Origin of the sequence: Prosthecobacter sp. (genome assembly GCF_044222565.1) — a bacterium.
Classification (GTDB): Bacteria; Verrucomicrobiota; Verrucomicrobiia; order Verrucomicrobiales; family Verrucomicrobiaceae; genus Prosthecobacter.
This window is the reverse complement of the sequence record NZ_JBGANA010000002.1, coordinates 400,889-458,559: the sequence shown is the minus strand read 5'-3', so window position 1 is coordinate 458,559 and position 57,671 is coordinate 400,889. Positions and strand designations below refer to the sequence as shown.

The 57,671-nt window shown below is 61.5% G+C and carries 44 protein-coding genes and 1 tRNA gene (2 of these 45 running past the window's edge); 18 read left to right on the top strand and 27 right to left on the bottom strand.

The window, feature by feature from the left end; translation table 11 throughout:
• The 3 genes in view from ACILSR_RS04045 to ACILSR_RS04035 are tightly spaced (at most 28 nt apart) and all read right to left on the bottom strand, a layout consistent with a single transcriptional unit that may run on beyond the window.
• Positions 1 to 583, bottom strand: partial view of a molybdopterin oxidoreductase family protein gene (locus ACILSR_RS04045; protein ID WP_395748441.1) — the start only. It extends 1,619 nt beyond the left edge of the window; 583 of the gene's 2,202 nt are visible here — the first part of the coding sequence; it begins with the start codon at positions 581 to 583; the stop codon falls past the left edge of the window.
• 7 nt (positions 584 to 590) lie between these two features.
• Positions 591 to 2,207, bottom strand: coding sequence for a DmsC/YnfH family molybdoenzyme membrane anchor subunit (locus ACILSR_RS04040; RefSeq protein ID WP_395748440.1), 1,617 nt, complete (start codon positions 2,205 to 2,207; stop codon positions 591 to 593).
• A gap of 28 nt (positions 2,208 to 2,235) precedes the next feature.
• Positions 2,236 to 4,005, bottom strand: a complete 1,770-nt coding sequence (locus ACILSR_RS04035; protein ID WP_395748439.1) for a NirA family protein — start codon at positions 4,003 to 4,005, stop codon at positions 2,236 to 2,238.
• 3 nt (positions 4,006 to 4,008) lie between these two features.
• On the opposite strand from ACILSR_RS04035, the gene ACILSR_RS04030 reads away from it, so the two are divergent.
• Both ACILSR_RS04030 and ACILSR_RS04025 read left to right on the top strand, forming a co-directional pair.
• Positions 4,009 to 4,254: a DUF433 domain-containing protein gene (locus tag ACILSR_RS04030; protein WP_395748438.1), complete on the top strand. Its 246-nt coding sequence runs from the start codon at positions 4,009 to 4,011 to the stop codon at positions 4,252 to 4,254.
• Positions 4,251 to 4,562, top strand: coding sequence for a DUF5615 family PIN-like protein (locus tag ACILSR_RS04025; RefSeq protein ID WP_395748437.1), 312 nt, complete (start codon positions 4,251 to 4,253; stop codon positions 4,560 to 4,562). The genes ACILSR_RS04030 and ACILSR_RS04025 overlap by 4 nt, the downstream gene beginning before the upstream one ends.
• A gap of 13 nt (positions 4,563 to 4,575) precedes the next feature.
• Here ACILSR_RS04025 and ACILSR_RS04020 read toward each other — a convergent pair whose 3' ends face one another.
• The 9 genes from ACILSR_RS04020 to ACILSR_RS03980 all read right to left on the bottom strand — a co-directional run bounded on the left by ACILSR_RS04020 (position 4,576) and on the right by ACILSR_RS03980 (position 15,790).
• Positions 4,576 to 6,204, bottom strand: a complete 1,629-nt coding sequence (locus tag ACILSR_RS04020) for a sulfite reductase flavoprotein subunit alpha (protein ID WP_395748436.1) — start codon at positions 6,202 to 6,204, stop codon at positions 4,576 to 4,578.
• Positions 6,205 to 6,234: 30 nt separating this feature from the next.
• Positions 6,235 to 7,872, bottom strand: coding sequence for a protein kinase domain-containing protein (locus ACILSR_RS04015; protein WP_395748435.1), 1,638 nt, complete (start codon positions 7,870 to 7,872; stop codon positions 6,235 to 6,237).
• Between the two features lie 23 nt (positions 7,873 to 7,895).
• Positions 7,896 to 9,101 (bottom strand): nitrate/nitrite transporter, encoded by a 1,206-nt coding sequence (locus ACILSR_RS04010; RefSeq protein WP_395748434.1) that lies wholly within the window; start codon positions 9,099 to 9,101, stop codon positions 7,896 to 7,898.
• 179 nt (positions 9,102 to 9,280) lie between these two features.
• Positions 9,281 to 10,690 (bottom strand): alginate export family protein, encoded by a 1,410-nt coding sequence (locus ACILSR_RS04005; protein WP_395748433.1) that lies wholly within the window; start codon positions 10,688 to 10,690, stop codon positions 9,281 to 9,283.
• 36 nt (positions 10,691 to 10,726) lie between these two features.
• Entirely contained in the window at positions 10,727 to 11,605 is an 879-nt protein-coding gene (locus ACILSR_RS04000; RefSeq protein WP_395748432.1) for an ABC transporter ATP-binding protein, read from the bottom strand.
• Positions 11,602 to 12,507 carry an ABC transporter ATP-binding protein gene (locus ACILSR_RS03995; protein ID WP_395748527.1) on the bottom strand — a complete coding sequence of 302 codons (906 nt, stop codon included), beginning with the start codon at positions 12,505 to 12,507 and terminating at the stop codon, positions 11,602 to 11,604. The genes ACILSR_RS04000 and ACILSR_RS03995 overlap by 4 nt, the downstream gene beginning before the upstream one ends.
• On the bottom strand, positions 12,461 to 13,372 hold the full coding sequence (ntrB, locus tag ACILSR_RS03990; RefSeq protein WP_395748431.1) for a nitrate ABC transporter permease: 912 nt from the start codon (positions 13,370 to 13,372) through the stop codon (positions 12,461 to 12,463). The genes ACILSR_RS03995 and ntrB overlap by 47 nt, the downstream gene beginning before the upstream one ends.
• 22 nt (positions 13,373 to 13,394) lie before the next feature.
• Entirely contained in the window at positions 13,395 to 14,684 is a 1,290-nt protein-coding gene (locus ACILSR_RS03985; protein ID WP_395748430.1) for a CmpA/NrtA family ABC transporter substrate-binding protein, read from the bottom strand.
• The gene (locus ACILSR_RS03980; RefSeq protein ID WP_395748429.1) at positions 14,681 to 15,790 is read right to left on the bottom strand and encodes a CmpA/NrtA family ABC transporter substrate-binding protein; all 1,110 of its coding nucleotides are present in this window, start codon (positions 15,788 to 15,790) and stop codon (positions 14,681 to 14,683) included. The genes ACILSR_RS03985 and ACILSR_RS03980 overlap by 4 nt, the downstream gene beginning before the upstream one ends.
• 94 nt (positions 15,791 to 15,884) lie before the next feature.
• Here ACILSR_RS03980 and ACILSR_RS03975 point away from each other — a divergent pair, with 94 nt between their 5' ends.
• Entirely contained in the window at positions 15,885 to 16,799 is a 915-nt protein-coding gene (locus ACILSR_RS03975) for a LysR family transcriptional regulator (RefSeq protein ID WP_395748428.1), read from the top strand.
• On the opposite strand, the gene ACILSR_RS03970 is transcribed toward ACILSR_RS03975, so the two are convergent.
• Together ACILSR_RS03970 and ACILSR_RS03965 are read right to left on the bottom strand one after the other, a co-directional pair.
• Positions 16,704 to 17,666 (bottom strand): hypothetical protein, encoded by a 963-nt coding sequence (locus tag ACILSR_RS03970; protein WP_395748427.1) that lies wholly within the window; start codon positions 17,664 to 17,666, stop codon positions 16,704 to 16,706. The genes ACILSR_RS03975 and ACILSR_RS03970 overlap by 96 nt on opposite strands.
• The gene (locus ACILSR_RS03965; RefSeq protein ID WP_395748426.1) at positions 17,663 to 18,865 is read right to left on the bottom strand and encodes a magnesium transporter; all 1,203 of its coding nucleotides are present in this window, start codon (positions 18,863 to 18,865) and stop codon (positions 17,663 to 17,665) included. Before ACILSR_RS03965 ends, ACILSR_RS03970 begins: the two co-directional genes overlap by 4 nt.
• A gap of 97 nt (positions 18,866 to 18,962) precedes the next feature.
• Between ACILSR_RS03965 and ACILSR_RS03960 the strand changes: the two genes are divergently transcribed.
• Both ACILSR_RS03960 and ACILSR_RS03955 read left to right on the top strand, forming a co-directional pair.
• Complete coding sequence (locus ACILSR_RS03960; protein WP_395748425.1) at positions 18,963 to 19,955, top strand: rhomboid family intramembrane serine protease; 993 nt, start codon at positions 18,963 to 18,965, stop codon at positions 19,953 to 19,955.
• A 288-nt stretch (positions 19,956 to 20,243) separates the two neighbouring features.
• Positions 20,244 to 20,798, top strand: coding sequence for a cob(I)yrinic acid a,c-diamide adenosyltransferase (locus tag ACILSR_RS03955; RefSeq protein ID WP_395748424.1), 555 nt, complete (start codon positions 20,244 to 20,246; stop codon positions 20,796 to 20,798).
• A gap of 630 nt (positions 20,799 to 21,428) precedes the next feature.
• Here the strand turns inward: ACILSR_RS03955 and ACILSR_RS03950 are convergent.
• The 4 genes from ACILSR_RS03950 to ACILSR_RS03935 are packed head-to-tail and all read right to left on the bottom strand — an operon-like array spanning position 21,429 to position 26,916.
• Positions 21,429 to 22,940 carry a DUF4340 domain-containing protein gene (locus tag ACILSR_RS03950; RefSeq protein ID WP_395748423.1) on the bottom strand — a complete coding sequence of 504 codons (1,512 nt, stop codon included), beginning with the start codon at positions 22,938 to 22,940 and terminating at the stop codon, positions 21,429 to 21,431.
• A gap of 49 nt (positions 22,941 to 22,989) precedes the next feature.
• The gene (locus tag ACILSR_RS03945) at positions 22,990 to 25,329 is read right to left on the bottom strand and encodes a Gldg family protein (protein ID WP_395748422.1); all 2,340 of its coding nucleotides are present in this window, start codon (positions 25,327 to 25,329) and stop codon (positions 22,990 to 22,992) included.
• A gap of 44 nt (positions 25,330 to 25,373) precedes the next feature.
• Positions 25,374 to 26,132, bottom strand: a complete 759-nt coding sequence (locus tag ACILSR_RS03940) for an ABC transporter permease (protein ID WP_395748421.1) — start codon at positions 26,130 to 26,132, stop codon at positions 25,374 to 25,376.
• Positions 26,133 to 26,175: 43 nt separating this feature from the next.
• Complete coding sequence (locus ACILSR_RS03935) at positions 26,176 to 26,916, bottom strand: ABC transporter ATP-binding protein (RefSeq protein ID WP_395748420.1); 741 nt, start codon at positions 26,914 to 26,916, stop codon at positions 26,176 to 26,178.
• A 264-nt stretch (positions 26,917 to 27,180) separates the two neighbouring features.
• Here ACILSR_RS03935 and ACILSR_RS03930 point away from each other — a divergent pair, with 264 nt between their 5' ends.
• Complete coding sequence (locus ACILSR_RS03930) at positions 27,181 to 29,025, top strand: hypothetical protein (protein WP_395748419.1); 1,845 nt, start codon at positions 27,181 to 27,183, stop codon at positions 29,023 to 29,025.
• 405 nt (positions 29,026 to 29,430) lie between these two features.
• On the opposite strand, the gene ACILSR_RS03925 is transcribed toward ACILSR_RS03930, so the two are convergent.
• The 3 genes from ACILSR_RS03925 to ACILSR_RS03915 all read right to left on the bottom strand — a co-directional run bounded on the left by ACILSR_RS03925 (position 29,431) and on the right by ACILSR_RS03915 (position 31,623).
• The gene (locus ACILSR_RS03925; protein WP_395748418.1) at positions 29,431 to 30,291 is read right to left on the bottom strand and encodes a hypothetical protein; all 861 of its coding nucleotides are present in this window, start codon (positions 30,289 to 30,291) and stop codon (positions 29,431 to 29,433) included.
• Between the two features lie 226 nt (positions 30,292 to 30,517).
• Positions 30,518 to 30,594 (bottom strand) — tRNA-Asp (locus ACILSR_RS03920).
• Positions 30,595 to 30,696: 102 nt separating this feature from the next.
• Positions 30,697 to 31,623, bottom strand: a complete 927-nt coding sequence (locus ACILSR_RS03915; RefSeq protein ID WP_395748417.1) for a hypothetical protein — start codon at positions 31,621 to 31,623, stop codon at positions 30,697 to 30,699.
• 164 nt (positions 31,624 to 31,787) lie between these two features.
• Between ACILSR_RS03915 and ACILSR_RS03910 the strand changes: the two genes are divergently transcribed.
• From ACILSR_RS03910 to rpmF, 5 genes are all read left to right on the top strand, one after another.
• Positions 31,788 to 32,543, top strand: coding sequence for a pyridoxine 5'-phosphate synthase (locus tag ACILSR_RS03910; protein ID WP_395748416.1), 756 nt, complete (start codon positions 31,788 to 31,790; stop codon positions 32,541 to 32,543).
• 6 nt (positions 32,544 to 32,549) lie between these two features.
• Entirely contained in the window at positions 32,550 to 32,924 is a 375-nt protein-coding gene (gene acpS / locus ACILSR_RS03905) for a holo-ACP synthase (protein ID WP_395748415.1), read from the top strand.
• A 51-nt stretch (positions 32,925 to 32,975) separates the two neighbouring features.
• Positions 32,976 to 33,458 (top strand): pantetheine-phosphate adenylyltransferase, encoded by a 483-nt coding sequence (gene coaD, locus ACILSR_RS03900; RefSeq protein WP_395748414.1) that lies wholly within the window; start codon positions 32,976 to 32,978, stop codon positions 33,456 to 33,458.
• 83 nt (positions 33,459 to 33,541) lie between these two features.
• Complete coding sequence (locus ACILSR_RS03895) at positions 33,542 to 34,021, top strand: YceD family protein (protein ID WP_395748413.1); 480 nt, start codon at positions 33,542 to 33,544, stop codon at positions 34,019 to 34,021.
• Between the two features lie 24 nt (positions 34,022 to 34,045).
• Positions 34,046 to 34,234, top strand: a complete 189-nt coding sequence (gene rpmF, locus ACILSR_RS03890; RefSeq protein WP_300203639.1) for a 50S ribosomal protein L32 — start codon at positions 34,046 to 34,048, stop codon at positions 34,232 to 34,234.
• Positions 34,235 to 34,617: 383 nt separating this feature from the next.
• Here the strand turns inward: rpmF and ACILSR_RS03885 are convergent, their stop codons facing one another.
• Entirely contained in the window at positions 34,618 to 35,841 is a 1,224-nt protein-coding gene (locus ACILSR_RS03885; protein WP_395748412.1) for a transposase, read from the bottom strand.
• A gap of 819 nt (positions 35,842 to 36,660) precedes the next feature.
• On the opposite strand from ACILSR_RS03885, the gene ACILSR_RS03880 reads away from it, so the two are divergent.
• From ACILSR_RS03880 to ACILSR_RS03865, 4 genes are all read left to right on the top strand, one after another.
• Positions 36,661 to 37,347: a CerR family C-terminal domain-containing protein gene (locus ACILSR_RS03880; RefSeq protein ID WP_395748411.1), complete on the top strand. Its 687-nt coding sequence runs from the start codon at positions 36,661 to 36,663 to the stop codon at positions 37,345 to 37,347.
• On the top strand, positions 37,344 to 38,444 hold the full coding sequence (locus tag ACILSR_RS03875; RefSeq protein ID WP_395748410.1) for an efflux RND transporter periplasmic adaptor subunit: 1,101 nt from the start codon (positions 37,344 to 37,346) through the stop codon (positions 38,442 to 38,444). Before ACILSR_RS03880 ends, ACILSR_RS03875 begins: the two co-directional genes overlap by 4 nt.
• 639 nt (positions 38,445 to 39,083) lie before the next feature.
• Positions 39,084 to 42,233 (top strand): efflux RND transporter permease subunit, encoded by a 3,150-nt coding sequence (locus tag ACILSR_RS03870; protein ID WP_395748409.1) that lies wholly within the window; start codon positions 39,084 to 39,086, stop codon positions 42,231 to 42,233.
• A gap of 579 nt (positions 42,234 to 42,812) precedes the next feature.
• Complete coding sequence (locus tag ACILSR_RS03865) at positions 42,813 to 44,216, top strand: efflux transporter outer membrane subunit (RefSeq protein WP_395748408.1); 1,404 nt, start codon at positions 42,813 to 42,815, stop codon at positions 44,214 to 44,216.
• Positions 44,217 to 45,291: 1,075 nt separating this feature from the next.
• Here ACILSR_RS03865 and ACILSR_RS03860 read toward each other — a convergent pair.
• Positions 45,292 to 45,795 carry a hypothetical protein gene (locus ACILSR_RS03860; RefSeq protein WP_395748407.1) on the bottom strand — a complete coding sequence of 168 codons (504 nt, stop codon included), beginning with the start codon at positions 45,793 to 45,795 and terminating at the stop codon, positions 45,292 to 45,294.
• A 447-nt stretch (positions 45,796 to 46,242) separates the two neighbouring features.
• On the opposite strand from ACILSR_RS03860, the gene ACILSR_RS03855 reads away from it, so the two are divergent.
• Positions 46,243 to 46,719 (top strand): Imm26 family immunity protein, encoded by a 477-nt coding sequence (locus ACILSR_RS03855; RefSeq protein ID WP_395748406.1) that lies wholly within the window; start codon positions 46,243 to 46,245, stop codon positions 46,717 to 46,719.
• Between the two features lie 615 nt (positions 46,720 to 47,334).
• On the opposite strand, the gene ACILSR_RS03850 is transcribed toward ACILSR_RS03855, so the two are convergent.
• From ACILSR_RS03850 to mnmE, 4 genes are all read right to left on the bottom strand, one after another.
• Positions 47,335 to 47,754 (bottom strand): hypothetical protein, encoded by a 420-nt coding sequence (locus tag ACILSR_RS03850; RefSeq protein WP_395748405.1) that lies wholly within the window; start codon positions 47,752 to 47,754, stop codon positions 47,335 to 47,337.
• Positions 47,755 to 48,454: 700 nt separating this feature from the next.
• The gene (locus ACILSR_RS03845; protein WP_395748404.1) at positions 48,455 to 49,324 is read right to left on the bottom strand and encodes a hypothetical protein; all 870 of its coding nucleotides are present in this window, start codon (positions 49,322 to 49,324) and stop codon (positions 48,455 to 48,457) included.
• 305 nt (positions 49,325 to 49,629) lie between these two features.
• Positions 49,630 to 50,526, bottom strand: a complete 897-nt coding sequence (locus ACILSR_RS03840; protein WP_395748403.1) for a TIM barrel protein — start codon at positions 50,524 to 50,526, stop codon at positions 49,630 to 49,632.
• Between the two features lie 1,490 nt (positions 50,527 to 52,016).
• Complete coding sequence (gene mnmE, locus ACILSR_RS03835; RefSeq protein ID WP_395748402.1) at positions 52,017 to 53,579, bottom strand: tRNA uridine-5-carboxymethylaminomethyl(34) synthesis GTPase MnmE; 1,563 nt, start codon at positions 53,577 to 53,579, stop codon at positions 52,017 to 52,019.
• Positions 53,580 to 53,728: 149 nt separating this feature from the next.
• On the opposite strand from mnmE, the gene ACILSR_RS03830 reads away from it, so the two are divergent.
• Positions 53,729 to 55,204 (top strand): MraY family glycosyltransferase, encoded by a 1,476-nt coding sequence (locus ACILSR_RS03830; RefSeq protein ID WP_395748401.1) that lies wholly within the window; start codon positions 53,729 to 53,731, stop codon positions 55,202 to 55,204.
• Positions 55,201 to 57,671, top strand: partial view of an O-antigen ligase family protein gene (locus tag ACILSR_RS03825; RefSeq protein WP_395748400.1) — the 5' portion only. Its footprint extends 118 nt past the window's final position; the window shows 2,471 of its 2,589 coding nt (coding positions 1-2,471); it begins with the start codon at positions 55,201 to 55,203; its stop codon lies off the right edge, out of view. The genes ACILSR_RS03830 and ACILSR_RS03825 overlap by 4 nt, the downstream gene beginning before the upstream one ends.

Sequence of the window (57,671 nt, the reverse complement as noted above, 5' to 3'; positions counted from 1 at the left end):
CATAGGTGAAGGGCGGCGCATCAAATCCGAAGCTCTCCTTGTAGGCGGCGACGGCGGTGGCCATGCATTGGCGGGTGTTGCCATCGCCATGGATCATACCCATGCCAAATTTGGCGAGAGCGCCGAGGAAGGCCATCTCCTCAAACATGATCTGCCCGGTGCTCAAATACGCCGCAGCCTCGGGGCCATGCTTGGCCTGCACGGCGCGCATTTGATCGCAAAAATACTGCAGCGCGGTGTCCCAATCGACCTCCTTGCCATGCAGCAGCGGCATGCGTGCGCGGTCCGGGGCATCCAGCACGCTGAGCGCCTCCCAGCCTTTGGGGCAGGCGGTGCCGAGATTGACGGGGTAGTCGGGATCTGGCGTGAGATTAACTGCCGCACCGTCCTTGAGATGAATTTTCAAACCGCAGCCGGTGGAGCAAAAGCCACAGATGGCCTTCGTGGCGGCATCCGGCGCCAGATGCGCAGGCACCTGCCCGAGTCCAAACTTCGCAGGCTCGCGCACGAGATCAGCCGTCAAAGGACCATCCCACTCGCGCAGAGTCAGGGCGGGAAGTTTGATGGCAGGTATCTTCATCATGATCAGATCAGTTGCCCGGCATTTTTGAGCCTGCGGAGGCGATGAAAAAATGCAGCCGCTCCAGCAGCTGGCTGCCAAACGTGAGCAGCAGAGAGAGGCTGAGCATCCACGGCACCGAGGCGCCGGAGGAGATCAACACCGGAATAAGCAGCCCCGTGGCGACGAGGAGAAACGCGCGCACTTCCATCTGCGCTGAGAGATGTTTCTGCATGATGCGCGCCGATTTGTGCCAGGGGCAGTCCTCATCCTGCAGGGCGCTACGATAGGCTGAAATTTCACGCGCCGACACAGCCCATCGGCATGCCAGCGCAACAGCCATGGCCCATGGGAAGACGACCACACCTGCCCAGCTCCACACCGTGGCGCACAAGCCCGCGCCCAGCAGCAGCATGGTGCCAAGGAATTTGGCGGCCACATTCTTCAGCGACCAGAAGGGCCGGCGTGTGTCCACATAGACCATGACCGAGCACCAGACCGCTGCCACGGCCGCGAGCGCCGTGCCGGTGACCGCAAGTTTCATCCATTCCAAATCTCCCAGCCACCATGCGGCAAAGATGGCAGCTCCTCCCGCAGGCAGCGCGCCGAAGGCCATGATCTCGCGTGACAGCCATGATTTGCGCCAGCCGAGAAAGGCGCGCCAGGCTTTCAAAGGCTGCCCGAGATGCAGTGTGCTCAAACCCACGCCAATCATTCCCACAGCTAGCGCCGCCGCGCTGGTGATCGCGGCCTGAGTCAGCGTGAGGCAGTGCATCCACAGCGCGATGGCGCAGCCGATGAATCCGCCCGCGCTCATTTGTGTGAGCACCAGCATCCATGCGAGCGGATCGTGATGCCCGGGATCAAGATCCAGCCGTCCGGCATCCGCGGCTCTGGCGGCAGCAGGCACCGGCTGAGAAGAGACATAGCGTGTGGTGGGCCGCGTGTAGCTGGAGTCAAACGCCCCGGCAATGATGCTGCCACGGTCTGCCACGGCATCGAGCTTCACGACCTTGATCTTGATGGCCTCATTGGGGCAGGACTGCACGCAGGCAGGTGCTTCACCTTCCGCCAGGCGGCCCTGACACATGTCGCACTTCCTCACAATGCCGCGCTTGAAATTGAACTTCGGCACGTCATACGGGCACTTCAAAATGCAGTAGCTGCAGCCGATGCACTGGTCATCCAAATGACGCACGATGCCCGTGACCTCATCTTTGTCATAGGCCAGCACCGGGCAGCCTTCCGCACAGGCAGGTTCTGCACAGTGGTGGCAGGCCGTGGTGACTGTTTGCAGATAGGGCTGCTTCCGTGTGCCCACCAGCAGGCCCATGTCCCGCCAGCTCTCCCCTTCATCCAGCCCATTCAGCGAATGACACGCCGCCACGCAGGCCTTGCACCCAGTGCAGGCATCAAGATTGACCTCAAACGCATACTGCTCGCCCGTATTCGGTTTGCTGAGCGGTATGAGATGTGTGAAGCGCTCCCGCACTGAGCGAGAATCAAACTCTTCAGAAAACAATGCCACCGGCGTGCGGAGCGTCTGCTGCTCGCGGAGCGCTTCATTTATGATTTTTGATTTATGATTTATGATTTCAGGGACAGCACCCGCGCTGCCTGAGATCATGTCTTCCAAATCATAAATCATAAATCGTAAATCATAAATGGCCACGACCTCATGCTGCCGGATCGAATGCGATCTGCAGCTCCCCCACCGTGTGCCGGTTGCAGAAGCTGTGGAAACTCTCGCCCTCCGTGCGTTTGCTTTGATATCCCTTCAGCATGCCTTCGAGGGTGCTGCCGAGAGATTCAAAGGCCACACCGCTGAAGATCTGACGGCCGATTTTGCGGTTCTCGCCAAAGCCGCCACCGACGGTGATGTGGTAGCCCTCTCCGCTTTCCGATTTCACCTTCGTGCCGAGGAGACCGATGTCTCCCATGAAGTGCTGGGCGCAGGAGTGAGCGCAGCCGGTGAAGTGAATGTTCACGGGCTTGTCCAGTTTCACGCGCTTGTCGAGATACTCCATCATGGCGATGGCGTGCCCTTTTGTGTCACTGGCGGCAAACTTGCAGTACTTGTTTCCCGTGCAGGCAACGAAGCCGCTTTTGAGATTCGACTGCTCGCTGGGAAAGCCGAGTTTCTTCAAGGACTTCGCCACCGTCGCGGCGTAGGCGCTCTTGATGTTTGGAATGATAAAGTTCTGCCACACGGTGAGGCGGATCTCTCCCGAGCCGTAGCTGTCTGCGAGATCAGCGATGCGGTCGAGCTGCTTCGCAGTGAGCTGGCCGACGGGAACACTCGCGCCGATGTAAACGAGTCCTTCCTGCTTCTGCGGAAAGGTGCCCACATGGGAGTGGCCCTGCTGGGAAAATTCGCGCTTCGCCTGGCAGGGAGCATCGGGTTCGAGGCGGGTGAGCTTGAACTTGAGGAATTGCTCGGTCTCTGCCAGCACACCGTCCAGGCCCTTGTCTTCGACGACGTATTTGAAGCGGGCCTTTTTGCGATTGATGCGGTCGCCAAATTTGATGAACACGCGCAGCAGCGCGACCATGACGTCATTGAGCTGCTCGGGCTTCACGATGACGCCCCAGTCGCTGGCGAAGGTCTGATGTCCGGTGACGCCGCCGAGCGCGATGCGGAAGTACACGCCGGGTTCGATGCCCTCGCTGTTCTCGCCGATTTTCACCGCGCTGGCACCGATGTCATTGGTGTCCTCCACAGCGGAGATGAGGCCGCCGCCGTCGTAGGCGATGTTGAACTTGCGCGGCAGATCGTAGAACTCCTTGGAGGCAATGATGAGCGTGGCGAGCTCATTCACCAGCGGACGCACATCGATGAGTTCATACGGGTCATAGCCGGCGCATGGGTTCATGGTGATGTTGCGGATGTTGTCCGCGCCAGCACCTTTGGAGTGAAGGCCGCAGCCCTGAATGCGGCGCAGCACCTCGGGGCAGTTTTTCGGCTCGATGAGACGAATCTGGAAGTTGTTGCGCGTGGTGATCTGGATGTAACCCGTGGTCAGCTCACGTGCGATGGCGGCCAACTCGCGTAGCTGGTAGCTTTTCACAATGCCACCGGGAATGCGCAGGCGGCACATGTAGCCGTCCTTCACCGGATTGAGCCAGAAGAGGCCGTTCCATTTGTAGCGGAAGACGGATTCAGGTTCCGGCTTCGCATTCCAGCGTGCGTCCATGACGAGCTGCTCGATGGCATCAAACGGATGCAGTTCGCGTTTGATGCGCTCTTCCTTGGTGAGGTCATCCAGCGCGGGGCCCGCAGGAGCAGCGGCAGCAGGCGCAGGTGCCAGATCACCAAACGAGACTCCACCAGCGGCGATGCCGGCAAAGAAGCCTTCGAGGTAGCGTTTCTGCTCTCCGGAAAAATCCACGTCGGGGGAAGGCACTATCCCGAGGCTTGATTTAGGAAGTGGTGTGGCGATACTCATGGCATGAAGGAATTTGACTGGTCTGAATGTCCGTCGGTTTGGATCGACGCTGAGCGCCTCAGCGGCGCGCCAGCATTTCGCGGCACGCGCGTTCCAATTTCCGCGCTGTTCAACAACCTCGGCAGCGGAGCGAGCATCGCTGATTTTCTGGAGTGGTTTCCTGGAGTGACGCACCAGCAGGTCAAAGAGGTGCTCTCCTTTGCGGCAGGGCGTTCGACTGTCAGCTCCACGCTTAGCCTGGCAGCATGAAGATTCTTCTGGATGCCTGTGTTCCCATGCCTTTGCGCAGGCATCTGGGCGATCATTCCGTGGAGCATGCCAGCAGGCGTGGATGGCAGGAGGTCAAAAATGGCGAGCTGCTGAAACTGGCCGAGGCGGAGTTCGACCTGTTCATCACCTCCGACAAGAATCTGGGCTACCAGCAGAACATCGCGGTTCGGAAGATCGCGATCCTTGTGCTTTGGACCAATGACTGGCCGTCCCTGATGACTAGAGCCAAAGAGATCGAGGATGCCGTAAACAGCATGAGTCCGGCGGAGTTTCGTGAACTCGCGTGAAGATGTTCGAAGGCTAGTAAACATCGCGGGCATAACGTTTCTCCTTTTTCATCTGGTTGACGTAGGCGGCGGCGTCCTCGGGGGACTTGCCACCAGCGGTTTGGATGATGCTGTGCAGGGCATCATCGACATCCTTGGCCATGCGCTTGGCATCGCCGCAGACGTAGAAGTGCGCGCCTTCTTCAAGCCACTGCCAGAGCTCGCTGGCGGCCTGCAGCATGCGGGTTTGCACGTAGATCTTTTCTTCCTGATCGCGGCTGAAGGCGGTGTCCAGGCGTGTGAGATGGCCCTTCTGCACCCACTCAATGATTTGATCGTGATAGAGGAAATCGCTGGCGCGTTTTTGATCACCGAAGAACAGCCAGTTTTTGCCGGGGGCCTTGGTCGCTTCACGTTCTTCCAAGAAGGCGCGGAAAGGTGCGATACCCGTGCCAGGACCGACCATGATCACGGGCTTGGTGAGATCCGTGGGAAGGCGGAAATGATTCGCCGCATGGAAGTAGATGCCCGTCGTTTCCTCAAGCGGCAGACGATCCGCGAGGAAGGTGGAGGCCACGCCTTTGTGCACGACACCATCGGAGCTGTAGCGCACGGCGGCGATGCAGAGGTGCACCTCGTCCGCATGCGCTTTGATGCTGGAGGCGATGGAGTAGAGTCGGGGCTGGAGCTTGCGCAGATTTTCGATGAAACTGGTGAGCGTGATGCCCGTCTCGGCTGCCTTGCCGAAGAAGCCGCGGACTTCGTAGTGCTTGATCAAAGCCTCGCGCAAAGGTGCTGTGCCGCCGTCTGGCAGAGGCACGAGGGCCTGGGAATCGAAGGCATGGGCGGCGATGACGGCATCCACCACTTCAGGACAGTTTTGCACGTGCACCCCGAGGGCGTCTCCCACTTCGTAGGTGAGGCCGCTGCCAGCCAGAGAGAAACCGATGTGGCGCGTGTCTTTGCTGCTGCCGCGTGAGTTGAGGGGGAGGTTGCAGATCAGCTTCGCAGGAAAGGGATTCTTTTTGGTGTAGCCGGTTTCGACTTCCTCCTCTTCTGCTGCCGCTGCGGAGGGAGCGGCAACCGCACCAGTCAGAGCGGTGAAGGCTGTGGCGCTCCATTTTTTGGCGAGAGCGTCAAACTCCACATCGCAATCGACGCGATCAGCGATGCGCTTGGCGCCGAGTTCTTCGAGACGGGTGTCGAGTTTTTTGCCGGCCAGGCAGAAGGTGTCGCCGTAGTTTTTGTCGCCGAGGGCGAGGACGCTGAACTGCACGCCATCGAGCTTCGGGCTGCTGCCGTTTTGATTGATGCTGTCCCAGAAGGAGACGGCATTGTCAGGCATGTCCCCTTCCCCCCAGGTGCTGGTGATGAGGAGGACGTTTTTGTCCTTGATGAGGTCCGCCGGTTGCAGCGAGTCGAGGCCCGCAGCGCGCGCTGCGAAGCCCCGACCCGATGCTTCCCTGGCCAGCCGCTTGGCCAAACTTTCCGCGTTGCCGCTCTGACTGCCGAACGCAATGAGCAAAGGCTGCTTTGATTCCGTGGGTGCGGCTCCAGCTGGAGCGGCACCACGATTGAGGACTCCGGCGAGGAATCCATTCAGCCAGGCGCGTTGCTCGGCTGAGAAGGGTGCGTTTTCAGGAATGAGGGGGACTGATTTCATTGCGGCGGCGGTGGGGGAAATGGGGGCTCATCACTTCTGAGCCAGCAGCTTGAAGAGCAGCCAGGCGGTGGTGAGCAGCAGGACGAAGAATCCGGTCTTGTAGAAGGCGAGCGGATTGCGCTCCAGCAGCGGCGTGTCCTCTTCATAAAAGGGCTGCACGCGCTCAGGATGATTGATGTCGTGGACCAGCTCCGAGTAGTGCTGGTAGCGGCGCTGGGGCTTGATGGCGATGGCGCGGTGAATGACGGCCTCCAGCCACGAAGGGATGTTGGGATTGATTTTGGAAAGACGTTTTGCCGGATGGAAGACGGGCGTCTGGAAACGCTCGATCTCGCCATAGGGGAGCCTGCCGGTGAGCGCCTGATACAGCGTGACGCCCATGGCAAAAATCTCCGTGCGTTCGCTGATGGGCGCGCTGTGAAAACGCTCAGGTGCGAGATAGCTGGCAGTGCCTGCACGGGAGGAGACGGAGAAGATAGAGGCGGCGCTGCCGAGATCGACCAGCTTGAAAGTGAGGCGTGTGTAGTCGCCGATGCAGAGGATGTTCTCCGGCTTGATGTCGCCATGCGCGAGATCGAGGCGCAGCAACACCTGCGCGGCATCCGCGAGGAATTTTCCCAGTGCGATGGCGGAGTCCACGGAGAGCTTGCGCTCGCGCAGCACAGCGGAGAGGCCGGGAGCATCGACAAACTCCATGAGGTAGTAGCGCATGGTCTGCCCGGGCGGCTCATACGAGCGCACGAAGTGGATGGAATGGGCGCGGGTGGCGTTCCAGATTTCGTGCGTGAAGGCTTCGAGATGCTGCGGACTGTCGATGGCCTCGACGGGGGCAAATTTCATCACCACGCGATGGCCGTCTTTCTCGGCCAGCCACACGCGGCTGGTGCCGTGGAAGGAGCGCACGAGTTCGTAACCATCGATCACTTCCCCTTTGTTCAATACCGCAGGGATGGTGAGGGCGCGTGCATTCATGGCGTGAAGTCTGCCGGTCTGATGAACATCGAGCACGAGGGCGCTCATGTCATCGAGGGTCTCGTCTTTTGCCTGCTGCCTTGCGGTGAGCACGATGCTGCGCGCGGAACTGTGGCGCGAGAGGGCGGTGGCTAGCTCCGGCTGCGAGACGTGATTGGACACTCCGTCTGAGCAAAGCAGGGCGACATCGCCATCCTGCAGCGTGAGGGAGAAGCAGGCAGGCTCGATCTCAGCGTTCATGCCGAGTGCGCGGGTGAGGATGTGAGTGCGTCCCTGCTCCTGCTCCACATGCGCGGTGGAGAGCGTGTGCAGATCTCCATTGCGCCAGAGGCAGACGGAGGAGTCGCCGAGATTGATGCCATGCAGCGTGTCGCCTTCGATCACCACGGCGGCGAGCGTGGCCACCATCTCGGTGCGTTCATAGCGCACCTGCGATTCCTGATAAAGCGAGCGGTTGAGAATGCGGGCAAAAGTGTTGAGAGCCTGCTGCGGCGACCACGAGCGCGGGCGCGCGCTGTAGTGCTCGATGAGCGAGCTCACCGCGCGCTTTGCGGCCTCGCGCGCGGGTTCGCCGCTGCCCGCGCCGTCGCTGAGCACGGCAATGACGGTCTGGTCCCACGCACGCACGTCGAATGCATCGGAAGAAGGAGTGCCTTCTTCGCGGGCCATGCCGTGACTGGTGGTGAGGATTTTCATTCGCTGCAGATCAGGAGGTGAAATCAGATGCGTGCGTCAGCGATGGCACCCCACGTGGTGCGCCAGCGCAGCTTGACGAAATTCAGACCGATGAGGGCAAGAATGCAGAGCGTGGAAAAAGCGAGCAGGCCTGCGAGGTAGCTGCCGGTGAGTCCTTTGGAATAACCCAGCGAACTGGCCAGCATGAAGCCGCCGAGTCCGCCACCACATCCTACCAGACCGGTCATCACACCGATGTCCTTGGCAAAGCGCTGCGGCAGGAGCTGAAACACCGAGCCATTGGCCATGCCGAAGGCGCAGGAGGCGAGGAAGAAACCGAAGGCGCAGAGGTAGATCGATCCTGCGCAGGCCGCGAGCACCAGGGCCACCGCGGCGCTGAGGAAGAAGACGTGCAGGGCGCGGATGCCGCCGAGGCGGTCTGCTAGAGCACCGCCGACCGGCCGGCCCAGCGCGCCAACGAGCGTGCACATGGCCGCCCACATGCCAGCCTCCACCGGCGCGAGATGAAACTCGGAGGTGAAGTAGATAATGAGAGATGCGGCCAGACCGGAGAATCCGCCGAAGCTGATGGTGTAGAAGAAGCAGAACCAGTGCGCGTCCTTTTCCTTCAGCAGGTTCGCATAGTCTTTGAAGGTCTTCTTTTTCACCTGCACCTGCGCCTCTTTGGAAAAGACCATGTAGATGACGAGAACCAGGACCAGTGGGATGAGCGCGAGGCCGAAGACGGCATTCCACCCGTAGATAACGGCGAGTCGCGGGGCGAGGATGGCATCGATGACGACGCCGACATTGCCCGCACCGGCGAGACCGAGCACGAGGCCCTGCATGTTTGGCGGATACCAGCGGCCCGCCTGCGGAAGCGCAACCGCGAAGCTGGCACCAGCGACGCCGAGAACCACGCCGAGCATGAGCGTGTGGGAAAACTGATGCAAACCCGTGATCCATGCGATGGTCATGCCGGCGATGACGATGAGCTGGGCGATGATGCCGGTGTTTTTGGCCCCGATGCGGTCCACCAGCATGCCGAGCAGAATGCGGATGAACGCACCCGAGAGATAAGGCACCGCCACCATGAGGCCCTTCTGCTGAGGAGTCAGGCCAAGAGAAGTGCCGATCTGCGCACCGAGCGCACCCAGGATGGTCCAGACCATGAAGCTGACATCAAAGTAGAGAAATGACGTGAGCAGCGTGGGCCAGTGTCCTGAGGTTTTGAGATCGGCAAATTTCATGGGCGGTCGGGGTGGTTGAAGTGCCGCCTTTAATAGCGGCCAGCGTGCCAAGTGGGCCGCGGCAACCAAGAATTGGATTGAATCGTTTTTATAAAATGCATGAATATCTTTCATGCATAACCCGGCGCACGGCTGCTCAGGAAAAAGACTGCGGCAGCCGGCGCTGGGAGGCGGGCAGATCAGAAGTCGATCTGCATCTGCACGTAGCCAAACTGGGCGTTGCTGGAGAAGCCGGTGTCACGAAGATACTGACCGGCGACGAAGTAGCTGTAGCCCGTGAGGAGAGCGACGTGGGGATTGAATTTATAGCTCACGGTGAGATCAAACTCCTGGCCGCGGAAGCTGCTGGCGGAGCTGGAGGCGGCGTTCAGCGGGCGCACGCGGGTGGCGCCGTTGGCGCGGTACCAGGCATCGGCATTGTTGGCATTCCAGTAGAGGTGGTAGTCCAGCATGACCTTCATCTTCGGCGTCGGCATGAAGCTGAAGTTCACCTGGGGATTGTGCACGTTCTGCCAGGCGGTGGTGTCCATGTAGCCATAGAAGAGGTGGTTGGTCGGGAAAAGGTTCTGGAAGGTGCCCACCTTGCCGTCATTGGGACTGCCGTCTCCGGAGGCGTAATTGTACTGGATGCCAAAGCGCGGCTTCCATGACGACTTGAGCCAGTTGTAGCCAGCGCCCCAGTGGCCCGCATAAGCGGTGAGAGAGCGTCCGCCCACCTTGCCGGTCTGGAAGTCCATTTCGGTATCGTAGTCAAAGCCGTTGAGCTTTTTGGGATCGCCCTTCCAAAGGGTGCCGAGTGTGACGAAGCTCGTCGAGCCGATGGGCGCGCCAAAATTGGCGGTGCCGTCATCACGGTAATGCAGGGCATAGAAGTCCGTGGTGGTGTTGAAGGGCACAAACAGCGTGCTGAAGTAAAGACCGCTCAGGAAGGCATTGCGGTTGTCCCGCTGATCCAGCAAGTCGGACTTGTTCCACTTGTTGTTCGTGAAGGTCACGGGGCTGGCGGTGAAGGCGTCCAGGGACCACTTGGAGGAGGTGTAGCGGAGTTTGAACGCATCAAAGGTGCGCGCCTGATTGGCCCACTCCAGCGGTCCGATGAGACGCTGGTCTCCATAGGAGAGGAACTGGCGGCCCAGCGTGGCGCTGAAACCTTTCTTGGCATTGCCGAGCTGCACGTAGGCTTTGAGGATGTCGAAGATGTCGTCACCTTCCGCACCGCCCACACCGATCTGACGCGCCCGGCTGCCGCCGATCTCGCGCACATCCTGGCCCTGAACATAGAGCTTGATCCAGGGGTTCACATCATAACCCACTCCGAGGCGGAAGCGCTGCAGCAGCCATGCGGCGTCCTGAGGGCTGTTGAGGGCGCTGTTGAAGTCGAAGTTGTTGTCACGGACTTCGTAGCGCATTTTTTCCTGCACATCGAAGGTGAACTTGCCCATCTTCATCGGGGCATAGGTGGGCGGAGGAGGCGCGAGGGTGAAGCCTGGCACGGGAGGCGCAGGCGTGGGCGATGTGATTTTTCCAGTCGGTGTTTGGGCAGTTGCCAGCGAGGAAGTCGCCAGCAAGAGTGGTAGAAGCCTTTTCATGGGATGCGGATGTGTGTAGGTATGTTGTTATGTCGGCTAAGCGGCGGCTTGCAGGGAAATGGGGGCGTGACGGGCCAGTTCGGCGGCCATGTCGGGGGACGGCACAAACTTCGGATCACGGCTGGGACGGATGTGCGACTTGTCGTTGAGGAAGGTGATGAGGTGCTCGCGCAGCTCGTAGTAGCGGGGATCTTCCATGATCTGCTTGCGGTTGCGCGGCCGCTCGAAGGGAATGCTCAAGATGTCCCCCACCTCGGCCTCGGGGCCGTCGGTCATCATCACCACGCGGTCTGAAAGGAAGATGGCCTCATCCACATCATGCGTGACCATGAGGGTGGTGATGCGGTTGCGGCGCCAGAGATCGAGGAGTACTTCCTGAAGCTCGTAACGGGTGAGCGAGTCCAGCATGCCGAAGGGTTCATCGAGCAGCAGCATTTTTGGCTGCAGCGCAAAGGCCCGCGCAATGCCGACGCGCTGGCGCATGCCCTGGGAGAGTTCACCAGGGTATTTGTGCATCGCATCGCCAAGACCAACGATGGTGAGATAGTATTCAACCATCTGACGACGCTCCGTTTTGCTGGCGGTGAAATAGACCTGGTTCACGCCGAGCATGACGTTTTCAAAGGCCGTCATCCATGGCAGCAGGCAGGGAGACTGAAACACAATGCCACGATCGGGGCCCGGCCCACTGGCCTCACGACCCGCGAGGATCATGTTGCCCTGGCTGAGATCGCTCAGGCCGGCCACCATCATGAGGACGGTGCTTTTGCCGCAGCCGCTGTGACCGATGAGCGTGGCGAACTCGCCTTCCTTTAGTTTGAGATTGAAGTTTTTGACGATCGTCGCGGGACCTTTCGGTGTGTCGTAGGTCTTCCACAGACGATCCAGTTCGAGCATGGGAAGGTAGGCGCTCATGCTGCCACCTCCACTTCTTCACGTTTGCCATCGGAGCGGCGCTTTGGGCCGGAGCGGTTGAGGAATTGCAGCGAGTTCACGGTGGTGAGATCTTCGGGAAGGATGTCCGGCAGCGTGAGTTTGACGCTGGTCTTGGGCTTCATGCGGCCTTTGGCATCGAGCAGGGTGTTGATGAGCTCGGTGCGCAGCTTTTTGAACTTGGGATCGTGATTGAGCGTCTTGCGATCACGGGGCCGTTCGAGATCGACCAGGATCGGCTCGCCAAGCGTGGCGGGCGAAGTGGGCAGCAGCGGGATGACGCGATCCGCCAGCAGCAGCGCCTCATCGGGGTCATTGGTGATCCAGAGAACCGTGGTGAGGTTTTGACGCCAGATGTCGCTGATCTCGTCCTGAATCGTCGCTCGTGTGAGAGCGTCGAGGGCGCTGAGCGGCTCATCGAGCAGCAGCACCTTGGGCTGCATCGAGAGCGTGCGGGCCACGGCAACGCGCTGGCGCATGCCACCGGAGAGCTCCTTGGGCAGCTTGTGCGCGGCGCGGTCCAGCTTCACCATTTCGATGTACTTTTTGACGTGCGCTTTGCGCTGCTCGGGGGTCCAGTCTTTGAAGACCTCATCGACAGCCAAGGCGATGTTTTCTTCAACCGTGAGCCAGGGCAGCAGCGAGTAGTTTTGGAAGACAAGACCACGGTCAGGACCAGGACCGGTGATTGTTTCACCAGAGATGGTGGCAACACCAGCATCAGGCTTTACCAATCCGGAGATCAGATTGATCAGCGTACTCTTGCCAGAGCCTGAGTAACCTACGATAACAACGAACTCGCCTTCAGTGAGCGAGAGATTGATGTCCTTGAGAACCTCAGTTCGACTGCCTCGCGGTCCGTACCCCTTGGAGGCACCTTTGATTTCGATAAGCGCTCATCAGCCGGTCCAGCACGTAGCCGACGACGCCGATGGTGAGGATGCAGAGGATGATGTGGGCGTAGCTGTTGGCGTTGTATTGCTGCCAGAGGAAGCCGCCGACGCCGGGACGACCGGTGAGCATTTCCACCGCCACGATGACGAGCCAGGCAATGCCGAGACTCAGGCGGAAACCGGTGAACATATAAGGCAGCGTGGCGGGCACGAGAACCTTCCAAAGCGTCTTGCTCTTCGAGAGCTTGAGCACCTTGGCCACATTCAGGTAGTCCTGCGGGACGGCACGGACGCCGACGGCGGTGTTCATGACGGTGGGCCACATGGCGCAGATGGCGATGGTGAAGAGGGCGGCGGCATCCGAAGCACCGAAGGTGGTGCGGCCATCTCCGTTCACGATTTTGACCCCGCTGAAAAGGATCATGCCCAGAGGCAGCCACGCCAGCGGTGAAACTGGACGCAGCACCTGGATGATGGGGTCAAAGGCGGTGGTGAACTTCTTCGAGAGGCCGAGGAAGAAGCCGATGGGGGTGCCGACGACGAGAGCGATGAGATATCCCTCCGCCACCAGCACCAGAGACATCCACGTGAACCGCAGAATGCCCTGATCCAGCTCTCCACGCTTGGCAAAAGGCTCCGTGACGTAGAGCCTGCTCGCCGTCCATGTCTCGGCCGGGGTCGGCAGGTCGGCGGAGAGGCCCTGGCGTTTCGTCACTTTTACCTTGTCGCCGAAGTCGTCCACCTTTTCGGTGATGACTGATTTTCCGGCAATTCCATACCATAGAAGGACACAAACTAATATTGCGCCCAACGGCAAAAGGATGGAGTCGAGCTTGAAGCGGTGGATCAGGTGCATAATGCGGCTATGCGGTTTGAGGTTAGGCTTTGAGCGTCTTGACGGCGAAGGAGGCGGCGTAGGCCTCGAGGTCGGCCTTCGGATCGAAGGTGACGCCGTCGAAGAGGGTTTCGGGTTTCTCATCGACACCGCCGTGGGCGTAGCCGATTTCCTTCATGGCTTCTTCGTAGATGTCCGAGCGCATGACCTGCTTGGCCACGCCTTCGTAGTCGGGAGCGCCGTCCACGAAGCCCCAGCGGCGGAGCTGGGTGAGCCACCACTTGGCGTACTTGGCCTGGGGGTAGTTGCAGTTGCGGTCGCTGAAGATCATGTAGTTCGGGTCTTTGATCTTGCGGCCGTCTCCCATGTTGTACTTGCCCTGCAGGCGGCCGAGGATGGTTTCCGGCGGGCAGTTGATGTAGGTGGCGGCGCTGACGATGTTTGCCTGCTCCTCGCGGTTTTCCATCTTGTCCAGCCAGACGCTGGCTTCATGCAGGGCTTTGAGCACGGCCTTGACGGTCTTCGGATTCTTGGCGGCGAATTCCTCGGTGAAGGCGCAGACTTTTTCGGGATGATCTTTCCAGATGCCCTGCGTGGCGATGGAGGTGTAGCCGATTTCTTCGGCGATGGTCTTGGCATTCCAGGGCTCGCCCACGCAGAAGCCGTCCATCTTGCCGACCTTCATGTTCGCGACCATCTGGGGAGGCGGCACGGTGATGAGGGAGACATCGGCACCCGCACCTGCGGCGTCGCCGGGATTGATGCCGCCGGCGGCGAGGTAGTAGCGCATCCACATGGCGTGCGTTCCCGGCGGGAAGGTCATCGCGAAGGTGAGCGGATTGCCCTTGGCCTTGGCTTCATCCACGAAGGGCTTCAGCGCCTTCGGATCATCGGTAACCTTGCCTTTGAAAGTGTTGGAAAGCGTGATGGCCTGGCCGTTGCGATTGATGATCCACGGAGCGATCATCGGTTTCTTTGGCGCGCCGCCGAGGCCCATGGTGCTGGCGATGGGCATGCCGAGCAGCATGTGCGTGGCCTGGATGTCCCCGTTGGTGAGGGAGTCGCGGATCGCGGCCCAGCTTGCGCCTTTGCTCACCGTGGAATTGACGCCGTATTTTTTGAAGAGGCCTTTCTCATGCGCCACCACGATGCTGGAGCAGTCGGTGAGGGCGATCATGCCGAACTTCATGTCCGGAGATTCCGGAGAATCATCGGCGTAGGCGGAGCCGATCCAGCCCTGGGGCAGGCCGGAGAAAAGGGCGCCGAGACCGGCGGTGGCGCCGGTGCGGAGAATGGAGCGACGGGTGAGCGGAGACGGAGATGTGGGATTCATGCGTGGGCGAGTTTGGTGCGTTTGTGCGGTTTTGCGGTTTTGCTGGCGGCGGCTGTTTTGGCTTGGGGAAAATCGAGTTCGGCGGTCCACGCTTCACACAGCGCGGCACCGGCCTCGGCGAACTGGGTGTTTGAGAGCAGACCGTGGGCGATGAACTGGTCGAGCAACCAGCGGCCGCGCTCGCTGAGAGGCGTGTTGGCATCGCGCCGGTGAAAAATGTGGAAGTCCGTGACGGGCACGGATTTGTCCGAGCCGAGATCGAGCGGACCCACGAGCGAGCGCTTGAGGATCTTCTCGCTGCCGGTGAAGTAGCCGCTGTCGGCGAGGACTTTGGCGACATCGGCCCGGTTTTCCTGGGCATCGCAAAACTCGCAGGATTCCTTGAGAGCATTGATGATGGCCTGGGATTCCTCGGCGTGGCCGGCGACGAAACGCTCGGTGGTGAGGAGGACTTTTTCAGGATGGCCCGGGGCGAGCTGCTCGCTGGTGGCGGCGATCCAGCCGATGCCTTTTTCCACCGCGTAGGAGTTCCAGGGCTCGCCGACGCAGTAGCCATCGATGAGGCCCGCCTCCAGACTGGCGGCCATCTGAGTGGGTGGAAGGGCCACGATGCGGACATCCTTCTCCACATCGACGCCGCCCGACTTGAGCCACTGGCGCAGCAGGAAGTAGTGGGAGGAGTAGCGGGACACCATGCCAAAGGTGAAGCGGCGGCTGAAGGCGCTGCGGATGAGCTTCTTCAGGCTGGCGGCATCCCGCACGCCGCGGTTCCAAAGGTCGCGGCTGAGGGTGATGGCGTTGCCATGAAGGTTGAAGACGAATGGGGCCACCACACGGCAGGGCGGAGAGCTGAGCCCGAGGCGCATGGCCAGCACAAGACCGGCGATGGCGTGAGCGGCATCCACCTGCCCATAGAGCAGCTTCTCCCGAATGGTGGCCCATCCGACCTCACAACTTAATTCAACACGAACACCGTGCTTGCTGAACAGATCCAGATGCCGGGCCACCAGCAGCGGAGCACAGTCGGCGAGGGGGATGAACCCGATGCGGACTGGTTGAACGACACCGGCCAGGGGGGCTTTGGAAACTGTAGGGCGTGCAGGCATGACAGCCCTCATATCAGCAGCAGCGAGGCCATCACGCGATATTTCCGGTATAAACAACGCGCAAACTTTTTCAATTGATGTATGAATTCCATTCATGGACCAAGCCATCGACACCCGCCAGCTCCGCGCCTTCGTCCGGCTCGCGCGCAGCGGCAGCTTCACCCAGACCGGACGCGAACTGCACCTGACACAGAGCGCGGTGAGCCATGCCATCAAATCGTTGGAGACAGATCTTGGCAGCCGCCTTTTCCACCGGCAGGGCAAGCACGTGCACCTCACGCACGCGGGGCGCGAGCTGCTGCCGCACGCGGAGACGATCCTGCAGTCCATGAGCCATGCGCGCGCCGTGCTGGGCACGCTGGACCAGACGCCGCGCGGCAAGATGAAGATCGGCTGCACCACCGCCGCGGCGCAGTTCATCCTGCCCACCGTGCTGCGGGAGTTTAAAGAATCCTTCCCGCTTTATGAGATCAAGGTGACGTGCGGTGAGACGCCGGACACCATCGACCGTCTGGTGAGCAACGAGGTGGACCTGGCCGTAAGCCTGAAGCCGCTGGATGTCTCGCGCCTGAACTGCCACGCCATCTTTGATGATGAGCTGGAGTTCCTCATCTCTCCCCTGCGCCGCTGGGCGCAGACGCGGCCGAAGCTGAAGGACGCGGCGAATGAGACCTTCATCGTCGCGAGCCGCAACAGTCTGAACTTCTCCATGATTCAGGAATACTTCCTCAAAAACGGCGTGCGGCTGAACTCCTTCATCGAGCTGGGCAGCTCCGAAGCCGCGGTGGAGCTGGCGAAGCTGGGCATCGGCGTGGCCATCGCCGCGCGGTGGATCGCACGCAGTGAGATCGAGGCAGGGCAGCTCATCGCGCAGCCGCTGCCGAAGGCCAAGCTGAAGCGCCGCTGGATTGTCTCAACGCTCAAAAACCGCCCGCTGAACCTGCCCGAGCGCACGTTCATCGGACTCTGCGAGGAAGTCGGTCGGCGGATGAGCAGTGACTATCTCTGAGAGCGCCGTGCAGCAGAGGTGCAGATCTCTGCGCAGTTCCGCAGCTTTCGCGGCCAGCCCGCGTTGTTCGCGTTCATACTGGGCGCGTCCTTCCACGGTTTCGATTTTCACCGGTTCATATCCGAGTGCGCTGAGATCATAGGGACTCGCGCGCATGTCGAGATCGCGACCCTGCAAAGCGAGCTCGAAGCTCGCGCCGATGAGATCAGAGCCGGTCCAGGGCCAGAGTTTGGAGGACCATTTGTACAAATCCATGTTCGCATGCAGGCACGCCGCTTGTTCGAGATCGGGCCGTGCATCCAGCGTGGGGTTCAGCACGTTCAGCGGCCGCGCTTCAGGCGTGAAGAAACGGAAGGCGTCGTAGTGTGAGCAGCAGACAGGCAGGGACTCAACCAAGGCGGCAAGCTCATGCGGAGGCAGGCGCAGTTCATAGCCCTGATGCCGCACCTGCTGTGCTGACTGGCGGTACACCATGGCCCACTCATGCAGGCCGTAGCAGGTGAAGCGCCCTGCCCTGCCGAGGATGCGCGTGCACAGCATGGCGACCCACGCGGCGAATTCGCGCTCGCGCTGCATGAATCGGCGCTCATCGATCTGCAGCAGACCGTTTGCATGGATGAAGCGGTCGCCTTGCAGCCAGGGGCAGGCTTCGAGATCTGCGGCGGTGATTTCCAAACTCACCCCGTGCGGCGGCACCCACTGCTTAAGCTTGGCGGGGGCAAAGCTGTAATAGGTGAAGAGGAAATCGTGCACCGGGTGTTTGGCACCACGGCTGCGGCGGTCCACAAAGGCATCCGCGTGCGCAGCCACGCGTTCTGCGTGCGCCTGCATGCGCTGCCGCCACTCGTCTCTCGTCCACACGATCATGGCACCAGCAGCGTCGCCAGACCGAGGAAGGTGCCCATGCTGATCACATCCGTGGCGGTGGTGAGGAAGATGCTGGAGGCGGTGGCGGGGTCCGCGCCCATCTTCCGCAGCGTCAGCGGGATCAGGGCGCCGCTCAGACCACTGACCACGCAGCTTGCCGTCATGGCCAGCCAGACGACGAGAGCAAGCATGATGGCGTGGGGATTCTTGTTCATCCACGCATACACCCACATGCCGAGACCGGCGGAAACGCCGACGAGCATGCCATTGAAGAGACCGAGCAGCCCTTCTTTGATGACCAGCCTGCGCTCGTCTCCCTTTTTCAAATCTCCCAGCGTCATGCCGCGCAGCGCCACAGCCAGAGCCTGGCACCCCGTGTTTCCAGACTGCCCTGCCAGCACCGGAAGAAAGACGGCCAGCAGCACCATGCGGTCCAGCGTGCCCTGAAAAACACCCACCACCGCCGCGGCGATGAAGCAGGTGACGAGATTGATCTGCAGCCAGGGATGGCGGAAGCGCAGGCTGCGCAGGATGGGCGTAGAAAGGCGCTCCTCCTTTTCCACACCGACCATGGAGCCGACCTGCGCGCTGATCTCGATTGCACGCGCTTCAAACAAAGTCTGCCCCCGCACCAGCCCCAGCAGCACGCCGTCCTTGTCGCAAACGGGATACACAGGGTAGTGCTTGTTCACCACGACCTTCATCGCCTCTGTGAGCTCCATGTCGGGGGCGAGCGTGAAAGGGTTTTTCACCATCACGCTGGCGAGCTTTTCATCCGGCGCGGCGAGCATGAGGTCACGCATGACCAGCAGGCCCAGGAGATGATCGTTGTCATCGGTGATGTAGCCGTAGGTGATGAAGGCTTTTTTGGAGAGCTGGCGGATGTCCTCGATGGTGTCGCGTGCGGTGGCATCGGGACGGAAGACGGAGACGGGCGCCTCCATGAGCCAGCCGACGCTGTCTTCCGGATGCTCGCGATTTTTTGCCCACTGCTTGGCCTTGGCCAGCGGCACAAAGGTCATGGCCGCGGTGCGCGGCTCGTCCTGCATCTCCTCCATTACTCGCTGGGCCACCATGGGGTTCAGCTGCTGCAGCACCTTGGCGGCATCCTCGCCGGAGGCCTGCTCCAGCAGGTCGGCGGCGTCATGCGCCCCGCTTTGGGAAACGGCATCAAGCAGTGATTCGGAGGATGATTCCATGCGTGGTGTAGAAAGATTAGCCGCACCGGCGGCGGTTGTCATCGCCAACGCACAAAAAATACTCGCATCAGACGCATGGAGGGGCACATTCCGGGCCATGGCCTTGTACGATCGCGATTACATGCGTGAACGCCCGCCACGTTCTTTTGCCAGGAGCGTGCGGAGGATTCCGGCCTTTTACATCATCCTGGCCATCAATGTGGTGGTGTTCATCATGCAGTTTGTGTTTGAGATCGGCTGCATCCGACTGCCCCTGACGGGGGAAATCTACATGCCCATGGGCGGCGTCAGCGTGGATGAGCTTTCGCTCGGCCATGTGTGGACGTTCTTCACCTACATGTTTGTGCATGGAAACGTGGTGCATTTCGTGGTGAACATGGCCATGCTGTGGTTCATCGGCAGATGGGTGCAGGAGCGCCTGGGCAGCCGCCATTTCGTCATGATTTACCTGCTCTGCGGCATCGTGGGGGCCGCCGCGGAGATGACGGTGAACGGCGTCGTGCATGGAGACACCACCACGGCTCTGGTGGGCGCCTCCGCCTCGGCCTTCGGTCTGCTCATGGCGCTGGCCGTGGTGGCGCCCGCGGAGCAGATCACCGCCCTGTTTTACTTCATCATTCCCGTGCACCTGCGGCTGTGGACGCTGGCCAAGGGGCTCTTCCTCGCGCAGCTGATCATGGGACTGACGAGCCTGATTTTCCATGTGCTGCCGGAGTGGTTCAAGATCGCCTACTTCGCGCACCTCGGCGGCGCGGTGATGGGCTGGTTTTATGCACGCAGCATCGGTTACGGGGACAGGCCCATGACCTACGCCAGCCAGTGGCAGCCGATGGATTTCCGGCAGCAGCGCAAGCCCGCCATGGCGCGCTCCCGCACCCGCACGGCGATCGATCTCGAAAACGAAACCGTCCCCCTGCCCCCGCACCGGCCGCACCTGGACCCCGTGACCGCCTTGATCGAAAAGGAGGTGGACCCGCTGCTGGACAAATGGAACCAGCACGGCAAGGACAGCCTCACCGCAGATGAGCAGCGCAAACTGGAGGAAGCCAGTCGTGAGGTGCGCCAGCGGCAGGGCAAAGCTGCGCCGTGAAGCCGAAGCCCCCGCCGCATGCTGTTCACCTATTCCGCACGTCTGGCCACCTTGATGCTCCTGATTCTCTTTGCAGGCTGGGAGGCGCGCTCCTGTCACAAAAGCAGCGCCGCTTCTTTCTCTCCCAAGCGCCCGCCGGCTGGCAAAGCTGCGGCACCTCGGAGGCGGACACCCAAAAGCCCGGCCGCGGATGAATGAGGCGCCGCATTGACCGGCGCCGCAGTGCATCCTTTTAGAAAAGGCATCCGTTCCATTCCTTTTCCCTCACATTTCATTTCATCTCATCTCATGTCCATCGCCACCCGCAAAGGAGACCAAGGTCAGACCGACATGCTGTTCGGCTGCCGCCTGGCCAAATCCCACCCCCGTGTCCATGCGCTCGGCGCTGTGGATGAGCTGAACGCCGCCCTCGGTCCGCTGCGCATCGCCGCCGCGCGGGCGGAGACACAGGAGATCGTGCCAAAGGTGCAGCGGATGCTCATCGAACTCATGGGCGAGCTGGCGACACCACCGGGAAATGAAGCGAAATATGCGGAAAAACACCCGGAGCGGATCGCAACTGCGCAGGTGGAGTGGCTGGACGAGTGGGTGGCCAGGCTGGAGGCAGGCGGCGCGCTCAAGTTCAAAGGCTGGGCGCTGCCCGGCGAGGCAGGCGTGATGAGCGGTGCGTATGCAGATCTCGCACGCGTGGCCTGCCGGCGCGCGGAGAGAAATGTGATCGACCTTCAGGGAACGACGGATGAAGTGCCAAATGTGGAGATCATGCGGTTCTTGAACCGGCTCTCGGACGTGCTGTGGCTGCTGGCGCGGTGGGAAGAAGGGTGTGGGCAGGGCGAGTTGTGAGCCGAGGGAGGCGAATCATTTATGATTTATGATTTATGATTTATGATTTATGATTTACGATTTATGATTTGAAGGGGCTGGGACGTAACGCGTGATCACAGGGCCGTAGGTTGGACGTGTTTGGCGTCGAGAGCGCTCTACGTCCCACGGTCCCCGTCCGCCAAACCGTCCGACTGCGAGGACGTTCGTTCGCCCCAGTGTTTGCAGCACGCTCGCAGACGGACGGGCTTGCGCCACGGTCGTCCTACATTCCATGCAGCGCCGCTCTGGGCCGTAGGTTGGACGTGTTTGGCGTCGAGAGTGCGCCATGTCCCACCGTCCTCCTCCGCCAAACCGTCCGACTGCGAGGGCGTTCGTTCGCCCCAGTGTTTGCAGCACGCTCGCAGACGGACGGGCTTGCGCCACGTTCGTCCTACATTTGATTTTCAGAAAATCTGCTCACAGCGGGTGGCATGGGCGATGTGGCTCGGTATTCCGATACCGAGTCGGCACCGTCGCGGTATCGGAATACCGCGCTACATCCCCGCATGTCGCCGTTTGTCGATTCAGCCCGCTCAACGGCACGATGTACGAAAAACGGAGTGATGCAGAACATCACTCCGTCGTGGGAAAGCAGCGTTGGTGCCCGGGTTAGGGCTTCTTTTCGGCCTCGGGCTTGGCGGGTGCTGCCGGCGGGGCGCTCACAGGAGGAGTCGTGGCGGTGGCTGGCGCGGGTGCGGCAGCGGCTGGCTTGTCTCCGGTGGCTGGCGCGGGCGCGGGCGCGGGTGCCGCGTCAGGAGCAGGCGCGGGTTTGAGCTCAACCTTCGGGGCAGCAGGGACGGGCGGAGGTGGGTTGCTGATGCTTGGCGCGGACGGCGCTGCGGGCATGGCAGGGGCTCCGGGAGGGGCCACCATGTTGAGGCCGGGGATCATCTTCTTCACGTCGGGCAGGCCGGCGGGCTTGCCGGGGACGGCGCCTTCGGGTGGCGTGCCCTTCATGTCCGGCATGGCGAGGATCTCATGGCGCTTCTTCAGCAGGCTGCTGACGGTGTACTCGGAGACTTCATAGACCCAGCCTTCGCAGGCCTTCTCGTTGGCGAGTTTCTCCTCCTTCTTTTTCTTTTCTTCAGCAAAGGCGTCGTCGTTTTTCTTCTTGTCCTCGGGCTTCTCGTCCTTCACGGGGGCGCGCTCCTTGGGGATGTCTGCGCTGACGTTCACGGTGAGGTAATACTTGTCTCCGCCGCCCTGCCCTGCCTGCTTCGCGGCCTGGACGTCGTAAGTGAAGCCTTCGAAGGTGACGAGCTTGGCCTTCACGGCGTCTTTCATCAGCGTCGCGGCCTTGTCCTTGGCCAGCACATCATTGAAGGTCGGGGTGGAGAGAAGTGAGCCGAGCGAGACTTTGGCAGCATCGATCTTCTCCGTGGGCTTGCCGCCTTCGAGGGCGAACTCGGCGGTTTCTTCGGCGCGGGAAGCTTTCCAGGAATCTTCCGGCTTGGCGTCGGTCACTTCCACGGACTTCAGCTTCTGCACGTCGATGAAGGTCTTGGCCAGCCAGTCGCTCGGCTTGGTCACGAGGTCGGGGAGCTGGTCGGCGATCTCATAGATGGTGTCGTCGCCGATGAGGCGGACGAAGCGGTTGCCCTTGGGGCCTCCGCCGAACATTTTCATCTGGTCGTTTTCAGAGCCGCCGCCGGAGCTGGTGACCTGGCCGCCCAGCACGAAGGAATACTTCACAGCGCCCTTGTCATCAAACAGCTCCACGAAGGTGCCCGCGCCTTCGCCGGATTCCTTCAAGCCCAGCTTGCCCCAGGTGTCTTTGCCGACGCGGCGGGCCGCCTTGACCTTCTCATACTTCAGGCTCATCAGCGCCGTCTGCAGCTTTTCTTTTTCGACCGGGTAGCCGCCGCGCTCCTGGCAGACCCAGGTGTCGTTCTGCACGGTGAGGGTGATTTCGGCCTTGTCGTCCTTGATGTGGATCTTGCGGATGCCGTTGATGTCAAATCCCTCCGTCTTGCCGTCCTTCTCAGTCTCAGGGAACAGAAGCTCCCGCATTTTGACGGTGGTGGTGGCTCGGTTGAGGCGGGTGGTGCGCTCTTTGCCCTTGAACACAGCGATGCCGATGATGGCAGTGAGGAGGACCAGCAGAATAAGAATCTTCTTCATGGCGATGGGAAATGGAAAGGTGCTGAAACAACAGGGGTGGAAGGTTCAATCAGGCGGCGGCCGTGGAAATGCGGCGGAACATGGCGACGATGAGGCCCACAAGCAGGACGAAGACAGGGACCACGAGGACGTTGAGGGCCTTGATCACCGTCTTCCGGTACTCGACTTTCTTGTTCACTTCCTTGCGGATGTTGCTCTCCTCTTTGTCGAGCTTCTTGGTGTTCTTCTCCATCTCCTTGATGTTGTCCATGGTGGCCTGGTCAACGATCAGCGTCCCTCTCTTGAGGTCGAGCTGTGGACGGGCCTTGTTGAGCTTCTCGGCCAGGATCTGGCGCTCTTTGGACAGTTCCACGAGGCGCGGACGGTACTGCTCCTCCACTTCCTCGCGCATTTCCTTCAGCTTGGTGAAGGGACGGATCGGAGCCTTGCGGTTGCGCACCTGGATGAGGTCGCCGCCACCGGCGAAGACTTCCACGGCGTTGAGCAGCATGGGCAGGTTGCCACCATTGGTGACGGCACCCACGCCGAGTTCTCCCTGGCGCATGCAGAAGGCGTCATAGAGCATGTCAGCATCCGAGAAGAGGAGGACGTTACTCTTGCTGTCCTTGGACTCCTTGAGGGAGTTGTCCGGTGCCTTCGGCGCTGCGGCGACCGCAGGTGCGGCCGGGGCGGCAGGCGCGCCGGCGGGTGCACCAGGAGCAGGAACGGCCACAGGCGCGGTGGTCACAGAAACCGGGGGTGTGGTCACAGAAACCGGAGCCGGAGCGGCAGGCGCAGTCGCTGGTGCAGCCGGAGCGGAGGTGGCAGGGGGTGGTGGCGCGGCGACTGGCGCGGTGGTCACGGACACGGGCGGCGTGGTCACTGCGGCAGGAGGCGCTGCTGGAGCCGGTGCGGCAGGGGCTGGCGCGGTGGCAGGCGGAGTCGCTGCCACGGGCGGAGGCGGTGGTGCGGCAGGTGCCGGTGCGGGAGCTGCGGCAGGAGCAGCAGCAGCGCCTGGGGCGGTCACGTCCTGCTCTGGGCCGCCGGTGTCTTTCGGGCCGGCAGGAGCGGCGGGCTTGCCGTCTGGGAAGGCGGTCTTGAACTTGCCGGTGATGCGCACTCCCACCACCTGCTTCTTGCCGCTGGAGACGAAGTTGATGTTGGGCTGGCGGCGCAGTTTGTCGGCCTCAGTGGTGTCGATCATCTGCGAATTCTCCGAGCTCGTGGCCAGGGTGATCACATCCAGGCCTTCCTTGCGCTCGATGCCCAGGGATCCGGCATTGATGAGCGTGAAGGACTGCAGGCCGGCGGTCACGCGGTCATCCTGGTTGATGACCTGCTTGGGCAGCTGCAGCGCGGTGGGCATGAGGCGGCCCTGAAGATTGCCACGGTAGTTCATGTCCGTGACCACCATGTCCTTCTGGAAGGTGATGCCCCAGGACTTGAACAGGTTGGGCAGATCGGAGGAGGTGTTGATCATGTTGCCCGGCTGGCCCGTCATCGGGTTCGGCTGGCTGCTCATCGCCTGCGCCAGAAGGCTCTGCGGGTCCACAAAGGCGATCACATTGCCACCACCAAGGAGGTACTGGTCGATGGCAAATTCCGTCGTCTTGCTGACCTCCGCCGGATGCACCACGAGCAGCACGGTGATGTCGCTGTCGATCTTGTCCGCCGTCATGGGGACGTCACGCGTTTCATAGCTGGCCTTGATCTGGCGGACGACTTCCCAGGCCTCCGGGCCCCGCTGCTGCTGGAAGGGCATGGAGGGCGTGCCACCGATGGGCATGGCGCTCATGATGCCGATGGTGACCTTGCGGCGCTTCACCTCTTCATCCGTCGGCGGACGCAGCCCGGAAGGACTGGCGACCATCTCGGTGGGCTTGATCACTTTGACGATGGACCGGGCCACTTCGTACTCCAAGGCGCTGGCGTCTTCCGGATTGAGGAAGGGCAGCACTTCTTTGACGTCCAGAGACTGCACGGTCAGCCCGAGGTAGAGGTGGTCTCCCTCCTGATTCACCTGGAGGCCGCGGATCTCATCGCTCTTCGCATCGTCCTCGGCATCGGTGTCCGGGTTCGGGTGGATCACTTCCAGGGTCACCTTGCCATCGCTCTGCTTTTCAAACTCCAGCAGCAAGTCCTCGATGGAGCGGGCGTGCGGCTTGAGCATCGGCGGCATCACGCGGTCGTCATTGGTGGCGTAGAATTTGATGGTGACCGGTGCATCGGGGTTGATGCGGTTGAGGATGTTCTTGGTCCCCTCGGAGAGGGTGAACAGGCCGTCTTGGGTGAGGTCGAGCCGGTAATTGCCAAAACCCACGACGCCGACGAGGAAGTTCAGGGCGACAATAACAGCAACGATCAGCAGCGCAGTGATGCCCGCTGTGGCGGACTTGGAGGAAGCACTCATGATGACAAAGGAAGGTTGGTTGAGGGAAAAAGAGGTGGAGGCGATCAGGCGCGCTTGGAGCGGAGGCCGAGATCTGTGACCAGCAGCGACACGATGATGACGGAGATGAAGTAGAGCACGTCACGCATGACGAAGATGCCCTTGGTCAGCTCATAAAAGTGGTCCATGAAGCTGAAGTAGGAGATGAAGCCCACCATCCACTCCATTTTGGCGGGAAGGGTGTTGACCAGCGTGTGCGTCACGAAGGGGTGGCCGATGAGGCCGATGACGAAGCAGACAAAGACGCTGATGACCAGGCAGATCACCTGGCTGCGGGTGAAGGCGCTGATGGCGGAGGTCACGGCCAGGCAGGCCATGGCATAGAAGTAGCTGGCCACATAGCCGCTGATGATCGGGCCGCTGTCCGGATTGCCCAGATAGGACACGGTCCAGACGATCGGGAAAGTCAGGGACAGGGCGATGAGCCACACCACGGAGGCCGCGAGGAATTTACCCACAATGGCCTGCCACTGGGAGACGGGCATGGTCATGAGCAGCTCGATGGTGCCCAGACGGTGCTCCTCAGACCACAGGCGCATGCCCACGGCGGGTGCAAGCACGGTGTAGATCCATGGATGATAGGCAAAGAAACGCCCGGAGAGCGAGACATCATCATAGTCCAGCAGGCCGGCGAGGCCAAAGGTGAAGCCGTTCGTGGCCAGCAGGAAGATGATGACGATGACGTAGAAGACGGGGGAGTTGAAATAGGCCAGAAACTCCCGCTTGAAGACGGCCAGTGTGTTTTGGATGTCTCGGTTGCTCATGCGTAGGTAGGATGGAAAAGGTTGGAAAAAAGGAGAACAAAGATCAGGCGGCCTTCTTGGGCGCCGTGTCGGGCTTCGTGATGCTGCGGAAGACTTCGTCCAGCGAGGCTGCGCCGGGCACGAGTTTCTTGAGGCTGTCCGGCGTGCCGTCCGCCACCACCTTGCCACGGTCAATGATGATGGCGCGGGAGCAGGCGGCCTCCACTTCCTCCAGGATGTGGGTGGAAAAGATGATGGCCTTGTCCTGGCCCATGCGCTTGATCATGCCGCGCACTTCATGCTTCTGGTTCGGGTCCAGGCCGTCCGTGGGCTCGTCCAGGATGAGCACATCCGGATCATGAATGATGCTCTGGGCAAAGCAGGTGCGGTGGCGGTAGCCCTTGGAAAGGGTGTCCACGCTCTGGTTGCGCACGCTGTCCAGGAAGCACATGTCCAGCACGCGGTCGATGGCCTTCCTGCGGGCCGCGCCATGGATGCCGCGCAGCTCCGCGCAGAAGCCGAGGAAGCTGGCCACGGTCATGTCTGAATAGAGGGGGGCGTTTTCCGGCAGGTATCCCAGGCGCTGCTTGGCCTGCTCCGGCTGCTCCAGCACATCGATGCCGCACAGGCTGATGCTCCCTGCCGTGGGGCGGAAGTAGCCGGTCACCATGCGCATGGTGGTGGATTTTCCTGCGCCGTTGGGCCCGAGGAAGCCAAGGACTTCGCCTTTTTCCACGGAGAAGGAGACATCATCGACAGCCACCTTGGTGCCGAACACCTTGATGAGGTTCTTAACTTGGATCATAACGTCGTTGGGATCGGTTGGTTGGGAGGCAATGGAACGCCACGTGAGGACGGTTCTGGTTGCTCGCCCCCTCCGGACGTTCAATCGCGGAGCGCTGCTTTAGGAGGAGACGGCGGCTTTTCAACTGAATTTTCGTAACCTTGCAGGCTGGGATGCCCCGCAGAGCCTGACTATCAGGTGACAGTCTTTTCACAGATTAAATTTCAACGTGACGGCGCATTTTGGACACCTACATTCAGCGCCCCTGCCGTCTGCCCACCTTTCATGCTTTGGAACCAAAACATTGATCCCACCAAGGATCTCTCTCAAAAGCCCTTCATTTTGTGGCGTCCCTTCATCGCCACCTGGCAGTGGCTGGTGCCGCCAACCGTGGCGCACCGGGACCGCCAGTCCCCGCTGGCGCGCTGGATCGCCGCCTTTGTGATCGTGAGCATCTGCACCACCCTTCTCATCCTGGGCGTGGTGTACGCACGGCCCATGAAGACCGCCTTCAAGAACATGCGCGCCGAGGGCAAGGTGAAGGAGGCGCGCCAGATGGCGGAAAACGGCCAGGTGGTGAATGCCGTCATGAAGGCCCAGGAGGCCTACTCCATCGCCCCGGAGAGCGAAGACGCCATCCGGCTGAACTTTGAATACTTCACGCTCATGAAGCGGGACACCGCGGAGTATTTCCACAAGAAGCTCAAGGACATGGGCGCGCTCACCGCTGCGGACGACCAGCTCTACGTGCGCTGCCTCATGAACCTGGGCAAGGTGAAGGATGCCTCCAAAGCTCTGGAGCAGCTCATGCGCGTGGAGCAGCCCACCGAGTCCCTGATGAAGCTGGCGGAGGAGGTCTGGGGCCAGCGCGAGCAGAACAAGCCGCTGCTCGCCATCCTGCGCACCTACACCAAGGACCACCCGGATGACAAAGACAGCGCCCTGCGCTTTGCCAAAGTCCAGCTCGCCTCCGGAAATCCCACCGAAGTCGGACAGGGAATGGAAACCCTCTGGAAGCTGGCCTCGCAGGACGATGTCCTGGGCCTGCAGACCCTGGAGTACATCAACAGCCTGTCCTCCCTCACACCGGAGGACACCGAGCGCCTGATCGCTCGTCTGAAATCCCACCCCAAAGGAGACGACCGCCACTACGTCACCGCCTTGAAGCGCGAAGTGCAGCTCAATCCCGGACGCAAAAAGGAGATCGTGATGAGCGGTGTGATGAAGTACCGGGACAAAAAGCGCGATCAGCTCCTGCCCTTCATCCGCTGGCTGGTGGAGGAGAAGGAGTTCACCCAGATCCTCGCCATGCTGCCCGAAGACGAGGCCAAAGCCCACCAGGGCCTGCTGGAAAATTACCTCAACGCCCTGACCATGCTGCAGCGCTTCGACGACCTGGAGCGCCTGGTCAACGACCCCAAGGTCACGGAGATCATCGACGCCACCACGCTGGCCATGTACCGCGCGCATCTGGCCTTCATCCTGAACAAGCCCTCCGAGGAGCTGCGCACCAAGCTCATCGCCGCCAAGGACGCCGCGCAGTTCAACGGCCGCTACTCTACCCTGCTGCAGATCGCCAAATACGGCGAGGACCGCGGCCACTTTGACATCGCCGAAGACGCCTACCGCCAGGCCATCAAGGCGGCGCGGAGAGCCTCCGCCTCGCCCAAGACCGAGCGGGAAGCCTACACCGGCCTGCTCAAATCCTGCCTGGCCAACCAGAACACCGAAGCGCTCATCCAGGCCGCCCAGGAAGCCGCGAACCGCTGGCCGGACGACTCGAACTTCAACGAGACCTTCCTCTACGTGAGCCTGCTCGCGGGCCGCAACATCGAGCTCTCCCTGCGCAACGCCGCCAACCTCCTCAAAACCCAGCCCACCGACAACCAGCGCAAGCTCACCGTCGCTCTCGCCCGCTGGCGCATGCAGGACATTCAGCAGGCGGTGGAAAACCTGCAATACATCGACCTCAACCCGCTCACCGAAGGGCAGCGCGCCGTGTTTGCCGCCATCGCCAACAGCAGCGGATTCCATGATGATGCCATGGGCGTGATCAAAAAAATCAATCCCAAGGCCACCATGCTGCCGGAGGAACGCCGCTGCTATGAGCGCGTGGCACAGGCGAAGTGAGGACGGTAGGCGGTGAGCGGTGATTCAGTAAGTCAGTAAGGCAGAGGCCAGCGTGCCGCTGCACGCCGTAGGTTGGGCGTGTTTGGCGTCCAGCGCGCTCCACGCCCCACCATAACCTCCGCCAAACCGCCCGACTGCGAGCACGTTCGTACGCCATGGTGTTTGCAGCACAAGCGAAAGCGTCTTGAAGTGCGGTCGCGCAGATGCAAGGCGCAGACTTGCATCGCAGCTACCGCTTTCGAGGAGGTGAAGAGAGTGCTCCTGCCATGTGTCACCCTCCGGCATGCGGATGGGTGCTTTCGTGCGCGTGGTGGAACCCCGCCTGCCACCACCCCTGCGAAAAGCGGTAGCTTCGCTCGTCCCTCGCTGCGCGACCGCACTCCAAATCCCCGCTCGCTCATTCACTCATCGGGTTTTCACACTCTCTCCATTCCCTCCACCATCGACCGGCACAGAAATTCCGCGTTCAAAGTCGATCGACTGCCATTTGACGTCCCGGCGCTTCGGATCACTGACCCGCTCAAACCAAACTTCAAAGGATTCACCGATGTGCAGCGGCAGAGGTGAGGAAGCCTCAGTCGATGGCGGAGGCTCTTCACGAGGCGGAGGAGGCGGAGGCGGTTTCCTGGCATTCTCCTTTTCCCATTGCTCGAACACCCTTGGGCGCAGATCCAGCTTCGTCGGCAGCCATTCGGCCAGGTCTGCCCGACCGGACAGAACCGACGCACCGTTGTGCTCCCACCATTCGAGCAGCGCCCTGCTGCATTCGGGCAAGTTTTGGTAACGCCATGTGTGCCCCCGGATGTCTTGCAGCCACATCTCGGTTCTCGCCGGCAGGCCGGGAATCGCGACAAGAGCTTTGACCATCATCTCGGCCGCCGCCTGCCGGACGCGACCGATCGTTGATATGACGTCCCCTCCTCCTCCTCCATGGTAGATCTCCAGGCTGCCGTGAGCGACGTCCTCCAGAAGCAAGGGAATCATGCATGCCTGCGGGCACTCCAGCAGCGCCCGCTCGGCGCCGTCGTTTCCCTGGCGGAAGGCATAGACCACCCGCGCGATCGTGGGCATGTCCGCCCGCGATAGCAGCACCTGAACCGCAGCGTCCTGCTTGCGATAGTACGGTGCTTCCTCGGCCATCGCGCGCAGTTCCGGCGTGGACGCGGCATTGATGTCCGCAACCCCTTGCCAGGATATTTTCATCGAGGCCGGGAATCGCTCAAGCGGCATCTCCTCGGAGGCACGTGCCGAAACCGGCATGAGCATCCATCCCGCATAAAAGATCATTGAATGCCTCATGGTAAGGTGGTCGTGAGTTCGCCCGGACGCATGTCAGTCAGCAGACAGCTCGGACGCGGCATTTTCTCTCCCGAACACCTCCCGATGACAAAGAGCTTTCGGTGACGTTTTTTGACCACTCCCATCCCGCTCTCGCACCCCGCAAAAAAGAAAAAGGCCGCCTGCGAAATGCAAGGCGGCCTGGTAACCCAACTGGCGGAGCGGACGGGGCTCGAACCCGCGACCTCCAACGTGACAGGCTGGCGTTCTAACCAACTGAACTACCGCTCCTTTGCCGTTTGGGGGCGCGATACTAAACGCTCCATTCCCGCTGGCAAACGGAAACTATAAATGTGTGAAAAAAAATCACCGCATTCCTTCCCCCTCAGCACCTCACGGCACTTCTTCCCCGGAGCCGGTGTAGAACCAGCCGGTGACCTTGCCATTGAGCACCAGCGCCTGGGCTTCCACGGGCTGCAGGCCAAAGATGGTCTTCACATTGGCGGTCAGTTTCACCGCCCAGCCGGACCGGCCCTGGATCATCACCGGCTGCGGGTCATTCCAGTCCAGCACGTTCTCCGGTTTGATCTCCGTCACCTGGCCGCGGTGCATGCTCGCCACGAGCAGCGGGAAGGCGCCCTTGGAATCGCGCACGGGTTTGCCTGCGGCGTCCGCCTCGCTGCTGGAGGGGGCGGCTTCCACCGGAGCAGAGGAGGCATTGAGCGCTTTCTTCGCGGCGATGGCCTTCAGCTCTTCGGCGCGGACGATCTTCCACTTTTCATACGAGGCATTGAGCTGCTCCTTCAAATCGGTGGCGTCGATGGGAAGCTGCCCACGCGCTGGCGAGGTGGCGGTGGGGGCCAGGATGATCGTGCCGCCCTCGGAGCCGATGGCAAAGGCCTTGCCTCCAGCAGCGACCTTGCTGGCGCCGACGCTCATTTTAAACATGGTATCCTGCAGCAGCTTCACTTCACGCGGGAAGGCGGTCTGCGGGATTTTGAGCCAGTTGCCCGTGAGATTTTCGATGGGTTCAAACTTCGGGCCGCTGGAGGCGGTGGTGGCAGGAGCGGCAGGCTTGGTCGGTGCGGGCTCCACGGGCTTCGGCGCCTCCACCACGGCGGGCTTCGGCGGCTCGGGCATGGCCTCCTTCACCACCGGCTTTTCCTCTTCCTCCTTCGCCGGCTTGGCTTGCACGACTTTGGGTTTCACGGGCACGTTGAGGCTTTTGAAAACGAGCTTCTTGCCGGGAGGCGCGCCAAAGTAGTCATAAGCCAGAAAGGCGCCGCCTAAAATAAGCAGGGTGACGAAGAGGGATTTCATGGGGGAGGTTTGGTCTGAAGGTTTGGCTCACGCGTGTCCGCATGGAGCATCGATTCAGTACTTCCATTTCTTGGGCACGCCGTTACATTTTTCTGTAAAGATTGCGTCAAAAGTCGCATGGACCCCGTGCTTGCGGCGTGGATGCCCCGAGCTACATAGCCTTCATGCCCCAAAACAACCTGCTTCTTGGAGTCAACATTGACCACGCCGTGACCCTGCGTCAGGCCCGCTACCGTGCCATGCCGGACTCTCCCAATGCGGAGCCGTCCGTGCTCGCCACCGCGCTGGCCTCGGAGGCCGCGGGCGCTCACTCCATCACCGTCCATCTGCGCGCGGACCGCCGCCACATCCAGGACGCGGACGTGCACCTGCTGCGCAAGCACATCGGCACCAAGCTCAATCTGGAAATGGGCAACACGCAGGAGATTCTCGCCATCGCCCTCCAGGTGCGCCCGGACTTCGTCTGCATGGTGCCGGAGAACCGCGAGGAAGTGACCACCGAAGGCGGCCTCGACGTCGCCGGCCAGCGCGAGGCCCTGCGCAAAACCGTCAAAGCCCTCAGCGACAACGGCACACGCGTGAGCATGTTCATCGATCCCGATCTGGAGCAAGTCCGTGCCAGCGCGGAGATCGGCGCGGCCATGATCGAGCTGCACACCGGCACCTTTGCCAACCACACCGGAGCCGAGCGCGCCGCCGAAGTGGAGCGCCTGCGCGCCGCCGCGGAGCTGGGCCACTCCCTGGGCCTGCAGATCAATGCCGGCCACGGACTGACCACGCAAAACCTGCCCGACCTCTGGACCGTGCCGCACCTCGCGGAGCTGAACATCGGCCACCACATCATCTCCCGCTCCCTCTTCATCGGCCTGCACGGCGCGGTGCGTGAGATGCTTGCCGTCATGGCCACCTACCGCCCTTGATTTCTCATGATGAAGGCCCAAGGCATCGGCATCGATCTCGTGGAGATCTCCCGCATCCGCGAGATGCTGGAGCGCCACGGCCAGCGCTTCAAAGAGCGCACCTTCACCGCAGGCGAGATGGCCTACTGCGACTCCTGCGCAGACCCCGCCATGAACTACGCCGCACGCTTTGCCGCCAAAGAAGCCGTGGCCAAGGCCCTCGGCACCGGCATCTGGGCGGAGGGCGTCATCTGGACGGACATCGAAGTGCTGCGCGCGGAGAATGGCAAGCCCTCCATTCTCCTGCACGGCGCCGCCAAAGAGCACGCCGGAGACGCCACCTGCCTCGTCAGCCTCACCCATACCAAGGACCTCGCCATGGCGCAGGTGCTGCTGGCGTGAGCTTTTTCTTTTCACGCGGCACGCCCGCCGCTAGAGTGACTGCACATCCTCATGCGACGCGCGATTTATCCCGGCAGTTTTGACCCCATCACCAACGGCCACCTCGACGTGTTGCAGCGTGCGGCGGGCATTTTTGACAATCTCATCATCGCTGTCGCCCGTGACAACGCCAAGCAGAGCCTCTTCACCGTGGAGGAACGAGTGGAGCTCATCCGCAACGCCGCCGCGGAGATCCCCGGCATCGAGGTCATGCCCTTCGACGGCCTGCTGGTCAATTTTGCCCGCAAGCACAAGGCCGTCGCCCTGGTGCGCGGCCTGCGCGCCGTGTCTGATTTCGAATTCGAGTTCCAGCTGGCGCTCATGAATCGTAAGTTAGAACCGAACCTCGAGACGCTCTTTCTCATGCCACGCGAAGAGTACACCTACATCAGCAGCCGCCTCGTCAAAGAAATCTGCCGACTGGGCGGCCACATCGATCAATTCGTGCCACCCAACGTCGTCACCGCCCTGCGTGAAAAGCTCGGCCTGGCGTGATCGGACCTTCTCCACTCCCCTGCCCTGCCTTTCCCCTCTCCGGAACTTTAAACTTTAAACCCTAAACTTTAAACTTTTCGATTATGCACCGCCCCTTTTTCATCGACCTGCGTTCCCTCCCCGAAAACGGCAAGGACATCTCCGGCCAGGAGCTCCCCGCTTTCTTCGCTCTCGACCCGAAGGACTCCATCCAGGCCATCTCCCCGCTGAAATATGATCTCCACGTCGAGAAGGATGGCAGCGACCTGCTCATCAGCGGCCGGCTGGAGGCCACCTTCAGCCTGGAATGCGGCGCCTGCCTGGAGCGCTTCGACTACCGGGTGGAACTGGAGGACTACAGCTCCGAGATCGAGATTGCAAAGGATGACACGATCAACTTGACGGATACCATCAGGGAAGATACTCTGCTCGCCCTTCCGAGCTACCCACGCTGTGAGGACGGCAATGTCCGGCCCCACCAGTGTCCCGCCGAAGGCAGGTTTGAACCGGTGCTGGAGACAGCGCCCGACGAACCTCAAGGTGCGGGTCTGGGTGTGTGGGAAGCATTGAACAAGCTAAACTAGAACAGACCCCACCTCGATACTCTCATGGCCAATCCCAAGCGCAGACAATCCAAGAGCCGCCAACGCATGCGTCAAGGCGCAAACCGCTGGAAGGCACCCACCCTCAAGAGCTGCCCTGAGTGCGGCACCTCCGTCCCCGGCCACGTCGCCTGCCCCAGCTGCGGCTACTACCGCGGCCGTCAGGTGATCAGCAAGGTCGCCGGCGAAGCCTAATTCGCCTTTTGGTCCCATTTCCATCAACCCCGTCGGGCGCTGCTCGGCGGGGTTTTTGCGTTTCCCGCGCCGACGTGAATGTCTCGGAACTTTGCAGGCGAAGCCGGGAACATAGGGAAGAATTCGCCTGAAGAGGTGAGCGATCGAAAGTGACCGCACGCTGCGACGCGATTTCACCACACCCTTTGATAACGCCCTGCCCAGGACTGGTAGGGAACCGCTGCGCGGGTCCGTGATTTCGGGCACGCCCCGTGACAACGCACCACCCAGGACTGGTAGGGAACCGCTGCGCGGGTCCGTGATTTCGGGTCTATCCCGTCGCAAGCGCTCAAAAAGGTTCGCCGTCCTAGGAATCTTCGAACGCAGCAAAGCCGAAGACGCTGTCACGCGTCAGGTATTCGAACTGCCCCTGCACGGTGAGCACCACCCTGCCCCGCAGCATCCCATCCTCCGCCCTCATCCTCACCCACCGGCTTGGTGCTAAAATGCCGCAGGGTGTAAAACGCCCCCTCCGACTCAGCGATGCGTTTCGCGCCCACCTTCCGCCTCGGGCTGAATCGATCACGCTGCGCCGTGAAGACGCCCTCCACGAACTCCTTGCTGCCGAGAATGATCCCCTCCGTGAAGTAGCGCACGCGATGGCGCACCAGCTCCGCAGAGCTGAGTTTTCCACCTGCCGCCCGCACCGCACGCGCAGACTCCGCGCTCACACCCGGCCGCACCACGTTCTCTTTTTGCGCATCTTTGATTTCGCGGCCTTCATCGTGCAGCAGACAGCGATAAGCCTCCGCAGCCCCCGCGCTCCGCCAGCCATCCACCGGCTTTCCCAGCGCCTTGCACAGACCCCGCTGCGTCCGGCGACTGCCACCCAGCGCCTCAGCATAGCCACACCAGCGATAGTCCTTCGGATCCGCCACCAGCCCTGCACGCACCGGATTCAAATCGATGTAAGCCGCCATCGTGCGCAGCGCCTCACCCTTGCCCTCCACGAGCACACTCTTGAAGCGATCCATCCACAGCGTGCCACGTCGCCCACGCCGTTTGTTAAACCAGCGGCTGAAGCGCTCCTTCACCTCCTTCACAAAGAGGGACAGATCGCAAAACCGCCTCTTGAGCGCCTCGATTTTCCGCTCCGCCAGCACCACCAGGCCACGCGCGCGCAGGTCCACCAGTTCATCGCGCAGCAGGCCCACATACGCGCGGCTGTAGAGCGTGCCGAGATGCTCCAGCAGCTTCGCCTCGCCCTCCGGCCCCTCAAAACGCCGCAGCCACGTCTGCCTGTGCGGCACCTCGGCCAGCAGGTGGAAGTGATTGCTCATCACGCAGTAAGTCACCACCTTGACGCCCGAAAACTCCGCCATGCGCCAGATCACCCGCCGCAGCGCCTCCTTTTCCACCTCATCAAAAAACACCTCCCCGCCGCAGGTCCGCGACATCACATGGTAGCAATAAGACTCCAGCGGCCCCCTACCGAGAATCCTCCGCCGCCCGCCCGACCACGAACGCGCGGCAGGATAAATCCCCGTTTTCGCATTCACCCCCACCAGCTGCGCCTCCACAGCCTCAGCCATTAAAGATTCACACTCAGTCATTTGAGAGAATTTCATGGCAAATCAGTGCACGAAGGGCGCAACGAAGTCAATCATTGGATGCCTGGCATTATTTTGCACCCTCCGCTCCGCTACTCCCATGGCTCCGCCTACCCCCCCTCCGCCCCCCAATGGCACGAAGACGCTGCGGGCGCGGGCGCGGGCGCGGGCGGCGTATTCCATTTTTACGTGCCCATCATGACCCGCCGCCCAGAACTCGTAAAAGTCGTCAGGAGTCGCTTCGCCAGGCTTCGGTTCCAGTTTCCGGGACCGCGCGTGCCAATGGCTCGGGCCACGCATGCTGTCTTTGGTCTTACCGCGGCAGTGGTCTTACCCCGGCACCGTCTCGTGAATCGGCAGCGTCAGCGCTCCCGTCTTGAGAAGGTTCGATGGTTCGGCGGGTTCTTCGTCTGACGAAGGCCGAGGAAAACACAGGGATAGACGGCACGCGAACCGCGCCCTTCTGCGCAAGCGCAGTGTTCGAAGCGGAATGAAATGCTCAAAGTGACACACACGCCACCCGTTCCCCATCATTCCCCGTCCAAAAAAATCACACCCCACACATCCGCCTTCACGATCATCGGCGATTAGTCTGTGGTCAGTGAAAAGGTTCAACCGCACCGCAGAGCCTGGAAGCCGACCAAGGGCGTGAGTCTTCAAAAGACTGCACGCCCTACTTCTTTTTTGAGCACATCGCATCTTCGTCTTCTTCCGCATCTCCCACCTGCGCTCCGCTCGCTGCGGCCGGCATCGGCGGAGGAAAATGCGAGGCCGATGCGAAACATAAATCCGTTTGACCCGTTGCAGACGTTAAGTTAAACACCTGTTTATAAACGCATGTTTAACTCTTCGCCATCCCGTGAACATGATGCCGAGGCGCGCCGCGAGCGCCTGCTGAAGGCTGCCGCCACCGTCTTTGCCAAAGACGGCTTTGAGAAGGCCAGCCTTCGCGCCATCTGCCTGAAGGCCAAGGCCAACGTGGCTGCGGTGAAGTACTACTTTGGCAGCAAGGAAGGACTCTACCGCGAGGTCTTCCTCTCCTCCTGCCGCGGGAGCATGGAAAAGGACCCGCCCGTGACGCTGGCGCAGGGCGACGCTCCGGAGGAGACGCTGCGGCGCTGGATCCACCACCTGCTGGATCACGTGCTGCTCAAGCGCGCCGCCAATCCCGTGAAGAGCCAGATCATGGCCCACGAGATGCGCGAGCCCACGCCCTGCATGAATGAATTCATCAAGCTCATCGTGCGCCCTTTCCATGAGGAGCTGGAGCGCATCATCGCCGCGGTGCTGGGCCGGCGCACGGTGGACGAGGACTGCATCCGTTACTGCCACCACATCATCGGCCTCTGCATTCACTACGACCACTGCCGCGTGTTCATCGACCGCCTCGGACCGCCTGTGCCGAAGACGGAGGCCGAAGTGAAGCATCTCGCGGAAAACATCGCCGACTTCGTGCTGGGCGCGCTCGCCGCCCGGCGCGCATCACAACCGAAAGCCGTCTCCCGTTCGAAAAAATCGTCATGAGCACCGCCATCCTCAAAATCTTCCTCGCGCTCGGAATCAGCGGCCTGATTCTCTTCCTGAGCAGTTGCAGCAAAGCGCCCGCCGCCCCTGCGGCTGCAGCGGCTGCGCAGAAACCTGCCGTCGCGATCACCGTCAAAACCGCCGCAGCACAGGAGCAGCCCATGCCGCGCTACCTTCGCCTCACCGGTGAGATCACCGCCGCGCAAAACGCCGCCGTGGCTGCTGACACGGCTGGCAAAGTGATGGAGACACCCGTGGAACGCGGCAGCATCGTGAAAGCAGGCGACGTTCTTGTACAACTGGACAGCCGCACCGCCACGCTCAACCTCGCTGAAGCCGAGGCCAATTTGGCACAGGCGAAATCCAAGCTCGATCTCGCGGAAACCGAGGTGAAGCGCAATGAACCGCTGGTGCAGCTCAAAGCGGTGGCTGCAACAGACTTCGCGCGCATCAAAGCGGATCGCGATGGCGCTGCCGCGAGCTTTGCTGCGGCCCAGGCACGCCGCGATATGATGAAGAAAACGCTGGAGGACGCCACCATCCGCGCGCCGTTTGACGGCACCGTGGCCGAACGCTTCGTCGCGAAGGGCGAATATGTCATGGCAGACTCGAAGGTCGCGCGTGTCATCGATCTCCAGCACCTGCGCCTGCTGGTAAATGTGGCGGAGCCTTCCGTGGGCCTCATCAAGGAAGGCCAGACTGTCGAGTTCAGCGTCTCGCCCTACCCTGGCGAGGTCTTCACCGGCACCGTGAAATTCATCGGCGCTGCCGTGCGCGCGGAATCGCGTGATCTGCAGGTGGAGGCGGAAGTCATCAATACCGACGGCCGCCTGCGCCCCGGCCTCTTCACCGAGGCACGCCTGGCCTTGCCGCCGCAGACGGCCATCACCGTGCCCGCCAGCGCCGTGCGTGCGGACGGCTCCGTCCAGCGCGTGTGGGTGGTGCAGGATGGCAAGCTCAACGAGCGCCTCGTGGAAATCGGCGAGACCGACAAGGACCTCATCGAAATCCGCCGTGGCGTGCAGAAGGGCGAAAACGTCGTCCTCTCCCCCGGCACGGATGTCGTGGACGGCGCTCCCGTGAAGCCCACCCCCTGACCCCCCACGGCAGTTCCGCAGACCTTTGCCCCGAATGGTATGAACCACCACGAATCCACATTCATTGAAACGACAATCTCTCTGATCGTGGGCCGCTCGCTCCGGATTTTCGGGAGCCAAAGGAACACCCGTCTTTGCCGCAGAGGAGCACAGAGGCAGAGGGAACAGAGACTTCATTCAATCTCTGCCACCTCTGCTCCTTCGCCACTCCCGAGTAACTCAATGCGGAATCGACAGTTCAGCACTTCGAACGTGGACATGCGGGGATGTAGCGCGGAGCCGGAGCGAAGCGGAGACAGCCGAAGGCAATTCCGATACCGCGACGGCACCGACTCGGTATCGGAATACCGAGCCACATCTCCCGTGCCACACGGTGAGCAGATCCCTCGAGGACCAGAGGCCCGAGCGTTAATTTTCTTTCCACGATCAAGCCGCCTTGAACTCAGTTGCTCTGTGGCAAACCGCACGTCCCAGCGTCCCTCCACGCCTCGCATGCCTTCCGCATTCCGCCTGAAAACTCGGACCGGCATCATCAAAAGAACCCTCTCTGCCACCTCTGCCCCTTTGCCCCTCTGCGGCAAACCGAACGTCCCTCAGCCCTCGTCACCGGCCTAATCCCCTCTCCTTCCCTCTCACCTCATGCAATGGCTCGCCCGCATCTGTGTTCAGCGTCCTGTCCTCGCCAGCGTCATCGTGCTGGTGTTTGTGGTGGTCGGCATCATCGGTTACACGCGCCTGCCGGTGGACCGCTTTCCAAAGGTGGACTTCCCCACCGTCGTCGTCACCACGCGTCTTGATGGCGCGACGCCGAAGGAGGTGGAAACGCAGATCACTGACAAGATCGAGGAAGCGGTGAACACCGTCAGCGGCATCGATGAACTGCGCTCCGTCTCCAGCGAAGGCATCTCCCAGGTCATCGTCGTTTTCCTGCTGGAAAAAAACACCGACGTGGCTGCGCAGGAAATCCGCGACCGCGTGAACCGCATCATCCCCGAGCTGCCGGACGATGCGGACCAGCCCATCGTGGAAAAACTCGATCCCGATGCCGCGCCCATCCTCAATGTGGCGCTCACAGCCGACAAGCCGCAGCGCGAGATCACCGAATACGCGGACAAGGTGCTGCGCCGCCAGCTTGAAAGCGTGCCCGGTGTGGGCCAGGCCACGCTGCTCGGCGGGCGCAAACGCCAGATCAATGTGTGGCTCGATCCCGTGCGCCTGAAGTCCTTCAATCTCACCGCCATCGATGTGCAGAAGGCGTTGAAGGCGCAGAATGTGCAGATCCCCGCCGGCACCGTGAAGGATGCCGCCAGCCAGGCCGGCCTGCGCGTGCTGGGAAAGGCCGCCTCCGTGGCCGAGCTGGCGCAGATGGTCGTTCGCGAAAAAGACGGCGGCATGGTGCGCCTGGGAGACGTGGCCCGCGTGGAAGATGGCGAGGAGGAGCCGCAAACGGCCGCGCGCCGCAATGGCGTGCCCACCGTGGTGCTTTCCCTGCGCAAGCAGTCCGGCGAAAACACCATCAAGGTCGTGGATGCCGTGCAGGAGCGCCTGGATGAGATGAAAAAAATCCTGCCCGCCGGGTATCAGATCAATGTCGTGCGCGACAATTCCATCGTCATCCGCACCAGCACGCACGCCGTGCAGGAGCATCTGGTGCTTGGCGCGCTTTTTGCCGCGCTCATCGTGCTTCTCTTCCTCGGAAACACCCGCGCCACCATCATCGCCGCGCTTTCCATTCCCACCTCCATCATTGCCGCGTTCGGCGTCATGTGGGCGCAGGATGTCACGCTCAATCAGATCAGCCTCGTGGCCCTCGCGCTGGCCGTGGGCATCGTCATCGATGACGCGATCATCGTGGTGGAAAACATCTTCCACCACATGGAGGAAAAAGGCGAGAACGCACACGATGCCGCCATCAATGGCACGCGGGAGATCGGCCTCGCCGTCATGGCCACCACGCTCTCGCTGCTCGCGGTGTTTGTGCCCGTGGCGTTTCTCAGCGGCATTGTGGGCATGTTCTTGAAGAGCTTCGGTTTGACCATGGCCTTCGCCATCGCGGTGTCGTTGCTCATCAGCTTCACGCTCGTCCCTTCGCTCGCGGCGCGCATGCTGAACCGCAATCGCAAGAGCTGGATGGAGCGCTCCCTGGAGCGTGTGGTGAATGTGTTCTACCGTCCCATCGAGGCCGTGTACATGGTCATGCTGCGCTTCTCCATGCGGCACCGTTGGGTCATCGTGCTGGCCTGCTTTGGCGCGCTGGCCTCCGTGCCCGTTCTCATGAAGATCGTGCAGAAGAGCTTCATGCCGCCCACCGAAGAAGCCGAGTTCCTGGTAAACCTCCGCGTGCCGGAAGGCACCACGCTCGCCTCCACCGATCTCCTCGGCGAGCGCGTGGCGCGCAGCATCCGCGAGCTCCCCGGCGTGGAGTCCACGCTGCTGACCATTGGCGACAACGACCAGCGCGTGCCCAATCTCGCCGGCATCTACGTGCGCCTCACCGACCCCGACACCCGCAAAGCCACGCAGCAGGACATCATGGACCAGGTGCGCCAGCAGATCCTGCCGAAGTATCCCGCCGAGTGGCGCATGACGGTGATGGCCGTGCCGCCTTTCAATACCGGCCAGTCCAGCGCGAACGTGCAATTCTATGTGGCAGGGCCGGATCTCGACCGCCTCACCACCGCCACGGACGCCATCATGAAGGAGGCGAAAAACATCCCCGGCATCCGCGACCTGGATTCCACGCTCATCAGCGGCAAGCCCGAGATCACCGCCAGCGTGGACCGCAGCAAAGCGGGGCAGCTGGGTGTGAACATCGCCGATCTCTCCACCACGCTGCGTCTGCTCGTCGGCGGCCTCGATGTCTCCACCTACGATGAAGGCGGCGAGCAGTACGACATCCACCTGCGCGCTGAGGCCGGCTACCGCAACAACCGCGAATCCATGGAGCAGCTCTCCGTGCCCAGCACCACCGGAGTGCCCGTGGCGCTGGCCAATGTACTCAAGCTCGATGCCACCTCCGGCCCGTCACAAATCGACCGCCTCAATCGCCGCCGTCAGGTCACCATCAGCGCCAACAACGCGCCCGACGTGGGCGAAAGCCAGATCGTGGATGCCCTCGGCGCGCTGGTGAAAAAGCAGAACCTCCCCGCCGACTACAGCAGCGGTGCCGCAGGGAGATCGAAGGAAATGGCGCGCACCGGCAAGGCCTTCATGACCGCCTTCCTCATGGCCTTTGTCTTCATGTACCTCATCCTCGCCGCGCAGTTTGAGAGCTGGATCCATCCCTTCACCATCCTGCTCGCGCTGCCGCTCACGCTGCCCTTCGCCATTCTTTCGCTCATCATCTTCGGGCAGTCGCTCAATCTCTTCTCCATGCTCGGCGTGCTCGTGCTCTTCGGCATGGTGAAGAAAAACGGCATCCTTCAGATCGACCACACGCTGCAGTTGCGCGAGCGCGGCATGGAGCGGCACGAAGCCATTCTCAAAGCCAACCAGGACCGCCTCCGCCCCATCCTCATGACCACGCTCGCCTTCGTCGCCGGCATGGTGCCCATGATGCTCGCACGCGGCGTCGGCGCTGCCTTCAACAACGCCACCGCCGGCGTCATCCTCGGCGGCCAGACCCTCTCCCTCCTCCTCACCCTCCTCGCAACGCCCGTCTTCTACTCCTATTTCGACGATATCATCGAATGGCGCCGCCGCCGCGCGGAAAAACGCGCCGCACGCCGTGCTGAGAGGGAGGCCGCAGAGCCGGAGACGAAGCCGGTGCCGGTACAGGCATCGGTTTGAGAACAAACGCACCATGAATGCAATGCGAACGCTGAACGCTGAACGCTGAACGCCGAATGAATGACGAAACTCCAAGCACGAACTCGCGCCACAAGAGTCATCGCCATGCACGCGTGTCGCAGCGCAGCACTCCGGCCGTAGGTTGGTCGTGTTTGGCGTCCATCGCTCACTTCATCATCCGCAGTCCCCTTCGCCAAACCGCACGACTGCGAGGGCACTCGCCAGCCTCAGTGTCTGCCACACCCTCACAAGCCACCCGACTGCAAGCACACTCGCCAGCCGGTGCCTCTTCCACCCGCTCGCAGACGGGCGGGATGTCGCCACACCCATCCTACGAAACGCCTCGCACTCAGGCCGTAGGTTGGTCGTGTTTGGCGTCGAAGGCATTCACACACTCCCCTATTCCCTCCGCCAAACCGCCCGACTACGAGGACACTCGCCAGCCGCTGCCTCTTATACCCGCTCGCAGACGGGCGGGCTGTCGCCACACCCATCCTACGCCCCCACCGGCGTTCGTCATTCCTCGTTGATTCGCCACTCGTCATTCCGCCTTCGTCATTGATCCAAGCCCCCTTCATCATGGCATCTTTCGCACAACGCTCCTGCTTCCTCCCCGTCCTCTTCGGGCTCTCCGCCTGCACCGTCGGCCCCGATTACCACAAGCCGGACACCTCCGACATCACGCCCGCCACCTGGCGCTGGCAGACGAGCGCGCCGAAAGACGACGCTCCCAAAGGCGATTGGTGGAAAGTGTTTCACGACAGCGAGCTGAACCGACTGGAGGCCCTCGCCCTTGCGGACAATCAAAACGTGCGTGCCGCGTATGCGCGCATCATGCAGTCCCGTGCCAACGCCCGCGCCGCAGCCACCGACTGGTTTCCCAACATCACCGCGAACTCTCGCGACAAACGCGAGCGCACCTCCGCGCACCTGCCCACGCCGGTGCCAGTGAGAATTCCCTCCGCGCAGATCAACACCTTCAGCGAGACCCTCGACCTCAGCTACGAGCTCGATCTCTGGGGCAAGGTGCGCCGCTCCTTTGAATCCGCACGCGCCCAGGCCGAGTCCAGCGCCGCCGATTACAACAACCTGCTGCTCACCCTCACCGGAGACGTGGCCGCCACGTACTTCCAGCTCCGCGCCCTGGATGCCGATCTCGCTTCGCTGCGCCGCACCATCGACCTGCGCGAGAAAAGCCTGAGCATCATCGATCAGCGATTCAAAGCAGGCACCATTCAAGAGACCGACCTGCTGCGCTCCAAAACCGAAGTGGCCACCGCCAAAGCCGAACTCGCCGACATCAAACGCCAGCGCCAGGAAGCCTCCGACAATCTCTCGCTGCTCTGCGGCGTGCCCGCCACGAACTTCCGCATCGCCGAGCGTCCCCTGCACGGCGCGCCGCCCAGCATCCCTGCGGGCGTCCCCGCCACCGTGCTGGAACGCCGCCCGGACGTCGCCTCCGCCGAGCGCCTCGTCGCCGCACGCAATGCCGACATCGGCGTGGCAACCGCCGCCTATTTCCCCGCCATCAGCCTCACCGCCCAAGGCGGTTATTTGAGCAAAAACACCAGCGATCTCTTCACCGCCGACAGCCGCGTGTGGTCCATCGGCCCTAGCGTCAGCCTGCCCATCACCGGTTTTGCGCTGATCCATTCCAATGTAAAACGAAGGCGGGCCGCCCGCGAAGAAGCCATCGCCACCTATCGCCAGGCCGTGCTCTCCGCGCTCAAGGACGTGGAGACCACGCTGGCGCAAACCCGCTACCGCGCCGAACAGGCCGCCGCCCAAAACGAAGCCCTCTCCGCCGCCTCCCAGGCCGCCGACCTCACCCGCGCCCGCTACGACAGCGGCGCCGTCGGCTACCTCGAATTCCTCGACGCCGAACGCACCCGCCTGCAAACCGAACGCCAGACCAATCAAGTCACCGCGCAGAGATTCATCGCCACCGTACGCCTGGTAAAGGCGATGGGCGGCGGGTGGTGAAGCCGCAAAGGTAGGGCGGTTGGTCCCCCAACCGCCGCGCTCCACGAACACGCTGGAGCTCCGCCCTTGCCCCCAGGCCCACTCCGAGTCTCCCTCGCGCTCCGCGCGCGCGTCTCACACCGAGATTCAAATGACCTTTCAATCCATTGGCATCCAATGGTCTGCATGACATCCCATCAAATAATGCCTGGCATTATATTTCCTCGACGCCGAACGCACCCGCCTGCAAACCGAACGCCAGACCAATCAAGTCACCGCCCAGAGATTCATCGCCACCGTAAAGCTCGTCAAAGCCATGGGCGGCGGCTGGTGAAGCCGCAAAGGTAGGGCGGTTGGTCCCCAACCGCCGCGCGCCGCGAACACGCTGAGCTCCGCCCTTGCCCCCAGGCCCACTCCGAGTCTCCCTCGCGCGCCGCGCGCGCGCCTCACACCGAGGTTCAAATGACCTTTCAATCCATTGGCATCCAATGGTCTGCATGACATCCCATCAAATAATGCCTGGCATTATATTTCCTGACGGAGAGGTTCGGAAGCGCAGGACGGTGCGTACACGTAAGGGATCAAGATGATCCCTCTCCTGCCTGAGCACTGGGTGCGCGAACGCTCTGGCGGAGGGGGACCATCCTGGTCCCCTGGTTTGGAAGCGCAGGACGATGCGTACACGTAAGGGATCAAGATGATCCCTCTCCTGCCCGAGCGCTGGGTTCGCGAACACTCTGGCGGAGGGGGACCATCCTGGTCCCCTGGTTCGGAAGCGCAGGACGATGCGTACACGTAAGGGATCAAGATGATCCCTCTCCTGCCTGAGCACTGGGTGCGCGAACGCTCTGGCGGAGGGGGACCATCCTGGTCCCCTGGTTCGGAAGCGTTGGTCGAGTGATGCGCCCCATTTTGATGCCAGGCATTATTTTCACAGGGGAGAGGGTTGGGGTGAGGGGACGCCCCAGACTCCTCGCCTGAAGCATGAAATGGCCCCTCACCCGGCCTCTCCCCAAAGGTCTCTTGTGACATAGCCACATCCTCGATGGGGAGAGGAGATCAGCTTTGTGTCCGCACCACCCAAGGTTCCCCATACTCAGCGCTGCGCCGCTGGTCCTGCCTTTGCCTTTACCTGGTCACTAGGGTGGTAGGCATAGGAGATCACCACGTGGTTGGCATCAAACGTCACGACCAAACCTTTCCTCGGGCTGCTGTAGCGGGGCGGTTCTTCGGAGGCGATGTCGAAATCCATCTTCAGATCGTCCGACATCAGCTCGGGGCACACGGGACACTTCATGGTGGACGGGATCTTGGTCCGCGTTGGGTCATAGGTATAGACCCAGCGGATGCCATCGTTGGGCAGACCGTAGAACTTCGGTGGACAATGAAAATCATAGAGCTGCATCAATGGCATCTCGATGAACGGCTTGCCAAACATCCGGCGGATGTCGCCCGCAGTCGTCTTCCCCTTCACGATCTGGCTGACTTTGCTGTCATCGAAATCACGGCCATGCTTCGCGTTCATCGTGCAGCTCACCAGGCAGAAGGAAAGCAGCAGGGCGGCCAGAGCGGAAGCAGATGATTTCGACAATGGGATCATGGAAGCCGTAAAAATTGCCTGGCATTATATTTGCCGTGACGGGGCTGTTGCCTCATTAATACCAACTCTGCTGGAAGCGGACCAAGTGCAACAGCCAAGAATAGGGCGGCGCAGGCGAGTGAGGCGGCTGCAGAAGCGACAATAGACGGTAGACAGGCTGTCGCAAAGGGGGGGGGGCACGTATAAGCTCGTGGATGGGGACGGCACAGTGAAACGCACTGGCCGGTCAAAAGATCTTGATCAAAGAAAACGGCAGCATGCACAAGGCGAAGAAACAAAGGACTTGGAGTTCCAAGAAGATATCCGATCAGAACATCGGCTTTATGAGGCTCACCCACAAGCACGAGCCGAGAATGGCGGTCTCAACCGGTCGAAAGCGATTCGAGATAAAAAAACGAAGAAGCAGCAATACATTGATGAACACAAAGCTGCGCAGAGAAGCTGAAAATGAAGAAGCAAAAATCTAGCTACTACGAAGGAAGCCTGTTTCTAGTGCCTTTGCGAGACCACGGTTTTGTGAGGGGGCTTGTTTGCCGTGCAGATGGGAAAGGGGTGGTATTTGGGCACTTCTTTGGTCCTCGGATCGACACCACTGTCGCTCCACTGCTTGATGAGGATTTGTGTCCGTCCAACATATTGTTGAGCGGCTGCTTTGGCGAACTGGGGCTCACCAAAGGCGATTGGCCTGTTGTCGGTGAGTTATCGGGATTTGATCGACAGCACTGGCCACTTCCGCTGTTTGTCCGAGAAGTTGCCGGGCAGATTTATGCAAGAGAGTTGAGCGACTCCCTCGAAATCCTCTCAGATCGGAGAGTCTCTTTGGAAGAGCTCCCTGTTTCGACCTGCCGTGACAGCGTGATGGGTTACGGCTTCGTGGAGATTCGACTGACAAAATTGCTCGCGGAACCACCAACTTCGAAATGAACCCTGAAAATAGCGGCCCGGCATGAATAGTACTCGGTCAAGGCGAAAAAACGCCTGGCATTAAACACGCGAACGCGACGCATCAGGCAACCTGTTTGCATTTTCCCATTGAGTGTGAGAAATGCGCTCTGGCTGTTTGAAATCAGCCTACAGATCCGCATGGCCAAATTCTGATCGCCATTTGAATGCAGGAGGCAGCATTGACCAGAAGCACAGCAGTGGCGAAACCATGCTTCAACTAGCGGTCTTGAAACGCAGGACAGACAGCATGGAGTTGTTGCTTAGCCGTGGTGCAAGCTTGACCGGTGCGCTGCATAAAGCATCGAAAATGGGAATGATTCCAATGATGACTGGCTGCTGGCCCGAGGCGCTTCATTAGACGAGCGAAACGAAAAAGGCCTGATGCCCGAGGATGTCGCTTCGCCGCCGTTTGTTCAAAAGTATCTATTGAAGCGACGTGGGATGATTTGCCCCAGCAAGGCGGTCTAGCTCGGTATTCCGAAACCGAGTCGGCACCGAATCGGTATTGGAATACCGATCTACATCAAGCCGCGCCGCCCCTGCATTCGAATGATCTCATGCGCTTGATGCTCGGCACCGCTAAAAAATTGCCTTTCATGAATGGCACATTTCTTTCAAACGAAACCAATCACTTTTACCCTCTATGACCTGCTTGTGATTTTTGTCCAAAAATATTGGCGCAATCAATCGACATTCAAGGTGTCCTTTGCCACCTCCCCCATCCGCGTACACTTGGTCCAATAACAAAACAAGATCATACTTCCACGATCGCATTTCGCCTGGCGACAAGTAATTCATTGAATCTGATGGAAGAAATCCCAGCTCCGAAACTGCTAATAATGGCAGGAAATCATCACAGGCTTTTTTTTGGTTATGTGCATCACGGAATTGCACGCGGATGCCTGCTGGCATTTCATATTTATCTCCGATTCTGGCAAAGTAGGAATCATACCTCCCAACTTCTTTTCCCGTGTTCTTGATTGTCAGAACATATGACTGGTCGGACTGATTCAAGTTAATGGCAACTTCCAACCTGGAATAAGCTTGCCAGGAGCAAGCTGCAGGCACTAGAGACAGCATAGTGCAACGAATACATTGGCGTCTGGTCTTCATATGTTAATGTTATTTTTTCTTCTTTTTCGTTGTCCCGGTCGATTTCTTTGATGTTTGTTTAGCGCTGCTTTCTGGCGGGGCGCGATGATATTCATATGTAGTAAAAAATGCCCGGCACTATATTCACCTCGTCTTGAGCGAGACTCAAGACCTCTACCGCCTGCGCCGCAGGCCGGAACTGGCTCGGGTCTTCTTTCCATGTCTTTCTCTTCAAGAGCCTTTTTCCTCCAGAGGCTTTCTCCTTATGTTGGCCGGGGGCTAGGTCGGTGGCTTGGCCCACTCCTTGATCTGGGCGTGATCCAGGGATGCGGCAGCATCATTGCTAAATCGCTGATTTTCAACCCCATGAAGGACGCAACGGTCATGAAGAGGCGGTGTTCGCAATGCATGAGCAATGCGAGAGGACGTGCATGAGCAATGCGAGAGGACATGCTGCGGCGATGCGTCCGCATGGCCAATTCGCTAGGCCCGGCAGGCAGCGCAATGGTCACAGTGCATTCATTATCAGCAGCCTGAACCTCAGCCCGAGGTGGATAAATGCCCCGGGGTGTGGGGGACAAAGGTCGCTGGGCGACTCGCTGGCGATGTGTCTTGTGACTCGTTAGCAACTCGCTGCCGTCATCACCGGTGATTCGGAGGGGACTCGCTGGGAGGTGCGAAAGGCGGCGAGGTCTGCGGCGCGATTGGCGGCGGCTTTGGTCTGAAAGGCGTGATTGGCAGCGCTCCAGGCTTGGATGGCTTTCACCAGGTCTGCGCGCTTGGGATGGCGGAAGGAGTAGGCCATGAATCCGCCGCGCGGTCCGGTGGAGTAGCGGCAGCGGAGGAAGTAGCCCAGCGTTTCCAGCTTCTCCAGTTCCTGACGCAGGATGCGGCGGGAGAGCGGCTGGCAGTGCGGCGGCAGGCTGTCGGCGCCGGCTTTATACAGGGCTTTGCTGTGAAAACCGCAGGCGCGCGCCTGCAGCGTCTCCCAGCCGATGAAGACGAAGCCATGGGAGTTGACCTTGGCGCTGAGGATGGCGGCAAGGATGCGAAATTCGCGCCAGGAGAGCTGCTTGAACCCCGCAGGCACTTCCTTCCCCGCCTCCCGCCGGGCGCTGTACGTAGCGTTCCACATCCAGTCCGCGCGCAGTTGCAGAAAGACGGCTCCCCTGGCCTGGTGCTTCTGGTAGTTGGTGGCATCCACCGCCCGGCAGCCGCCTTGGACGCCCAGCACCTTCGCCCCGGCCAGCGCGGCCTCCCACAGGTCAGGAGGGACATGCGGCGGGCAATCCACTGGCTGGCGCTGCCGCCGCGCATGCTCGCGGGCCTGCTCCAGCAGGAGGCTGAAAAGCCCCTCGCCATGCGTCTTCCGGTAGCCGATCCCGGCATTGACGATGCCGCAGGAGATGGCCGCATCCATCACATCGGACACCCCGGCCCCGCTGCGCAGAACCGCCAGAGGCAGGGTGAAATAGAGGTCCGTGGCGCTCATGGCAGCACCTCCCGGACATGAGCGCCCGTGTGAGCCAGAGGCAGGGCGTGAGGGTGGACTTCAGGGTGGGTTGGACGCGTCTCCGCAAAAGAGGACATGAAAAGCCTCTTGGGCCGAGAATCCAAATGGCAAGTGAAATGTGCGGGCGGAAGGCGGATTTTCACTCTCCTCACGCTCCTGCTTCACTCAGCGTCTTCAGACCAGGGGACCAGAATGGCCCCCCCCTCCTTCCGGAGCGCTGAGCAGGTGGGTTTGTGTTGAGACGTTCGGTTGCGGGCAGGAGTGCCCACATCACTTTCTTCCGGCTACACGTCACAAACCATGGCCGCATGCCGCAGGGCCAGCACGGGGTCGCTCCAGGTGGGGATGAACTCGTGGGCGACGAAGTCGTGGTAGCCGATCTCGAGGAGGGCCTGCATGACGGCGGGGTAGTTGATCTCCTGGTGCTCGTCCAGCTCGCAGCGGCCGGGATTGCCGGCGGTGTGGATGTGGCCGATGAAGTCTTTGTGGATGCGCAGGCGGCGGATGACGTCTCCGTTCATGATGCTGACGTGGTAGATGTCGAAGAGCAGCTTGAAATTGGGGCTGCCGATCTGCTTGATGAGGTCCACGCAGAAGTCCACGTCATCGCCGAAGTAGCCGGGGTGGCCCTTCATGGGGTGGGAGCTGTCCCGGGAGTTCAGGTGCTCCAGCACGAGGGTGATGCCCTTCTTCTCCGCATGCGGCAGCACGACCTTCCAGGTGTCCAGGCAGTCTTTGATGGCCTTTTCCCGGTCCATGCCGTCAAACTTCATGCCGGTGAAGGTGATGACCTTTTTGCAGCCGACGTCCGCCGCCACATCGATGCCCTCGGTGAGCTTGGCGATGACCTCGTCGCGGAACTTCGGGTTGCAGGGTCCGTTGGAGAAGCCGTGGCCGGAGACGAGGGAGATGTCCATCCCCAGCGCCTTCACGTCCGGGTAGTATTTGCGGTCGATGCCCTCCATGCCCACCAGACCGATGTCTTTGCAGTGTTTGGCCAGCACGACGGTGTCCATGGGCTTGAAACACCAGCCCATGACGGTGTGCCGGATGCCGTGGTTCTTGATGACATAGGCCGGGTCCGCCGCCGCTTTGTCGATGGAGACGGCACCAAGGCGGGTGGTGGAGGCGGCGGTGGCAGTGGCCGCAAGGGCGGTGGTGAGGAAGTGGCGGCGGTTCATGGTTGGGGAAAAAGCGTGGGACGGTCGGTGCGACGGACGGTGGGGATCGTGAGGGAGGGAGCGGGGGACGTCAAGGGGTGGTCAAGAGGTCAAGGAGTCGTCAAGGAGTCGTCAAGGGGTGGTCAAGAGGTCAAGGAGTCGTCAAGGGCCTGGTCAAGAGGTGGCGAGGGGAATGGAGGGACGGTGGGTGGAAACGGTGTGAGAATGAGTTTCCTATGAAGATTCGGGGGATAAGTTTTTGAGACGCTGATGAGGCGAAACGCTTGAGTCGTTATCTCTCAAGGGAGTGCTTCAGGAGGACTAGGGCGGTGGGAGGTAGGCTGTGACCAGTAGGCGGAGGTTGGGCGTTTTCGAAACGTCGGTGGCGTTATATCATTAATGTGACACGGAGGCCTGGGGGTGCTAAGGCGCGGGCATCAGGTGGAGGAGCGAAGGCGCTGAAATGCTGAGGTTCGGCATTGGGTACAATGCGGTGTTTTCGGCATCGATATGCAACGATTTTATCGTTACATCGTAAGCTGGATTCGAGGGACTCAGCATCTCAGGCGGCGATTTGGTTAACGCATGCTGCGCGAGTGGGCCGGAGGTCAGAGCTTTGCCATCGGGGTAAGCCTGATGCGCTAAAAGCTATGCATGACCGATACGTTTTAATCGTTACATAAAACAACCAAAGACTACGCCAGGAGTGGCATTTGGAGTGCCCACGTTCGCATAATCGGGAGGCCGATTTTCGAACATTGGGGCGACTGTGAATATCCGGCGAGAATGGGTCGGAGCGTCAGGTGCGAAGGCTTTGTTGAAACGATTGATGCGTTATTTTTGCACCCCACTAAAGGAGTCTTGGGGTCATATGCGGCCTGCACAAGAGCGGACCTCTTCACTTCCCGTACCAGTGTGAAGAACCTGTGGGTTTCTGAGGCGGTAGGAGGTAGAAGCTTCCCGCTCTCGAACCGTATCTAGAAACGTCACATTCGTTACTTGTTAGCGATAATTTCCCCACACCTATTTTTATGTTATTTCACTGATCTCAAGCTGGTTACTTTTTATTCTAACATCAAGGACGTGATTCATCTATTACGTTCAAAATTCAAAAATTCTCGGCCACTGACAGGCGTGTCTTTGAGGTTTGTGGGTGGAGTCGCAAGAAGTTCACAGCAGTGGGACATGAATAATAATGAAACTTCTAAATCGTTACTTTAATCTCTTGAAAGGACGAAAGTTGCTTGGTTTGGAGCTGGAGCGAGCGCAGGGGCGTGAGGTGCAGCGGTGGCATGCCAGTCCTCCGCTGCGGATTGGCCGGGAGACCCTTCTGGAAGACAGGCTGGGCGGGGGTGGATGACGGGTTCCCTTTCCGGATCGGGGCGGCTGAGCCAAGGGGCTCCCCTCGCCGACGCTCGGCAACCCTGTGCGGCACTTCGGAGGGCTGTTGGCGTTCACCAGACAAAGCTGTCAGCCGGTCATGAACGCCTCAACAAGAAACGTCTTAACCGTTACTTTCCAATGCAGAACGTCGAGAAGATCACGTCGAGGATGCGCTCCACATCCACCTGACCGACGACGTCTCCCAGAGCGTGGAGGGCTTCGCGGATTTCGAGGGCGATGAACTCGGGCGCTTCGCTGGTTTCCAGGGCGGCGCGGGCGGCGTGGAGGCGGTCCGTGCAGCGCTCAAAGGCGGCCTTATGGCGGGCGTTGATGGCGACCGGGTGGTCGGAGGCCAGGGGGCCTGCGGTGGCGATGACGGCGCGGATGGCATCGCGCAGGCGTTCGATCCCCTCCCCCGTGACACACGAAACGGGGATCGCGTTACTTTCCGCGCTCCAGTCGGCGTGCATCCCGAGATCTGACTTGTTGAGGATGAGGATGCTCCGGCGGGCGAGCTCCGGCGGGAGGTTAAGGCGGGAGCTTTGGGTAGGGCGGGAGTTGGCGTGCTGCGGAGCGCTGTCCCGACAGACAGGAGCGTCTGTCGTACCACCCGAAGCGCTGGAGGACTCGGAGCCGGGTGTAGATCGGTATTCCGATACCGATTCGGGGTCGTCTCGGTATCGGAATACCGAGCTACAGCCGGGTGTCGCTGCCTCTGGGGCTTGCGAGAGCGCTGGACGACAGACAGGAGTGTCGGTCGTACCTGCCGGCAGGCTGGCGTCCACCACTTCGATGACGAGGTCGGCGCGCTCGAGTTCGCGTTCGGTGCGCTGGATGCCCACGCGCTCGATGTCGTCCCCGGCCTCGCGGAGGCCGGCGGTGTCCACCAGGCGCAGGGGGATGCCGTGCACCTGGATGATCTCCTCGATGGTGTCCCGCGTGGTCCCGGCGGTGGGGCTGACGATGGCGCGCTCAAAGCCGAGCAGCACATTGAGCAGGCTGCTTTTCCCCACATTCGGCGCGCCAGAGATCACGGTGCGGGCACCGTGGCGGAGGATGCGCCCCTGCTCCGAGGTGGCGATGAGTTTTTGCGCCCGCAGCAGCACGTCATCGAGGCGGCGGATCAGCTTGGCGCCGGTTTCGGGGGAAATATCCTCCTCCGGGAAGTCGATGTAGGCCTCGATGTGGGCCAGCACGGGGATGATCTCCTCCTGCATGGCGGTGGCCTCCCGGCCGATGGCGCCGCCGAGCTGCTCGTTGGCCGCCCGCAGCGCCAGGGTGCTCTGGGCGTGGATGAGGTCCATGACCGCCTCCGCCTGCGTCAGGTCCATCTTGCCATTTAAAAAGGCGCGCTGGGTGAACTCCCCCGGCTCCGCCGCTCGTGCGCCGGAGGCCAGCAGGCGGTCCAGCACCCGCTGCGTCACCAGCACGCCGCCGTGGCCGTGGAATTCGATGACGTCCTCCCCGGTGTAGCTGGCAGGCCCTTTGAAATGGAGCAGCAGGCCCTGGTCCAGCACGCTGCCATCGGCATCCAGCACGGGCACCAGATGGGCCTGACGGGGCTTCAGGTGCGCGGGCAGCCGGAAGGCCCGGGCGGCTACGGGCAGCGCCTGCGGGCCGGACACCCGCACCACACTGATCGCCGCCTCTCCCAAGGCGGTGGAAATGGCGACGATGGTGTCATGGAGCATTGGCGGAGGGTGCGGGGGCGGGCGAAAAGTTCAAGGGGCGAATGCGCGGGCGGCGCAACAAAAGATTTCTTCGCGGTTGGAAATCTTGATCCGTCCTTAAGGAATGCGTATGCTCGTGGTCTTTTCCAATCCGAATCGTCCGCCCGCGCATGCCAAACTCCACCTTCCAAGACAATTTCGTGGGCCCCTGGGCGCCCAGGCATGTCTCGATGCTGGAAATGAGCTGCTACTTCGGCGGGGCGCTGCTGGTGGCGGCCCTCGGCACCTGGTGGATCCTGAAGCGCGAAGGCGTGGTGGGGATGGACGCCCCGGACACCCGGCGCAAGCTGCATGAGAAGGCCGTCTCCCGCCTGGGTGGCGCGCCGATCTTCCTGGCCGTGAGCCTGGCCTGCCTGGTGGCGGGCTACATCGGCGGTCTGGGCTGGACGCGCTGGCTCCCCGTGGCCGTGTGCAATGCGCTGATCTTCAGCGTGGGCTTTGTGGACGACCTGAAACCCCTGGGCGCCAAGGTGAAGCTGGTGGGGCAGATCGGCACCGCGCTCATCCTCTATGCCCTCGGGGTTTCCATCGACATTTTGAGCAATCCCTTTGGCGAAGGCGCGCTGACGCTGGGCTGGTGGAGCCTGCCCATCACGCTGCTGTGGCTGGTCACCATCCCAAACATCGTCAATCTCATCGATGGCATGGACGGGCTGGCCGGGGGCTTCGGTCTGTTTTTATGCCTGACGCTGGCCTTTCTGGGCTACTACCGGGCGCAGCCGGATGTGCTGGTGGTCTCCCTGGCCATGGCGGGGGCGCTGGCAGGCTTTTTGATTTTCAATCTCCCACCTGCGAAGATTTTCCTGGGGGACGGCGGCGCTTATTTGATCGGCTTTTTCATCGCCTCCGTCTCGCTGTTCACCTCAGACAAAGGCTCCATCATCGGCGCGCTGCTGGTCATCATCATCGCCCTCGGGGTGCCGATTTTGGACACGCTGTTTGCCATCCTGCGGCGGGCCATTCGGGGGGTGTCCATTTTTAATGCGGACGCCGAGCACATCCACCACCGCCTGATCCTGCTGGGCTACAGCAAGGGGCGCGCGCTGGCGGCCATGTATGCCGTGTGCCTGGCGCTGAGCCTCGTGGGGCTGAGCATCCTGATGACGAAGGGCATCGCGCTGCCCGTGGCGGGGGCGGTTCTCTTCTTGCTGGCGCTGGGAGCCGCGCGCTACCTGGGCTATGTGCGCAGCTGGTCAAACTTCCGCGCGCAGCTTGAAGAGGTGATGGAGCGGCGCAGGCAGCGCGAGTTCTTCCGCGCCTACGGCCGTGTGCTGGACTTTGAGGTGGAGCGCTGCGAGGAGTTTCGCAGCTTTGACAGCCTGTTTCAGCACGGGCTGGGGCGCATGGGGCTGAGCGTGCAGCCGGTGGAAGGCTACCAGCCAGAAATCCTGCCCATGGGCGGAGGCCGGCAGTTCACCCTGTACCGGCCGAAGGATGACACCGAGCTCAATGAATGGCACCTACGCCTGGACGTGCTGCTGCCCGCCCTGGAGCGCTGCCATGAAAAATGGAGCAGGCTCCCCGTGAGCGTCGAAGCCGGCGCCCCTCCGTCCTCCACCCTTGTCCCGCCCTCCCTCCCGGCATGAAAGAAGACTCCCGATCGCTCGACGCCCCCTCCTCCCGCCGCCCACGGCTGGCAGGCGCGGACGAGGACGCCGAAACGCTCCTGCGGCCCACGCTGGCGGACGAGTCCGTTTTTGCACCCGCATCCGCAACTGCGTCACGCTCCGCGGACGCACGGGAGGAAGAAGACGCCGAGGAGGACAGCCCCGGCACCCAGGACCGGAGCTACGAGGTCACCGGAGCTTCCTGGAAGGGGTATCTCTTTGCCGCGCTGCCCGTGGCCGCCTGCCTGTTTGGCACCGGGCGTGAGCCCTGGTCCAAAGGACTCATCGCCGCGCTGATGGCGGTGCTGCTGCTGTGCTTTGCCCCCCGGCGCAAGCTGCCCGCCCTGCCCTTTTACTGCCTGCTGGGCGCGCTCTTTGCCCCGCTGCTGTCCTTCCTGCCAAACGCCTGGTTCTTCCAGCTCCCGGCCTGGCGGACCACGCTGGTGGAGGACTGGGGCATCCACCTTTCCCAGACCCTCACGCCCCAGGCCTCCGTGGCGCTGGAGGCCTGGCTGCTTTTCGCCGTGTGCAGCCTCTGGCTCTTCTGGTGCCTGACGCGCGGCTTTTCAGACGTGCAGCGCCGCGGCATGGTGCAGACCCTGGCCTTCGGCGGCGTGCTGCTGTGCGTGCTCTCCATGCTGGACTACACCAGGATGGTGCCGATCCCCTGGTGGCCGCGCAACACGAAGGAATGGGGCAACGCCTTCGGCCCTTTCGCCAACCGCAACCACATCAGCAGCATCGCGGCCATGACCTGCGTGCTCTGCGCGGCGGGCGGTTACGATGCCTTCCGCCGCGGGTCCCGGCTGTGGCTGCCCTGCCTGCTGGGCTTCATCCCGCCGATCGCCGCCATCCTCATGAACAGCTCCCGCGCCGGCGTGCTGCTGCTGTTCCTCGGCATCACGGTGTGGATGGGCACCATCGCCATGAAGCGCGGCTTTTTTCAGAAGCTGGCCGTCTCCGCCTCCCTCATCTTCATCATTGGCACGCTGCTGGTGATGTCCGGCGGAAACGTCTCCAAGCGTTTCACCGAGGGCGGCATCACCCAGTTTGCCTCTGACAACGGGCGCGGCTCCCTCTTTGTGGAGACGCTCAAGATGAGCCTGGACTCCCCCTGGACCGGCGTGGGCCTGGGCAATTTTGACGCCACCTTTCCGCAGTTTTCCGATCTGCCCGTGCACGAGCGCCGCTACCTGCACCCGGAGAGCGATCTGCTGTGGCTGCTCTCCGAGGGCGGCCTGCTCACCGTGCTGCCCGCGCTGGGGCTGGTGTTCTGGATTTTTCTCTCCACCGGCCCGTGGTATGGCAAGAAGCGCAAGTCCGGCATGGCAGACCGCCGGCTGCGGAACGCCGCCGCCATCGTCTTCGGCCTCGGTGCCGTCCATGGGCTCGGGGACGTCCCCAATCACGGCCTCGGCTACGCCACCTTCATGGCCCTGCTGGCAGGCATCGCCATCCGGCCGCGGCGGCTGCCAGACGCCGCCAGCACCTCCCAGCGCGTGGTGCTGCGCCTGTGCGGCCTGCTGCTTCTCGCGCTCGGCGCGGCATGGACCGCCGTCGGTCTCGGGCACCCGGTGCTGCCCGGCACCAGCGCCGCCGAGGCCCTGCGCGCCCGCGCCGGAAAGCTGGCGGACTCCGGCTCCCCCGCCGGCGCGCTGCCGCTGATGGATCAGGCCATCGCCCTGGCGCCCATGGATTTCCGCTACTACTACGAGCGCGCCTGCCTGCGCCTGCGCCTCGGCCTGCCCAAGGAGGAGGCGCTGCTGGACTTCTCCCGCTGCCGTGAGCTGGACAAAAACTACGCCCTGCTCTGCTACTCCGAAGGCGTGTACTGGCTGGACTACGATCCGCAGTACGCCATGGTCAGCTGGCGCGAGATGCTGCGCCGCTATCCCGAAGCCGCTCCCGGCACCTATGGCTACTTCAACGCCATGCTCAGCCACTCCCACCAGCACCCTGAGCTGCGCGAGCCGCTGTGGTCTCTGGCCACGAAGTCGGAGCTGAAATTCGAGTTTCTCAAAACCGTGACCACGCGGGATGAGTTTGAGCGCTGCCTGCGCAGCCTGCTGGCGCAGCAGCCCGAGCTGCGCGGTCTGGAGTCCTCCCAGCGGCAGGCTCTGTTCAGCATGTGGTACCAGTATGGGAATCAGGAAAGCCTTATCGCCGCCCTGGAAGCCAACGCCAAATGGCGCGAGGACGGCTGGCGCATCCTCGCCGAGCACTACGCACGGAACTCCGACTTCCAGCGTGCGGTGCAGACCGCCATGCCCTACCTGCCCTCGGTGAACCGCAGCGTGCCCGGCACCAGCACGGACATCCCCACCCTGGAGCGCGCCTTCCTCTACAATCCCACCGACGCCCGGCGCGGCATCGATCTCTTCCAGGCCCAGAAGACCCAGGGCGACCTCGACGGCGCCCTGCGCACCCTGGAAAAAGTGAAAGCCAT

Bases quoted from the DNA above. Each gene is read 5' to 3' on its own strand.
- ACILSR_RS04020 (WP_395748436.1), bottom strand. From the start codon at position 6,204: ATGAAATCAGTCCCCCTCATTCCTGAAAACGCACCCTTCTCAGCCGAG.
- ACILSR_RS04010 (WP_395748434.1), bottom strand. From the start codon at position 9,101: ATGAAATTTGCCGATCTCAAAACCTCAGGACACTGGCCCACGCTGCTC.
- ACILSR_RS03970 (WP_395748427.1), bottom strand. From the start codon at position 17,666: ATGATCGTGTGGACGAGAGACGAGTGGCGGCAGCGCATGCAGGCGCAC.
- ACILSR_RS03885 (WP_395748412.1), bottom strand. From the start codon at position 35,841: ATGAAATTCTCTCAAATGACTGAGTGTGAATCTTTAATGGCTGAGGCT.
- ACILSR_RS04025 (WP_395748437.1), top strand. From the start codon at position 4,251: ATGAAGATTCTTCTGGATGCCTGTGTTCCCATGCCTTTGCGCAGGCAT.
- ACILSR_RS03915 (WP_395748417.1), bottom strand. From the start codon at position 31,623: ATGAAATCCCTCTTCGTCACCCTGCTTATTTTAGGCGGCGCCTTTCTG.
- ACILSR_RS03855 (WP_395748406.1), top strand. From the start codon at position 46,243: ATGAAGAAGCAAAAATCTAGCTACTACGAAGGAAGCCTGTTTCTAGTG.
- ntrB (WP_395748431.1), bottom strand. From the start codon at position 13,372: ATGCACCTGATCCACCGCTTCAAGCTCGACTCCATCCTTTTGCCGTTG.
- acpS (WP_395748415.1), top strand. From the start codon at position 32,550: ATGATGAAGGCCCAAGGCATCGGCATCGATCTCGTGGAGATCTCCCGC.
- ACILSR_RS03860 (WP_395748407.1), bottom strand. From the start codon at position 45,795: ATGATCCCATTGTCGAAATCATCTGCTTCCGCTCTGGCCGCCCTGCTG.
- ACILSR_RS03865 (WP_395748408.1), top strand. From the start codon at position 42,813: ATGGCATCTTTCGCACAACGCTCCTGCTTCCTCCCCGTCCTCTTCGGG.
- ACILSR_RS03845 (WP_395748404.1), bottom strand. From the start codon at position 49,324: ATGAGCGCCACGGACCTCTATTTCACCCTGCCTCTGGCGGTTCTGCGC.
- ACILSR_RS03935 (WP_395748420.1), bottom strand. From the start codon at position 26,916: ATGATCCAAGTTAAGAACCTCATCAAGGTGTTCGGCACCAAGGTGGCT.
- ACILSR_RS04040 (WP_395748440.1), bottom strand. From the start codon at position 2,207: ATGATTTATGATTTGGAAGACATGATCTCAGGCAGCGCGGGTGCTGTC.
- ACILSR_RS03840 (WP_395748403.1), bottom strand. From the start codon at position 50,526: ATGAACCGCCGCCACTTCCTCACCACCGCCCTTGCGGCCACTGCCACC.
- mnmE (WP_395748402.1), bottom strand. From the start codon at position 53,579: ATGCTCCATGACACCATCGTCGCCATTTCCACCGCCTTGGGAGAGGCG.
- ACILSR_RS03940 (WP_395748421.1), bottom strand. From the start codon at position 26,132: ATGAGCAACCGAGACATCCAAAACACACTGGCCGTCTTCAAGCGGGAG.
- ACILSR_RS03975 (WP_395748428.1), top strand. From the start codon at position 15,885: ATGGACCAAGCCATCGACACCCGCCAGCTCCGCGCCTTCGTCCGGCTC.
- ACILSR_RS03955 (WP_395748424.1), top strand. From the start codon at position 20,244: ATGTCCATCGCCACCCGCAAAGGAGACCAAGGTCAGACCGACATGCTG.
- rpmF (WP_300203639.1), top strand. From the start codon at position 34,046: ATGGCCAATCCCAAGCGCAGACAATCCAAGAGCCGCCAACGCATGCGT.
- ACILSR_RS03930 (WP_395748419.1), top strand. From the start codon at position 27,181: ATGCTTTGGAACCAAAACATTGATCCCACCAAGGATCTCTCTCAAAAG.
- ACILSR_RS04035 (WP_395748439.1), bottom strand. From the start codon at position 4,005: ATGAGTATCGCCACACCACTTCCTAAATCAAGCCTCGGGATAGTGCCT.
- ACILSR_RS03985 (WP_395748430.1), bottom strand. From the start codon at position 14,684: ATGAATCCCACATCTCCGTCTCCGCTCACCCGTCGCTCCATTCTCCGC.
- ACILSR_RS03910 (WP_395748416.1), top strand. From the start codon at position 31,788: ATGCCCCAAAACAACCTGCTTCTTGGAGTCAACATTGACCACGCCGTG.
- ACILSR_RS03925 (WP_395748418.1), bottom strand. From the start codon at position 30,291: ATGCTCATGCCGGTTTCGGCACGTGCCTCCGAGGAGATGCCGCTTGAG.
- ACILSR_RS03965 (WP_395748426.1), bottom strand. From the start codon at position 18,865: ATGGAATCATCCTCCGAATCACTGCTTGATGCCGTTTCCCAAAGCGGG.
- ACILSR_RS03880 (WP_395748411.1), top strand. From the start codon at position 36,661: ATGTTTAACTCTTCGCCATCCCGTGAACATGATGCCGAGGCGCGCCGC.
- ACILSR_RS03830 (WP_395748401.1), top strand. From the start codon at position 53,729: ATGCCAAACTCCACCTTCCAAGACAATTTCGTGGGCCCCTGGGCGCCC.
- ACILSR_RS03945 (WP_395748422.1), bottom strand. From the start codon at position 25,329: ATGAGTGCTTCCTCCAAGTCCGCCACAGCGGGCATCACTGCGCTGCTG.
- ACILSR_RS03980 (WP_395748429.1), bottom strand. From the start codon at position 15,790: ATGCCTGCACGCCCTACAGTTTCCAAAGCCCCCCTGGCCGGTGTCGTT.
- ACILSR_RS04000 (WP_395748432.1), bottom strand. From the start codon at position 11,605: ATGAGCGCCTACCTTCCCATGCTCGAACTGGATCGTCTGTGGAAGACC.
- ACILSR_RS03875 (WP_395748410.1), top strand. From the start codon at position 37,344: ATGAGCACCGCCATCCTCAAAATCTTCCTCGCGCTCGGAATCAGCGGC.
- ACILSR_RS04030 (WP_395748438.1), top strand. From the start codon at position 4,009: ATGAAGGAATTTGACTGGTCTGAATGTCCGTCGGTTTGGATCGACGCT.
- coaD (WP_395748414.1), top strand. From the start codon at position 32,976: ATGCGACGCGCGATTTATCCCGGCAGTTTTGACCCCATCACCAACGGC.
- ACILSR_RS03870 (WP_395748409.1), top strand. From the start codon at position 39,084: ATGCAATGGCTCGCCCGCATCTGTGTTCAGCGTCCTGTCCTCGCCAGC.
- ACILSR_RS03950 (WP_395748423.1), bottom strand. From the start codon at position 22,940: ATGAAGAAGATTCTTATTCTGCTGGTCCTCCTCACTGCCATCATCGGC.
- ACILSR_RS04005 (WP_395748433.1), bottom strand. From the start codon at position 10,690: ATGAAAAGGCTTCTACCACTCTTGCTGGCGACTTCCTCGCTGGCAACT.
- ACILSR_RS04015 (WP_395748435.1), bottom strand. From the start codon at position 7,872: ATGAAAATCCTCACCACCAGTCACGGCATGGCCCGCGAAGAAGGCACT.
- ACILSR_RS03895 (WP_395748413.1), top strand. From the start codon at position 33,542: ATGCACCGCCCCTTTTTCATCGACCTGCGTTCCCTCCCCGAAAACGGC.
- ACILSR_RS03960 (WP_395748425.1), top strand. From the start codon at position 18,963: ATGGCCTTGTACGATCGCGATTACATGCGTGAACGCCCGCCACGTTCT.